Genomic DNA, 43379 nt, shown 5'->3' with positions numbered 1-43379 from the left:
AGAACCGAAGCTCTAGATTCTTGTTTTGACGCGTTTTCTTCACGCGAACCGGTGTCCACTTCGCTCGAAAACGCTCTAGCCGTAGCGGAAGTCGAGCAACTGGGCGAAGGACTGCAGCTCGATGAGGTAGCGATGCACGAGGGGGCCGTCACCCGCCATCGCGGCATGTGCGATCTCGCCGCTGCTGGCGATGGCGCCGTCGATCAGGCGGCGAAACTCGCCTTGAGCGGCGATCTCGCCATTTGCCCATTCGTTGCAGCGTTGGAGCCGATCGCGGAATGCGCTTGCGGCGGCGACAGTCCCTTCGGCGTTCGCCGATGCCGGCTGGTCGCCGTACCTGATCGCGGCAACCCGCAACGTTTCCATGGCGGGCGCGATCTCGAAGATGCAATCGCCGAGATCGTAGAGGCCCGCCTGGCGCCGGAGCGCGTGAAAAGCCTGCCGGATCGCAAGCAGCTCGCGGCCGGCGGCGGCATTGTCGCCGCGGTCCAGCGCGCCCGCGATCGTCGTGAGCTGGTCGCGCCCCCGGTCGAGAAATCCCGACACATCGGCTGGCGGATGAGCGGGCAGGAGGCCGGGCGCGTTCGGGGCGAGCTGCTTCCACCGGGCGACCGCCTCGTCGGTCTCGATCTGCGCCAGCGCGACGTTTCCGGTGCGCGCATAGCTCGCGGCCGTGCGCAGATTGGCCATGATCGGCGCCATCGCCGAGACGAAATCCGCTGGCTTTTCAGCCTCCGCACCAAACGCGAGTGCGTTCGAGGCGAGCCAGGCCAGCAGCACGATGGTGCAGCGCAAGATCGGAACTCCTTGTCACATTCGTGTATTCGAATATCATAATGAAAATGAGCAGCGCGCAAGATCTTCCGACGCCCGAAAGCCTGTTGTCGCTTCGCACGCCGACGCGGCGCGGTCTTCTCTCATTAGTCGCCGGCGCGGCATTGGCCGGCCGCGGCGCGGCGGCGGCCGAGCCCGCCGTGGGAGAAGACGGGCTCTATCACGAGCCCTGGTTCCTGCAGAGCTTCCTCGATCTGCGCGAGGATCTGGAGAGCGCCGCGGCCGGCGGCAAGCGCCTCGCCGTCATGTGGGAGCTGCGCGGCTGTCCCTATTGCCGCGAGACGCATCTGGTGAATTTTGCCGACGCCGGCATCGCCGGTTATATCCGCGACAATTTCGAGGTATTGCAGCTCAACCTGATCGGCTCGCGCAAGGTGACCGATTTCGACCGCGAGGAATTGGCGGAGAAGGACCTCGCCCGGAAATACGGCATCCGCTTCACGCCCACCTTCCAGTTCTTTCCGCCGTCCGTGGATGGCCTCCAAGCGAAAGACGCGATGGCGCGCGAGGTGGCGCGGGCACCCGGTTATCTCAAGCCGCCGCACTTCCTGGCGATGTTCCGCTTCGTGCGGGAGCGCGCCTATGAGCGCGGCTCGTTCCGGGATTTCCTCGCAGCCAACGGCTGATGGGACGCGTCCAGCGAATTTCGCTTGACGCTGCCATTCATATGAACATATCATAATAACTGAATTTGATGGACCGTGAGTCCATCGTGGTCGAAAGCGGGCGTCACCCCGCGATAAGGGTAGGAAACATGCGGCGCTCGCTTGCGGCTGCGTTTGCACTTTGTCTGTCGGCCAGTGTCGGCCTCGCGCAAGAGGCCGTCAAGGAGCCGATCAAGCTCGATGTCGTCAACGACTCCCTGCCCAAATCCCTGACCGGCGCGCCCGGCGATGCCGCCGCCGGCAAGAAGGTGTTCCTGACGCGCACGCTCGGCAATTGCCTGGCCTGCCATCAGGTCACCAGCCTGAAGTCGGAGGAATTCCACGGCGAGTTCGGCCCGTCGCTCGACGGCGTCGCCGGCCGCTACAGCGAGGCGCAACTCCGCCTCATCGTCGCCGACCCCAAGCGCATCTTCACCAACACCGTGATGCCCGCGTTCTTCAGGAACGAGGGCCTCAGCCGGGTGCGGCCGGAATTCGTCGGCAAGTCCATTTTGACGGCCGCGCAGGTCGAGGACGTCATCGCTTTTCTCAAGACGCTGAACTGACGGCGAGGAGGATCAGGAATGAAAGCCATCAATCGACGGCAGGCATTTGCGCTCGGGGGCGGCTTCGTCATGCTGACGCTGATGCCCATGGCGGCGGATGCCGAAGTGACGGGCGACGCGGCGAAGTGGATCGAGAAGTTCACTGGCGGCAAGCAGCCGGTGAAGGGCAAGATTTCGCTCGATCTGCCGGAGATCGCGGAGAACGGCAACACCGTTCCGCTGTCGATCAACATCGAGAGCCCGATGACCGCGGACTCCTACGTCAAGGACGTCATGATCCTCGCCGACGGCAACCCGAACGCGGGCGTGGCGACGCTGTCGTTCACGCCGCTGTCCGGCAAGGCCGAAGCCTCGATCCGGATCCGGCTCGCGACCACGCAGAACGTGATCGCGGTCGCGAAGATGAGTGACGGGTCGCTGTTCACGGAGCAGAAGACCGTCAAGGTCACCATCGGCGGCTGCGGCGGCTAAAGGCTTCAGGAGAGAAACAATGGCAGACAAACCGCGCATCAAGCTCCCCAAGGAAGCGGCCAAGGGCGAGGTGATCCAGATCAAGACCCTGGTCTCGCACGTCATGGAATCGGGCCAGCGCAAGGACGCGCAGGGCAAGACCATTCCGCGCAAGATCATCAACAAGTTCGCCTGCGAGTTCAACGGCAAGCCGGTGTTCTCGTGCGCGCTGGAGCCGGCGATCTCGGCCAATCCCTACATCCAGTTCGACGCCAGGATCGACGAGGCCGGAACCTTCAAGTTCGCCTGGACCGACGACGACGGCTCGGTGATCACGGCCGAAGAGAAGATTGCGCTCAAGGCATGATGCGCGCGGCGCATTGAGGGAGGCACCGATGGCGCGACGATATCTTGGGTTGGCCGCTCTGGTCGTGGCCGCCGCGTCGGTTGCGACGCTCGCGGTCGCGGACGAGGCCGAGCGCAAGGGCGTCGCGGCGCCGCCCGGCCACGTCTTCAAGACCATCATCTCCGGCTACGAATTCCGCAGCAAGGAGACCCGCGCGCTGCAGGACGATGACCTCGAAAACCCGGGCTTCCTCGCGGTGGAGCGCGCCGCTGATGCCTGGAAGAAGGCCGAGGGCAGCGAGGGCAAGTCCTGCATGAGCTGTCACGGCGAGGCCGAGACCAGCATGAAGGGCGTCGGCGCCGCCATGCCGAAATGGGACGACAAGCTGAAGAAGCCGGTCAACCTCGAGCAGCGCATCAACATCTGCCGCAGCGAGCACATGAAGGCCGAGCCCTGGAAATTCAAGTCCCGCGAGCTCACCGACATGACCACCTTCGTGCGTTACCAGTCGCACGGCATGCCTGTCGCGGTGAAGACCGACGGGCCGATGTCGCCCTGGTTCGAGCGCGGCAAGCAGATCTATTACACGCGCTACGGCCAGCTCGATCTTGCCTGTGAGTCCTGCCATGAGCGCAACAACGGCAAGTTCATGCGCGCCGATTTCCTCAGCCAGGGCCAGACCAACGGCTTTCCGACCTACCGGCTGCGCGACCAGCGCCTGGTGCCGCTGCACGAGCGCTTCGAAGGCTGCATGTTCGACGTGCGCGCCGAGCCGTTCAAGCCGCTCTCGGACGAGTTCCTCGCGCTCGAGCTCTATGTCGCCTGGCGCGGCATCGGCTTGCCGGTCGAGACGCCCTCGGTGCGCAACTAACCACGGTTTCCAGGAGCATCGCGCATGATCTCTCGCCGCGAATTCATGCAGGTCGCCGCGGCCACGGCCGCGCTGGCCGGCACAGGCTCCGGCCTGACCCGGGCGGTCGCCCAGCAGCGCCTGACCGAGAAGGAATTGCTGGCATTCGAGCCGCTCGGCAACGTCACGCTGGTGCACGTGACCGACATTCACGGCCAGCTGATGCCGCTGTATTTCCGCGAGCCCTCGACCAATCTCGGCGTCGGCGAGGCCAAGGGCTTGCCGCCGCACGTCACCGGCAAGGAGTTTCTCGCCCGCTTCGGCATCGCGCCCGGCTCGTCGGCGGCCTATGCCCTGACCTCGGAGGATTTCGAGGCGCTGGCCAAGAGCTATGGCAAGATCGGCGGCCTCGATCGCGCCGCGACCGTGATCAAGGCGATCCGCGCCGAGCGCGGCGACAAGGTCGCGCTGCTCGACGGCGGCGACACCTGGCAGGGCTCGTGGTCGTCGCTGAAGACGCGCGGCCAGGACATGATCGATTGCATGGCGCTGCTCAAGCCCGATGCCATGACCGGCCATTGGGAGTTCACCTATGGCACCGAGCGGGTCAAGCAGGCCATCGAAGGGCTCGGCTTCCCGTTCCTCGGCCTCAACATCCGCGACACCGAATGGAACGAGGCGGCGTTCGACGCCTCGACCATGATCGAGCGCGGCGGCGTCAAGATCGCGGTGCTCGGCCAGGCCTTCCCCTATACGCCGGTCGCCAATCCGCGCTGGATGATTCCGAACTGGTCGTTCGGCGTGCGCGAGGAGGACGTCCAGGCGCAGGTCGACAAGGCCCGCAAGGGCGGCGCGCAGCTCGTCGTGCTGCTCTCGCACAACGGCTTCGACGTCGATCGCAAGCTTGCGAGCCGCGTCAAGGGCATCGACGTCATCCTGACCGGACATACCCATGACGCGCTGCCTGAGGCGGTGAAGGTCGGCAAGACCCTGCTGATCGCCTCGGGCTCGTCCGGCAAGTTCGTCTCGCGGCTCGATCTCGACGTCCGCGACGGCGAGGTCAAGGCCTACAGGTACAAGCTGATTCCGCTGTTCTCCGACGTGATCAGTGCGGACGCCGAGATGGCCGCCAGGATCGCCGAGGTGCGCAAGCCCTTCGCCTCCGATCTCGCCAAAGTGCTCGGCAAGACCGACTCGCTGCTCTACCGCCGCGGCAATTTCAACGGCACCTTCGACGACCTGATCTGCCAGGCCTTGCTGCAGGAGCGCGACGCCGAGATCGCGCTGTCGCCCGGCTTCCGCTGGGGCACCAGCGTGCTGCCGGGGCAGGACATCACCTTCGAGGACGTCACCAACGCCACCGCGATCACCTATCCCGCGGTCTACCGCATGGGCATGACCGGCGCGCGGCTGAAGGAGATCATCGAGGACGTCGCCGACAATCTCTTCAACGTCGATCCCTATTACCAGCAGGGCGGCGACATGGTGCGGATCGGCGGGCTGTCCTACGCGATCGACGTGACCAAGCCGCAGGGCCAGCGCATCTCGGACATGCAGATGGCCAAGACCGGTGCGCCGATCGATCCCGCCAGGGAATATCAGGTCGCGGGCTGGGCCAGCGTCAACGAAGGAACCGAGGGGCCGCCGATCTGGGACGTCGTCGCGAACTATTTGACGCGGCAGAAGACCGTTCGTCTCGAGCCCAACCGGGCCGTCAAAGTCACCGGAGCGTAACAAGCGATGTCGAAGACAGACAGCCAATCCCGTCGCAGCTTCCTGGCCGCCGGCGCAGGCGTCGCGGCCACGATGCTGGCAAGGCCGGCCGCCGCCGGCGGCAATCCCGCCAACCAGCCGCCCAACGTCCCGGAATGGACCAGGTCGCTCGGCGAGGGCGTCGCGGTGCGGCCCTACGGCAAGCCGTCGAAATTCGAAAAGGACGTGGTGCGGCGCGACGTCGAATGGCTGACCGCCTCGCGCGAATCCTCGGTGAGCTTCACCCCGCTGCACGAGCTCGAAGGCATCATCACTCCGAACGGGCTCTGTTTCGAACGCCATCACGGCGGCATCGCGGAGGTCGATCCGGCCGATCATCGCCTGATGATCCATGGCCTCGTCGAGCGACCGCTCATTCTCACGCTGGACGAGCTGAAGCGCTATCCGCGCGTCAACCGCATCCACTTCATGGAGTGCGCGGCCAATTCGGGCATGGAATGGCGTGGCGCCCAGCTCAACGGCTGCCAGTTCACCCACGGCATGATCCATTGCGTGCAGTACACCGGCGTGTCGCTGCGCACGCTGCTGGAAGAAGCCGGTGTCAAGACCAACGGCAAGTGGCTGCTGGTCGAGGGCGCCGATGCGGCCGCGATGGACCGCAGCCTGCCGATCGAGAAGGCGCTCGACGATTGCATCATCGCCTACAAGATGAACGGCGAGGCGCTCTATCCCGAGCAGGGCTATCCGATGCGATTGGTCGTGCCGGGCTGGCAGGGCAATCTCTGGGTCAAATGGCTGCGCCGCATCAAGGTCGGCGACCAGCCCTGGCACACCCGCGAGGAGACCTCGAAATACACGGACCTCATGCCGAACGGCAAGGCGCGCCGCTTCACCTGGTCGATGGACGCCAAGTCCGTGATCACGAGCCCGAGCCCGCAGGCGCCGATCAGGCACGGCAAGGGCTTTACCATCGTGTCGGGGCTGGCCTGGAGCGGCAACGGCAAGGTCAAGCGCGTGGACGTGTCGCTCGACGGCGGCCGCAACTGGTGGCCGGCGCGGCTCGACGGGCCCGTGCTCGACAAGGCGCTGACGCGCTTCTACTACGAGTTCGACTGGAACGGCGAGCCGCTGCTGCTGCAATCGCGCGTGCAGGACGAGACCGGCTACGTGCAGCCGAGCAAGGCCGAGCTGCGCAAGATCCGCGGCGTGAACTCCATCTATCACAACAATGGCATCCAGACCTGGCATGTGCAGGCCAGTGGTGAGGTCGAGAATGTCGAAGTCGCTTAAGCTCATTGCAGTGGCGCTGACGGCCTGCGCGCTGGGCGCGCCGGCGCTTGCGCAGCAGAAGGCGGATGCCAAGGGCGGCCCGCGCTATCACATCGGCCGCGCGCCGACCGCGGACGAGATCCGCGGCTGGGACATCGACGTGCGCCCGGACGGGCAGGGCCTGCCGGAAGGCAAGGGCACCGTCGCGCAGGGCGAAAAACTGTTCATGGACAATTGCGCGACCTGCCACGGCGAGTTCGGCGAGGGCAACGGCCGCTGGCCGGTGCTGGCCGGCGGCAAGGGCTCGCTGACGTCGGACAATCCGGTCAAGACGGTGGGCTCGTACTGGCCCTATGCCTCCACCGTGTTCGACTACGTCAGGCACGCCATGCCCTATGGCAATACGGGATCCTTGTCGGTCGATGAATATTACGCGCTGGTCGCTTACGTCCTGTATCTGAACGACGTCGTCACCGATCAGAACTTCGAGCTGAACAGAAAGACCCTTGCCGCGATCAAGATGCCGAACGAGCAGGGCTTTGTGATGGACGACCGCGCCACCAGCGAGAAGTCGTTCTGGCAGAAAGACCCCTGCATGAAGGATTGCATCGCCCCGGTGAAGATCACCGGGCGCGCGGCCGCCATCGACGTCACGCCCGAGGACGGCAAGGACAAGAAGTCGCGGGGCGTGGAGTGAAAAACGGCCGGGCGAGCCGCCGCACGCTGCTGCGCGCGGCTCTCGCGGCCGGCCTGCTCGTCGCGATCCATCCGGCCGTGACCCGGGCGGCGGAGCCTCACAGGCTCGCGCTGCAGATCAGCGACGACGACCCGGTCAAGATGCGCGCCGTGCTCGATGTGGCCGCCAACGTCTCGCGGCATTATTCCGGGCAGGGCGAGGACGTCGAAATCGTGGTCGTCGCCTTCAATGGCGGGCTCGACATGCTGCTCGCGGACCGCTCGCCGGTAAAGGAGCGGCTGGTGAACTTCCTGAAATCGATGCCCAATGTGAGCTTTATCGCCTGCGGCAACACGCTGGAGACGCTGGCGGCGAAGGAGGACAGGCGACCGCTGCTGATCGAGGGCGTCAGCGTCACCCAGGTCGGGGTTGCCGCGCTGATGGATTTGGCGGAGAAGAACTGGACGATTGTCCGGCCGTAGGGGAGGGCCATCGCATATGCGACTCGTGTTGATGCGGTGTGCTGGAACCTCAAACTCGTCATGCCCGGGCTCGTCCCGGGCATCCACGTCCTTTGTGCCGCGGGAAAGGTCGTGGATGGCCGGGACGAGCCCGGCCATGACGACGTGGAAGCGGTTGTGCATGAACCCACAGGATCATGTGAGATTGTCCGAGCGGTGAGGAGAGCTCTCGATGCGCTGGTTGCTGGGACTGACGGTCTTGCTGACGCTCGCGGTGCCCGCGCGCGCGGCCGAGCAGGAGCTCGAACTGTCGGTCGACGGCCGCGCGACGCTCGCGACGCTGCGCACGCCCGGCACAATGACGTCGGACACGCCGCTCGTCGTGATGACCCACGGCACGCTCGCGCACAAGGACATGGAGGTCATTCAGGGCATCGCCAAGGCGCTGGAGCAGCGCGGCATCGCCTCGCTTGCGCACACGCTGTCGCTCGGGCTCGATCGCCGCAAGGGCATGTATGACTGCGCCGTGCGGCACGACTATGCCGCCGAGGATGCGGTGACCGAGATCGGCGCCTGGGTCGCGCGGGCGAGGGACGTGTCCCGGTGGGTCTTCGCGTTCGGCCATTCGCGCGGTGGCAACCAGGTCGCGCGCTATCTCGCAGCCAGCGGCACCCCGCAGGTCGCGGGCGCGGTGCTGCTGGCGCCGGTGACCGCAAAAGCCGAGGCCGATTTGCGCGCCTCCTACGCCAAGACCTATGGCAAGCCGCTCGAACCGTTTCTGGAGCTGGCAACGAAAGCGGTTGCGGCGGGCCGCGGCGGGGAGTGGATGGACGTCCCCGGCTTCATCTATTGTCGCAATGCCGTGGCATCCGCCCGCGCATTTGCGTCGTTCTACGGTCCCGATGCCGGTCAGGACACGGCCGCTCTCGTGGCGCGCGTGAAGCTGCCGGTGCTGGTGCTCGCCGCGACCAAGGACAGCGTGGTGCCCGATGTGGCCGCTGCCTTCGCGCCGCTTGCCGCTTCGAGCGGGGGCAGGGTTCAGCTCGACAAGATCGAGGATGCCGATCACTTCTTTCGTGACCTGTTCGCGGAAGACGTCGCCGACCGCATCGCCGAGTTCATCAAGCAGACACGATAGGAGGGGGACCATGCAGCGTCGATCCATGCTTCGCGCGAGCCTTGCCGGGTTATTTGGCGCCTTCACGGTGCGCCAGGCATCCGCGGCGACGGAAGCGCCCGCGCGTCAGCGCGTGGTCTATCATCTCGCCGATGCCGATCGCGTCGTCTTCGTTCTGGGCAATCTGCAGAACCACGTCGACGGCGTCGGCGGACCCGGCAAGGCCGACATCAGGCTGGTCGTGCACGGGCCGGCGCTGCGCGCCTTCCACGCGCTCGCGGCCCAGGACCACACGATTGCGATGATGACGAAACTCGTCGATGCCGGTGTCGGCTTCGACGCCTGCGCCAACACCATGAAGGCGCAAGGCGTCAAGCTGGACGATCTCACGCCCGGTTTCGTGGTGGCCGAGAAGGGCGGCGTGGTGCGGCTCGCCGAGCTGCAACAGCAGGGATTTGCCTATTTGCGCCCCTGAGGCCGCTGTGTTCGGGTATGCGGCGGCGCCGAGCCTTGATCTGCCTCATGGGACGCGGCGCGGGGATCGCTAGACTCGCATGCGCGCAGGAACAGCCGAGGCGGACGTGCTGACGTCGATCATCGATCTCTTGGGTGAAGACCGGCTGTCATGGCTCGGCGGCCTCGTGGTGGGAGGACTGTTCGGGTTCTTCGCGCAGCGCAGCCGCTTCTGCCTGCGCGCCGCCGCAGTCGAATTCTCCCGCGGTGAGGGCGGGCCGCGCCTTGCGGTCTGGCTGCTGACCTTCGCGGCGGCGCTGGTGGGCACGCAAGGCCTGGTCGCGCTCGGCTGGCTCGACGTCTCCGAGGCGCGCCAGCTCGCACAGCAGGGCAGCATTTCCGGCGCGCTTCTCGGCGGGGTGATGTTCGGTTGCGGGATGATTTTGGCGCGAGGCTGCGCCAGCCGGCTGTTGGTGCTCTCGGCCAACGGCAATCTCCGGGCCTTGCTGTCGGGGCTGGTGTTCGCGGTGACCGCGCAAGCCTCCTATCGCGGCCTGCTGTCGCCCGCGCGCGAATGGGTGACCAATCTGTGGCTGGTCGATGGCGGCCCGTCGCGTGACATCATGGCGATGTTCGGCGCCGGCACGCCCGAGAAGCTCGCCTTCGGAGCCGTATGGCTGATTGCGGGCCTGTCCTTCGCCTTTCGCAGCCAGCTGCCACGCCGGCTGCTCCTTGCCGCGCTTGCAACCGGGGCGGCCGTCGTCGCCGGCTGGCTCTTCACCTACCAGCTGTCGCAGGCCTCCTTCGCGCCGGTGACGCTGAAGAGCCTCACCTTCAGCGGACCGTCGGCCGAGGTGCTGATGCTGGTGCTCAACAGCGCGCAACTCCGGCTCGGCTTCGACCTCGGCATCGTCCCCGGCGTTTTTCTCGGCTCGTTTCTGGCCGCGGCGCGTAGCCATGAACTGAAGCTCGAGGGATTCTCTGACGGGCTCGGCATGCGGCGCTATCTGCTGGGGGCCGTGCTGATGGGCTTCGGCGCGATGCTCGCGGGCGGCTGCGCCGTCGGCGCCGGCGTCACCGGTGCCTCGGTGTTCGCGCTCACCGCCTGGCTTGTGCTCGGCGGCATGTGGTTGGGCGCGGGGTTGACCGATCTGCTCGTCGACCGTGCCGGCATGCCGCGGCCGCACCAAGCGGCAAAGTCGCCGGCATCGGGCGCGTGATTTTATATTTTAGAGATTGCTAAATCTAAATCCTTGAATATGATTTTCCACGATGCGAGCCGATCGAGCCGCAGGAACGCGGGTAGACTGCCGCCGTCCCGGGGAAACGCACATGACCGCCATCACGGAAGGCTACGTTCGCGAAGCGCCGCGCGCCGCGCGTATCGACTGGTCGCCCTATCTCGTCGGCGCCGGAATAGGGCTGTTGAGTTGGATTGCTTTTGCGGTATTCGGGGATCCGCTCGGCGTCACCACCGCCTATTCGCGCATCGCCTCACTGTTCGCTGTGCCGGTGGTCGGGCCGGAGGCTGTGGCGCAGAATTCCTACTGGAAGAGCATGCCGCTCAAGTGGGACTACGGCGTCTGGTTCCTCGTCGGCATACCGCTCGGCGCGTTCCTCTCGGCGATGATATCGGGCACGTGGCGGCTCGAGCTCGTGCCGGATGTCTGGAAGGAGCGGTTCGGCCCGTCAGTTACGAAGCGTTTCGTCGCCGCGTTCCTCGGTGGCGTCGTGATCATGTACGGCGCCCGGCTTGCCGGCGGTTGCACCAGCGGGCACGGAATCTCCGGCGGCTTGCAGCTTGCGGTCTCGAGCTGGCTGTTCCTGGCGGTCATGTTCGCCACGGGACTCGCTGTCTCCGCCCTCATGTTCCGTACGCGGTGAGGAGGATTGAGATGACCACAATGATGACGATCCTCGGTCCGGTACTGATGGGTGCAGCCTTCGGCTTCCTCCTGCAGCGAGGCAAGGTGACGAGCTGTAACGTGATCGAGAATCAATTCCGGTTGCGCGACTTCACCGTGCTGAAGGTGATGGGCACGGCAATCGTGGTCGGCGGCATCGGCGTGCTGCTGCTCGTCGATACCGGCAACACGAAATACTACGTGAAGGATGCCAACATGCTGGCGGTCGCGCTCGGCGCCGCGTTGTTCGGCGTCGGCATGGTGGTCTACGGCTACTGTCCTGGAACGGCGCTCGGCGCCATTGCAACCGGAAGCGTTCATGCACTGGTCGGTGCGCTCGGCATGGTCGCCGGCGCCATCCTCTACGCGCTGAGTTTCGATTGGCTGAAGGCCCACGTGCTCAACGTCTGGACACTGGGCAAGGTTCGCCTTCCCGACGTGACGAATATTCCCGATATCGCCTGGTTCGCCGCACTGGCAATCGGTGCCGGGCTGTTCTTCTGGTGGGTCGAATCCACTGAAGCCCGGCAGAAGAGGGGCTAAAGCATGATCCGGAAAAGTGCGAAGCGGTTTTCCGGAAAGATCATGCGCAAACAACAACCTAAAGCGCGATGATGATTCATCCAAATCTCATCGCGCTAACGGCACAAACAAACGCAAATGGCCGGGATCGCTCCCGGCCATTTTTGTTTTCAATGATAGTCATCGAAGAGCCATTGTGAATTTTTCACATCCAGATGGCCTGATACAGCACTTCTCGAATGCGCTTGATAGTGGCGCCCCCGATGTAATCAATTTGATCGAGCTTGCGATCATCTGTCGTCGCAAGTTGACCAACGGTGGTGATGCCTGCTCCAGTCAGACGATCAATCAAGTTATCCGTGAGTCCGTATGGATAAGCCGGTGACTTACGCAGAACCGTGACAGCCTTGTCCAAGATTGCGAGTCCATGCTCGACCGGCAACACCGGAAGCTGCACATTATGAAATGCTTGACCGGACACATGAAATTCCGCGGGCTCTGGAACGGCCCCAATCCATTGATCAATCATCTCAAAAGTGAGCCGCTTTGAGGGGACACTGTCCAAAAGATTGCATAGGTTGATTGCGAATACCGGTCCGCGCCCTCCCGACTTCAACGCTCGCGAAGCTTCACGCCTTGCAAGAAACCCCAAATATTCAAGAATCTCAAAGATCTTGCTAAACTGTCCGACAATCTGTCGATGAACTAAGACTCGGTCCGGCGCAACTGTCCGACCGTCTCGGACTGATCGTGAAGCTTGCTCAACGATGATTTCCATTACCTCGCGAGCGGGCTCTACCAACGGTTCGTAGACGCCTAGTTTTGGGGCCACTTCTTCCATTAAGGGCCAATAGTGATCCGTCGCCATATCCAAGATGCATTTGTTCACATCCGGAATTCCGATCTTATCGTGGCCGTCAAAGCGGTTGCACGCCAAGATAAGCCCACGGAGATTGCCGACAACAGCTCGCCCTAGGAGGTTGGCGAACTGCGCCGGTAGTAGCCGGTCAGAGAAGGTCGCCCGGTCGCCCAACTTTGGATACCTTGCTCGCACCACTTCTGGAAAGAAAGACGACTCGGCGGATACATCTGATCGTTCGATATCAATTACTGTAGAATCATTAAAAACGTCGAATCTTACGCCAAACTTCGTCACCCCCGGATAGATTGAAGCCTTGCAAGAGACAAGACTGCTGGAGAGCGCCCTGAACAAATCGAAGAAGACCTCCAAGGGCTTCTCTCGCCCAATATGAGCGGCATCGTCGAATAACAGAACAATTCTCTTATTCAGCCTTTGAGAAAGATCCATTAGACCGAACTGCAACGCGGTCTGATCCGGTGCCAGCGCAAAATCATGCGCAAAGGACCTGTTCAGTATTTCCTTTTGAATCGCAACAGAAAGTATCTGACAGAAATGACCAATATACTCTTCACCGTCAGATTGCAGTAGAGGTAGGTACCGCAAGCTTAGATAAACTGGGAATACCGTCTCGCTTTCTTTCATACGACGATAGGCTTCTATCAAAAGCGCACTCTTCCCGCTTCCGCGGCCACCGCGCACCAGAACTGGACCATGCGCGCTCAACTTACGAATGATTACGTCATCATGCGAAGAGAAGCTGTGATACTTGGAGAACGATTCCGGCGGACACTCTTCCGCAGCGAGAATCAACCCTGAATCTGCATCATCGATGCTTTGAACACTCATGACAATGTCTTTCGGAAGGATAGATATGCTTCCAGGGCGAGTTGCGGTTGAAGTGAGGCGTAGGCGGTTGGAATAAAATGAGACGCCAAGCCTAAGTGACCTACCAAGAGACAAGTATCACGGATAGCGTTCTTCACCGTGGCTTCATCAAAAACCAGCGCACTATTGAAGAATTCCCAGTGAACGCCCTTTGAGAGGGTCGAATACAATTGCTGCCCTTGGCCCTTCGTAATCTTGATGTAACTTTCTGAACTAAGCGAAAGTATCTCTCGAAGAAGCGGATCCGATCCGCTTGCAGAAACGTAGTCTAGCATATTTTCAACTGCCGGCTGCCAACAAACGCGATCGATGTGCTTGGAAAACAGTGCGCGGCTGATCTTCGAAACATCGTGATCAATGTTCCAAAGGTCCGCATTCTTTTCGTCCGCTGGCATTACATCACCGAACCAAGAAAACGCAGATCTCGCTCGTTTTCCGGGTTCGTATTCGGGTTGCCCCTGAAACTCGCTTAGATACAATATTCGAAATGTGTCCAACCGACCCACAAGTGCGGCGCACGAATTCTCAAGCACGACTCGAGCGAAGAAGGGCCCCAGAGCAATCGCTTCGACCGACGCTTCGTCCTTCAGGATCTTCACGGCTCTTGCAGCAAATGCGTCGATCGAAAGCGCGAGCTGGTTGAGCGCGGATTTAGCAAGCCCATCAGCGAGCGGTTCGCCACAAATCAAACGCCCAATATCCGACATTTGAAAAACTTACCTCCTAATGCGAGGAAATTGCACCATATACGAGAAATATTCCCATCCACAACCCTACGCTCAGAGGATCAACCGTCGCGTGGCCATCCGCAACATCACGCCGCTGCTCAACGGCGGTCAGGCCTCGCTGCCGCCGCCCGCGCCCGGCACCGCACCGCCGCGGTAACGGCACACACAACGCAAATGGCCGGGAGCGATCCCGGCCATTTCTGTTTGGTAATCTCGTGCCCCGGACGCAGCGCAGCACGCAGTGATGCGGTGCTGAGCCGGGGCCCACTCTATCGACGCGGTTGACGTATCTTGGGTCCCGGCTCTGCGATGCACCGCTTCGCGCGGCATCGCGTCCGGGACACCGGCGAGCGTTTCAACCCTTGTCGCTTTCGAGCCGGAAGATCTGCGAGCCTTCGCTGCCCGAGAGCAGGCCGGTCTTCGAATAAAGGCTGAGCTTGGTGCGGGTGTCGGCGATGTCGAGATTGCGCATGGTGAGCTGGCCGATGCGGTCGGCCGGCGTGAAGGCGGCGTCCTCGACCTTCTCCATGCTGAGCCTTTCAGGCGCATAGGTGAGATTGGGGCTCTCGGTGTTGAGGATCGAATAGTCGTTGCCGCGGCGCAGCTCCAGCGTCACCTCGCCGGTGACGGCGCGCGCGACCCAGCGCTGGGCGGTCTCGCGCAGCATCAAGGCTTGCGAGTCGAACCAGCGGCCCTGATAGAGCAGGCGACCCAAGCGCATGCCGCTGATGCGGTATTGCTCGATGGTGTCCTCGTTGTGGATGCCGGTGACGATGCGTTCATAGGCGATGTGCAGCAGCGCCATGCCGGGGGCTTCGTAGATGCCGCGGCTCTTGGCCTCGATGATGCGGTTCTCGATCTGGTCGCTCATGCCGAGGCCGTGACGGCCGCCGATGGCGTTGGCTTCGAGGAACAGCGCGACGGGATCGGAGAAGGTCTGGCCGTTCAGCGCCGTGGGCTGGCCCTCTTCAAAGCGCACCACGACCGTCTCGGCCTTGACGGCGCAATCGTCGCGCCAGAACGGCACGCCCATGATCGGGTTGACGATCTTGATGCCGCTGTCGAGGCTTTCGAGATCCTTCGCCTCGTGCGTCGCGCCGAGCAGGTTGCTGTCGGTTGAATACGCCTTCTCGGCGCTCATCTTGTAGGCAAAGCCCTGCGCGGTCATGAATGCCGACATCTCGGCACGGCCGCCGAGCTCGTCGATGAACTGCTGATCGAGCCAGGGCTTGTAGATTTTCAGGCCGGGATTGGTGAGCAGGCCGTAACGGTAGAAGCGCTCGATGTCGTTGCCCTTGAAGGTCGAGCCGTCGCCCCAGATGTTGACGCCGTCTTCCTTCATCGCCGCGACCAGCATCGTGCCGGTCACCGCGCGCCCGAGCGGCGTGGTGTTGAAATAGGTGATGCCGCCGGTCGAGATGTGGAAGGCGCCGGACTGGATCGCGGCGATGCCTTCATGGACCAGCTGGGTGCGGCAATCGACGAGGCGCGCCTTCTCGGCGCCGAACTCCATCGCCTTGCGCGGGATCTCGTTGTAGTCGGCCTCGTCGGGCTGGCCGAGATTGGCGGTGTAGGCGTAGCAGCGCGCGCCCTTCTGCTTCATCCAGAGCAGCGCGGCGGAAGTGTCGAGGCCGCCCGAAAAAGCGATGCCGACTTTCTCTCCCTTGGGCAGGCTTTTCATGATCGTGGTCATGGCGCGTCCAATCGGTCTCAAATAGCTGATGTTGTCTGTGGCTCGTGGCGGCGAATATCAAATTTCGCACGCCTCGGCACGCATTTAATGGCTCAAACCGAGGGCTCGGGACCGGTCCTGCGGCCGAACAGGCGCTGGCGGAGCCGGTAGGCGGGCATGTTCAGCCGGGTCAGGGCGGCATCGACCGCCTCGTCCGAAAACCGCGTTCGCGGCCAGCGGTAAATCAGCGCGTAGGCAAACCAGATCACCACGAAGGTGACGAGGCCGGCGATCGACACGTCGGTAAAGAAGTGCCCGCCGAAGGCCATGCGCAGCCCGCTGGTCACGGCGCCGAAGATGACTGCTCCGGCGTAGGCGAGCGGCCGCCACGCCGGCGGCGCCAGCGCGGCGGGCGCCAGGGTCCAGAACGCGGTCGCGCCTTCGCCCGAGAAGAACGAGCAGTTGCGCGCGCAGCCGCCGCGGGGATCCCACCACGGCACGAATTGCTGATCGCCGGCGAACTCGGTCACCACCACCGGGCGCGGCCGGCCCCAATAGGTCTTGAAGGTGAGGTTGGTGAGGATGCCGGCCGACAGGATGATCGTGGCCAGCAGGAACACGATCGCGCGTCCCGACACCATCAAGGGACGGTCGGGCCTGATCATCTTGACCACGAGCGCCACCAGCGACGGCAGCACGAAAGCCCAGGCGACCCACATCGCGGCATCGCGCGCGAAGCCGGCCCAGTCATTCAGCTTGAGCGGAAAGGTCTTCGTCTCGGGGTCGAAGAACAGCGATGCCAGCTTGAGATCGAGCTCGGGATAGAGGCCGAAAACGACGCCGATCACGAGCCACAGCGCCAGGGCGATGAAGAGTCCGGTACGGTTCATGGCGCGCGGTTTAGCGGAGTGGGACGGGGATGAAAACCCCAACGGCGGTGCCCATCCTCCCCTGGAGGGGGAGGATCGGTTCGCATGTAGCGAAGCGAAATGCGAACCGAGGTGGGGTGAAGCCACGCGCACAGCTATCGCGGATAGTCTGTCACCCCACCCCGCTCGCGCTATGCGCGATCGACCCTCCCCCTCCAGGGGAGGGTAAGAAATCACCGCGCATCCGGCCTTGAATGCGACGGCAGTGGTGGAGGCGGGTTGCGTGGCGGCGGCGGGATGCGCCAGGCGCCGGCGTTGCGGCCAGCGATCAGCCAATAGACCACGCCGGCAACGATGCCCGCGCCGGTCATGATCTCCAGATGGCGCCGCACGATGCCTTCGAACTGGAACGTGTCGGAGTGGAAGGGAACGAGGCCGAGATAGCAGGCGAGCCCGACGAGGCCGCCACCGACGGCATAGGCGAGCGCGCTGCGGATGTAGAGCGCTTCGGTGATCGCAACGATCACCGCCGCCGGCACCAGGGCAAAGCCCGAGACGAAGATGAAGCCGAAGCCGAGCAGGATGTCGATCGCGCCCTGGTCGACGGGACCTGCGCCGAGATCGGCGAATTCCGGAAACAGCAGCGCGACGACGACGATCATGCCGCCGACGAAGCAGGCGGCGAGGAAGCCGATGAAGATGACGATGAGGCGGCCGATCAGGGACATGAGATAAGCAGGTTACGGATCAACGACGTCGCCACGCTCTCAGCCGTCATGCCCGGGCTTGACCCGGGCATCCACGACTTTCTTTCTCGCGGCTCGTGGATGGCCGGGTCAAGCCCGGCCATGACGAGCGCTGAGGAAGCCGCCATTCTCAATCCGTCATCGCCATGGCGCGCAGCGCCTGGCGCTCGCGGGCCGAGAGCTTTTCCGTCTCCGACTTGAGCTGACCGCAGGCGGCGAGGATGTCGCGGCCGCGCGGGGTGCGCACAGGCGAGGAATAGCCGGCGTTGAAGATGTATTCGGAGAACTTCTCGATCTGGTCCCAGTCCGAGCATTCATAGGCGGTGCCGGGCCAGGGATTGAACGGGATCAGGTTGATCTTGGCGTGAATGCCCTTGAGCAGCTTCACCAGCAGCTTTGCGTCATCAAGCGAATCGTTGACGCCCTTGAGCATCACATATTCGAAGGTGATGCGGCGGGCGTTGGAGGCGCCGGGATAGTCGCGGCAGGCCTGCAGCAGCTCCTTGATCGGATATTTGCGGTTGAGCGGTACCAGCTCGTTGCGCAGCTCGTCGCGCACCGCATGCAGCGAGATCGCGAGCATGACGCCGATCTCCTCGCCGGCGCGCACGATGTTCGGCACCACGCCCGAAGTCGACAGCGTGATGCGGCGGCGCGAGATGCCGATGCCTTCGTTGTCGCCGACGATCAGGAGCGCATCGCGCACCGCGTCGAAATTGTACAGTGGCTCGCCCATGCCCATCATCACGATGTTGGTGACGCGGCGCGTGCCGTCCTCGCGATCGGCCCAGTCGTTCAGGCGATCGCGCGCGACCATGATCTGGCCCACGATCTCGCCGGCGGTGAGGTTGCGCACCAGGCGCTGCGTGCCGGTGTGGCAGAAGGAGCAGTTCAGGGTGCAGCCGACCTGCGAGGAGACACAGAGCGTGCCGCGATCGGTCTCGGGAATGTAGACGCACTCGACTTCATGCGCCTTCTGAACATTGTCGCCGCTCGGCAGGCGCAGCAGCCATTTGCGAGTGCCGTCGTTGGAGATCTGCTCGGCCACGACTTCGGGACGGTCGACGGTGAAGTGCTGCGCGAGCTCGGCGCGAATACCCTTCGAGATCGAGGTCATGTCGTCGAAGCCACGGGCGCCGCGGAAGTAGAGCCAGTGCCAGAGCTGCTGCACGCGCATCTTGCGCTGCGCCGGGGCGACCCCGATCTCGCCGAGGCGGTCGGTCAGCTCCGTGCGCGACAGGCCGATCAGCGACGGCTTTGCCGGCGGCACATAGGTTTCGAGCGGAGTCTTCTCCACCAGGATTGCGTCGCGTGGTTCGGTCGTCGGTTGCATTGATTGGACCTGATTATCTTGTCGTTCCGGGGCGATGCGCAGCATCGAACCCGGAACCTCGAGATTCCGGGTCTGGTCCTTCGGACCATCCCGGAATGACGGAAAAACTTGGAACCGGGCTTATATAGCAACCGGAACCGCCGATTGCGACCTAATCGACCGCAGCCTTAACGCCGGCAATCCTGTGCGATCTTGTCGAGCGCCTGGGCCAGCCCCTTCAGCGAGAAGGTATCGGTCGTCTCCGTGCCCTTGGCCGAGACGCCCTTGACCACGAGATCGGCGGATTTGCGCATGGCTTCGACCATCCGTTCTTCCTCGGCCGCGTTCTTGATCCAGAGGCCGTCACCCTGCGTGTACATCGCAAAGGCAGCGCCGCCGACCTCGACCGAGGATTCCGAGCCCGGCTTCAGCGCATAACCGATCATCACCGAAACTTCGTTGTTCACTTTCTCGGCCGGCCGGGTCGAGACGAAGGCATAAGCCGGATCGCGCGGCCTGTTCGGCGGGTTGGTCTTCGACGACGAAGGCTTGGCCAGCGCGAAGCAGACCTTCTTGCCGTTGGGCGTCGCCGAATAGGCGCCCCAGGTGCCGAACTGGCCGATCAGGGTCGGCTCCGCACCGCCCGCAACCGCCGCGGGTGGGGCCACCGGTTTGCTCTCCGGCTTTGCAGCCGATTTTGCAGTCGTATTGGCCGCCGGCTTTGGCGCCGTCTTCGGCGCGGGTTGTGCTGTCTGCGCCTGCGCAGAAACAGCGACTCCCCCGGCCACAACGCCAGTCATCAAAGCTAAAATCAGCACCCGCCACATGCTGGAGTGGTTCCCTCAATATTGTGACTGGAAGATGGCCCGGCCGCGCTTTGTCCCCGTGGCAGGGATAGCCGGGAAAGTCCAATTTGGGAAGGCAGTTAGCGGTATCAGCGCCGGCTTAAGCCTTGGATCGCGCGGCGCGCTGGTCGGCCCATTGCGTCTCGGTCCAGCCGAGCAAATCCTCAGCGCCGGAACTGCGCAAATGCGCGCCGCCGTCGATCACGACCATCTCGCCATTGATGTATGCCGCACGGTCCGAAACCAGGAAGCTGGCGAGATCGGCAAGCTCGCCATGCTCTCCGGTCCGGCCCAGCGGATTGCGCGCGGTCCAGCTCTCGTCACGGCCTTCGGGACGGAGCTGCCCCGACGCACCCGCGGTCGGGAACGGCCCCGGCGCAATGGCGACGGTGCGGATGCCCTTCGGTCCCCATTCCACCGCGAGACTTTTGGTCATCGCCAGCAGCGCCGATTTCGCCATCGCCGACGGCACGGTGAAGGCGCGGCCGGTGATGGTCGAGGTCGAGAGAATCGAGAGCACGACGCCGCCATGCTCGTCCTCGATCCAGCGCCTGCCGGCAGCGAGCGTGCAATACAACGCGCCGTGCAGCGTCGGCGCCAGGATCGCATCGGCGGCGCGGAAGGAAAGATGCTCGCTCTGCGCGATGAAAGTCGCGGCCGCGTTGTTGACGAGGATGTCGAGCGGTGCCTCGCCCCAGATCGTGTCCATCATGCTGTCGACGGCCGCGCCGTCGCGAATATCACAGGCAATGGTCGTGACTTTGCCGCCGATTTTCTCGCGCATCTCGCTCGCTGTTGCATCCAGCCGGTCGAGCCTGCGGCCACAGATCACGAGCTCGGCGCCGAGCGCGAGGAAGCGGCGTCCCATCGCAGCACCAAGGCCCGAGCCGCCACCGGTGACGAGGATGCGCTTGTCCTTGAGCAGGCCTGTTTCAAACATCGTTTGAATCCTTCTCGTCTGTCATCGCGAGCGCAGCGAAGCTACCCAGAATCCGTCCTGCGGAAATAGTCGGGATTGCTTCGCGGAAGCTTGTCAGCGGGCCGCGCTTCGCGCAGACCCGTTGGCTCGCAACGACGCGAGGATAGGCTGCGGCAAGGTCGCTGACAAAAGAATCCCGATTGTCGGGCCGCTCTAAATCCGGCAAAACCGGGCCAACCATAATTCCACTCGAAACGCTTCAGGTGCCGTCATGAAAGCCATACTCTGCTCGCAATATTGCCAGCCCGACGATCTCGTGCTGGCCGAGGTGCCAGATCCGGTGGCGGGTCCCGGCGAGGCCGTGATCGCGATCAAGGCGGCAGCGCTGAATTTCTTCGACATCCTGATGATCCAGGGCAAGTACCAGATCAAGCCGCCGTTCCCGTTCTCGCCGGCTGCGGAAGTTGCGGGCGTGATCGAGAGCATCGGCCCCGGCGTCACCGATCTGAAGGTCGGCGATCGCGTCGTCGCGTCCTGCGGCCACAACGGTGCGCGTGAGAAGATCGCGCTGCCGGCGGCATCGATCGTGAAGATTCCCGATAATCTCGATTACGATCGCGCGGCTGGCATCATCATCATCTACGGCACCGCGCTGCATGCGCTGGAGGATCGCGCCAGCCCGAAGCCGGGCGAGACGCTTGCGGTGCTGGGCGCGGCCGGCGGCACCGGCCTTGCCGCCTGCGAGCTCGGCAAGCTGATGGGATTGAAGGTGATCGCCTGCGCCTCGTCGGACGAGAAGCTCGAATTCGCCAAAGCGCACGGCGCCGAGCTGACGCTGAACTACGCCAAGGAGGATCTGAAGGAAGGCCTGCGCAAGCTTACCGGCGGCAAGGGCGTCGACATCATCTTCGATCCCGTTGGTGGAGCCTATGCCGAGCAGGCGCTGCGCTCGATCGCCTGGGAAGGCCGCTTCCTCGTGATCGGCTTTGCCGCGGGCGACATTCCGAAAATGCCATTGAACCTTGCACTCTTGAAGGGCTGCGACATCCGCGGCGTGTTCTGGGGCGCTTGGACTCGCCAGAATCCGGAGAAGAACCGCGCCAACCTCGAAAAGCTGGTGAAGTGGACTGCGGAAGGAAAGATTTCATCGCATGTCGATCGCACCTTCCCGCTGGCCCAGACCGCTGACGCGCTGAAGGTGCTGGCAGGACGCCAAGCCATGGGCAAGGTCATCCTGCATCCGTGAGGATGTCACGGCGAACGGAGACGCGACGCCATCGCCACGTATTCAACTGTCATCGCCCGGCCAGTGCGCAATTGCGCGCTAGGACCGGGCGATCCAGTATTCCAGAGACGCCAGTGATTTAGCCGAGAAGCCGCGGCGTACTGTCATGCCCCGGTCAAGCCGGGGCATGACAGCGGTGAGCGTGGCGAACAGCGTCAATGACCGCGGCATCGCAAGAGATTGCGCTCACGCGCCCCTATGAAATCCTCCTCAACCGTCGCCGCCGAAATTGCGGTGCATTCCGCGTCGTCGCCCCAATCAAACCCAAATATCTCCAGATTCGCGCAAACCGCCGTCGCTTTTTGGGCTGAATCGGACGGCGATTTACCGGTTCCAGTTTGCGGGGCGCTTCTGGACAACAATAAAAAGACTGAAGCCGGGAATGCCCCTGCGTAGTCGGTAATGGGGAGCATCACCATGGAGACGACGGCATACCGTCCGTCCGGGGAGTCGAGGGCGTTCGACTCCGATCGATCAGCATCACATCAGTCCACCACGTCCTACATCCGTGCGCGCGCCGCACGGGCCGAGCTTTCGGACGATCCAATGCCTCTGTTCCTGTCCGATCCGCTGGGAGCACCGGATCCAAGGGAATATGCGCCGCACGAATTGCGTGCCAGAGCCAGGATCGTCCCGCGCCTGCTCGCGACGGGGCTGGCGATCTCCGGCGCCGCGATTCTCGCTGCGCTGTTTCAATCCGATCTGCGCAATCTCGTCGCCGGCAGCCGGTCGGGCGCGCCTTCCGGCCAGGCCATGGCTCCGAGCCACGCGCCAGCGGCACGGCAGGTCCCGCTCAAGGATCCGGCCCGCGTGACCAACACGAGGCTGGCGAGCGCCGACAAGCAGGAGCATCCGGTGCCGTCCGTGCCAAGCCGCGAAGCGATCGCGACCGCCTATCAGGTGGCGCTGCAAGCCCAATCCCAACCTCAAGCGCAAGCGCCCGCCGCAGCAGCGCCCGTGCCGCCCGAACCCGTCAGGACCCTCGACGCCGACACACTGGCAGGGCTGATGACGCGCGCCAGAAACCTGATGAGTGTCGGCGACATCGCCGCGGCGCGCCTGCTGCTCGAGCGGGCGGCCAATGCGAAAGACGCGACGGCCGCGCTTCTGCTGGCGCAGACCTACGATCCCGCAGTGCTCGGCACCAGCGACGCACGCAGCGTCATTGCCGACACGGCGGTTGCTCGTGACTGGTACCAGCGCGCCGCAAGCCTCGGATCGGCGGAGGCGCAACGGCGCCTCGGCCAGCTCTCGAACTAGAACTCGTCAGGGGACATCATGCGTAACGCTCTAGGAATGGCGCTTGCCGCCATCATGACCATCTGTGCCTCCACTGCACGCGCCGAGCAGACGGAATATGATCCGGCAAAAGTCTCGGACGGCCTGAAGGCGATCTTCCAGTTCGGCTCGACCTCGACCAAGCAGGCGCTGAACGCCAACACCGTCACGCTGATCACAGGCACGATCGGCGGCACCTATGTGCAGTTTGGCGCCGACCTCGCCTCCGTGCTCGACGACGGCAACAAGATCCGCGTGCTGCCGATCGTCGGCCGCGGCTCGGTGCAGAGCGTCGCCGATATCCTGTTCCTGCAAGGCGTCGATCTCGGCATCGTGCGCGCCGATACGCTCGACTATCTCGAGCGCAAGGGCTTTGCCAAGGACATCAAGCGGCAATTCACCTATGTGACCAAGCTGTACAACGAGGAGATGCAGGTGATCGCGCCGAAATCGGTGGCGACGCTGAAGGACCTCGAAGGCAAGACCGTGAGCGTCGATCTGCCGAACGGCGGCACCTTCGTCACCGCCCTCACCGTGTTCGAGCGGCTCGGGATCAAGGCGAAATTCGTCTATGTCGAGCAGCGCATCGCGATGGAGAAGCTGAAGGCCGGCGAGATCGACGCGGTCATCGTGGTCGGCGGCAAGCCGTACAAATCGGTCTCGACCTTCGGCAATGACGGCCGCTTCCATCTCGCCAGGGTGGACTATTCCAAGCCGCTGCAGAGCGATTATCTGCCGGCGACGCTGACAGCGAAGGACTATCCGAACCTGATCAAGGAAGGCGAGGGTGTCGACACGATCGCGGTGCCTGCGGTGCTCGCGGCCTATAATTGGGCGCCGAACACCGAGCGCTATCGCAAGCTCGCGCTGTTCGTGGACGCGTTCTTCACGAAATTCCCGACCCTCCAGAACCCGCCTTTCCATCCCAAATGGAAGGAGGTCTCGCTTGCGGCGCCCCTGTCCGGCTGGAACAGGCTGCCGGTGGCGCAGCAATGGCTCGACAAGCACGGCGTGGAGCCGGTGACGCGCCAGCGCTTCGAAGCCTTCCTGAAGCAGAACCCTGCAGCGGCGAAGGTGTCCGACACCGACAAGGAGACGCTGTTCAGGCAATTCCAGGCCTGGGACGCGGAAAAGGCGCGGGCGGAGGCGGGGAAGTGAGCCGTCACTGCATTTCTGGATTGCTTCGCTTCGCTCGCAATGACGGTGGCTTGAGCGAATGCCATCCACACACTCACTGTCATCGCCCGGCTTGACCGGGCGACCCAGTATCCAGAGGCGGCGCGGCTGGCCCCGATAAGCCGCGGCGTACTGGATTCCCCGCTCCAGTGCGCAATTGCGCACAACGCGGGGAATGACAGCGGAATGCGCGGCGACAGCCGCTACGCTGCTTCCGCTTCGGAGTTGCCCTCGTCCACCCCGCGCTTCAGCGCGGCGCGGGCGGCTTCACGATGCTCGTTCGTGATGTGGCCGGAGACCATGCGAATGGCGGTGGCCAGCACCGCGGCGTCGTCGGCAAAGCCGAGCACCGGCATCACGTCGGCGACGAAGTCGAACGGCAGGATGAAATAGGCGATCGCGCCAAGCAGCGCGGCCTGGACATGGCGCGGCGTCTGCCGGTCGAACGCGCAGTAATAAGCGGCGAGCAGGTCTTCGGCGAACGGCAGATGGCCGACGACGCGCTTCAGCTTGCGCCAGAAGCGGCGGCGCACGCTCTCGCGATCTTCCGCGAGCCGATCGGCCGGCTCGAAACCGACGCTGTGTTCGGCAGCCATGTTCGACAAACTCCCCGTTCAGCCCCGAGGCGGCGCATCGCCGCATCCCGGCTGATCACAAGATGGGGATGTGGCCGGTCCCTGCAAGACGTCCGCCGGTCTCAGCCTGCGATCGCGTTCATCGTCTTGGCCAGCGCCACGTCGAGCGCCGTGACGCCGCCGGCGTCGTGGGTCGACAGCACCACCTCCACCGTCTTGTAGACGTTGCGCCATTCGGGGTGGTGATCCATCTTTTCGGCGACCAGCGCGACGCGGCTCATGAAGCCAAACGCCTCGTTGAAATCCTTGAAGATAAAGGTTTTCCCGATGGCATCCCGGCCCTGAACCTCGCTCCAACCCGCCAGTCCGCCGAGCGCCTGCCCGCGCCCCTCCGCCGAAAGCCGTTCTGCCATGGTCCTCTCCGTCCTTCAGGGGAACTTTACCCTAACACCGTGCATATGGCCCGGGTTCATACGGGATTTCCGTCATCCGCTAACCATGACGGAGATGTAACCCCGGCGGACAAGAAATTTGCTACAATTGCGGGCGTAAATCGCCGGCCAAGATGAAACTGAGCCTCAAGCGCCTGTTTGGGAGATCGATGACCGGGGGATTGGACCTGGCCGAAGCGCCCCCTCCGCCTTCGCCGCGATCCGCGGCGCGGAAGACGGCGCTGGTGTCACTTGCATTCGTGCTTGCGGTCGTCGGCGCGCTCGCCGGCGCCTATTACTTCGCGATGCGGCCGGTGACGCTGAAGATCGCGGTGGGTCCCGCCAACAGCGATGACGTCAAGGTCGTGCAGGCGCTGACGCAGGCCTTCACGCAGAGCAAGGGCCAGGTACGGCTGCGGCCGATCCAGACTGACGGCGCCACAGCCAGCGCAAACGCGCTGGCCGAAGGCAAGGTCGATCTCGCCATCGTGCGCGGCGACCTCGACGTGCCCAAGAACGCGCAAGCGGTCGCGACCCTGCGCAAGAACGTCGTGGTGCTGTGGTCGGTCCCGGGCAAGGGCAAGAAGCGGGGCTCGAAGATCACCAAAATCTCGCAGCTCGCCGGCCATCGCGTCGGCGTGGTCGGCCGGACCCAGGCCAACGTCAATCTGCTCAAGGTCATCCTGCAGCAATACGGCGTCGATCCCGCCAAGGTCGAGATCGTGCAATTCCCGGCCAACGAAGTTGCCGAGGCGATCAAGGGCCAGAAGGCCGACGTCTATCTCGCGGCGGGCCCCGTCAACAGCAAGATCACGGCGGATGCGATCGCCGCCTCCATCAAGGATTTCGGCGCGCCCAGCTTCATCGCGATCGATTCGGCGGATGCAATCGCGCAGAACCATCCGATCTACGAAGCGTCCGAGATCCCCGCCGGCACCTATGGCGGCTCGCCCGCCCGGCCCGAGGACGAGGTCAAGACCATCAGTTTCTCGCACCACATCGTGGCGCGCAAGGGCGTGTCCGAAACCACCATCGCGGCGTTCACGCGCCAGCTGTTCGCCGTGCGCCAGCAATTGGTGACGGAATTCCCGCTCGCGGCGAAGATCGAGACGCCCGACACCGACAAGGATGCGGTGATCCCGGTGCACCCCGGCGCCGCCGCCTTCGTCGACGGCGAGGAAAAGACCTTCCTCGACAAATACAGCGATTACATCTGGTGGGGCCTGATGGCGCTCTCCGCCATGGGCTCGATCGGCGCCTGGTTCGCCGGCTATCTGAAGAAGGACGAGCGCGACAACAACAGCCATCTGCGCGAGCGGCTGCTCGACATGATCGCCGCCGCGCGCAAGAGCGAGACGACCGAAGAGCTCGACCAGATGCAGGCCGAGGCCGACGAGATCCTGCGCGATACGCTACGCTGCTTCGATCACGGCGCGATCGAGGAGGGCTCGCTCACGGCCTTCAACATCGCACTGGATCAGTTCCATGCCGCCGTCGCCGACCGCAAGGCGGTCCTGTTCAGCCTGCCGCAAAACCTGCAACGCGCAACGGCCCAGTTCAGGGCCGCGGGCAACGCGTAGGCGCAGGCGCGCGTAATTGCTGCGTCACATTGGCGCACTATAGCTCCCTCCGTCATCCGGGGCGATGCGAAGCGTCGAACCCGGAATCCATCGCGCCGCGTTCGCGAGGAGAATTGGATTGCGGGTTCGCGCCTGACGGCGCGCCCCGGAATGCCGGCCTTCTTGCAAGCTCGGGGTCGGAGTAAATCTACATGAACATCACATTCTCCCGCCGCCGCTTCCTCGCCACCGGCGCCGGTGCGCTCGGCACCATCGCGATGCCCTATCTGTCGCGCGCAGCCGATCGGCCGGCGGTGACGCATGGCGTCCAGTCGGGTGACGTCACGATCGATGGCGGCGTGGTGTGGGCGCGTACCGACCGGCCCGCGCAGATGCTGGTCGAGGTGGCGACGACCGATACGTTCAGGGATGCCCGTGCGCTGCCGCCGATCACGGCGCTCCCCGAGAGCGACTTCACCGCAAAGATGCTGCTGGAGCACCTGCCTGCCAGCCAGGACATCTTCTACCGGATCCGCTTCCGCGACCTCTCGCACAGCGCCATCGAGGGCGAGCCGGTCGTCGGCCGTTTCCGCACCGCGCCGGCCGACCGCCGCGACGTCAGCTTCGTCTGGGGCGGCGACGTCGCAGGCCAGGGCTGGGGCATCAACCCGGACGACGGCGGCATGGTCACCTTCTCCACCATGCGCAAGCACAAGCCGGATTTCTTCCTGCATTCGGGCGACACCATCTACGCGGACGTCCCGATTGCATCCGAGGTGAAGCTCGCCGACGGCAAGATCTGGAGGAACGTCACCATCCCCGAGAAGGCCAAGGTCGCCGAGACGCTGGACGAGTACCGCGCCGCGCACAAATACAATCTCACCGACGACAATCTCCGCGCCTTCAATGCCGAGGTGCCGATCTTCGTGCAGTGGGACGACCACGAGGTGACCAACAATTGGTCGCTGTCGAAGGAATTGCCGGCAGCCTACAAGGAACGCAACATCGCGCTGCTCGCCGCGCGCGGCGCGCGCGCCTTCCACGAGATGTATCCGCTGCGCGAGAGCATCAACGAGCCTGGCCGGATCTGTCGCCAGATCTCCTACGGCCCGCATCTCGACGTGTTCATGCTCGACGAGCGCAGCTATCGCGGCCCGAACGGCCCCAATCTCGAAACCGCGTACGGCCCCGCCAGCCACTTCCTCGGACCGGACCAGATCGCCTGGCTCAAGCGCGGCCTGCTCAATTCGCGCGCGACCTGGAAGGTGATCGCCTCCGACATGCCACTTAGTCTCATCGTGTCAGACGCGGCCGGCTCGGAGGCCTTCGCGCAAGGCGACGGCCCGGTGCGCGGCCGCGAGTTCGAGATCGCCGACATCCTGCGCTTCATCAGGACGGCGCCGATCAGCAACACGGTGTGGCTGACGGCGGACGTGCACTACGCCGCCGCGCATTATTACGATCCGAACAAGGCGCAATTCCAGGACTTCGAGCCGTTCTGGGAATTCGTCGCGGGTCCGCTGCATGCGGGTACGTTCGGTCCAGCCGCGCTCGACAACACCTTTGGACCCGAGGTGCGCTTCGTCAAGGCGCCGGGCAAGGATAACCAGAATCTGCCGCCGTCCGCCGGCATGCAGTTCTTCGGTCACGTCAAGATCGACGGCGCCTCGGGCCAGATGATCGTGACCTTGCGCGACCGCGCCGACGTCGCGCTGTGGTCGACCACGCTCGATCCGAAGCGCGCCTAAGTCCAACTTGGAGCCGGATGGCGATGAACCATCCGGCCGGCCCGGACGACCATTGCAGGCCCGCGCATTTTCACGGGACTGATGCCGCCCAAGCCATTTTCGAGTTGATCCGTGCTGTTCAGCCGCCGAACCCTCGTCATCGCACTCCTGCTGAGCGCGGCGTCCCCGACATCGGCGCGGAGCCAGGACAGGGCCGCGCTGGTGCGCGAGGCTTTCGCATCGCCTTATGGCAAGGCGCTGACCATCGAGCTCGGCAAGGCGTTACGCACCAGCGCCGATCCCTCATGCCTGGCGGAGAAGGGGCTTGCGGCCGATCAGCTCGAGCCTCGCGGCCACGACATCATCCTCTCATGGGGCACGCGCATGTTCGAGAGCACGGGCGCCCTCATCGATCAGCAAAACGCCGCCAATCCGTTTCCCGGCGCCACCGAACGGGAACGCCTCGAACGCAATGCAGACGTCAAACGATTTCTCGCAATCGAGCAGCCGATGCGACAGGCCAAGGTCCTCGATCTGGTCTTCGAGCATTTCGACCGCTACGTCTTGATCAGCGGGATCAAGCTCGGCGCGGTCTCCCCTGTCGCGACCGGCAACAAGGAATTGCTCGATCGCAATCCGATCGGAGCGACCGAGGACGCGCTGGAACGATTTGTCGCGAAGTCCAAATCGTCCGCGCTGAAGCGCTTCCTGGAATTGTCGGAGCAAGCTGCCTTCGCCCAGCGAGCCGCGACCGGCAGGATCACGTCACCGCCACCGCTTCCGCATACGTATTTCCGCGGCGTCGAAGACGACCTCGCCGCACTCTGCATCCGCTCCGGCAAGTGAGACGTCAGGGATTGCGCGTACGCAACGACGCCTCAAGTGCGTCGCTCGAACAGGGCTTCTGCAAACGCGGCTGGCCGGCAAATTCGGCCGGGATGCGCGCTTCGGCGCCGTAGCCGGTGACGAAGACGAACGGAATCTTCAGCGAGACCAACCGCTCGGCCACCGCAAAGCTGGTCTCGCGGATCAGCTCGACGTCGAGCAGGGCGAAGTCGGGCGCTTTTAGCGCGATGGCGTCCAGCGCCTGGGTCACCGACCCGACGGTGCGCACGCTGGTCACCCCGAAACCGAGCAGCCGGTCCTCGAAATCGATCGCGATGATCGGGTCGTCCTCGACGATCAAGACGTTGGCCGGCCGGCCGGAGCCATCGGGAGGTGCGGATGTCATGATCAGATCTTCAATGTGGGGTTTTTGCGGGATCAGGACTGCCGCGACACGATGCCTGCGCCCAGCGCATCGGAGGGTTCCCGGAACGAAACCCACCACATCGCCGTTCTCCAGTCTGTCCACTTGTGCACACAAAGGATGGACGGAACTCGTTAAGGTCGGAAGGAGGACGGGGAGCTCAGGATGGACGCGCGTATTGGCAAGACAACCGAGGTCGAAAGCCGGCCGGCCAACAATCTGTTGCGGCGCCTGAGCCACGCGGATTATGCGTTGCTCGCACCGCACGTCGCCATCGAGGACGCCGCCGCCGGGCAATTGCTCTACAATCCCGGCGACGACGTCCAGGTCGTGCACTTTCCCTGCGGGCCGGCGCTCGCGACCTTTCTCGTTCCCAACGAGGACGGCCGCGACGTCGAAACCATCCTGGTCGGCCGCGAGGGCGCGGTAGGAGGCATCGTCAGCGAGGGCTTCCTGCCCGCCTACACCCGGATCTGCGTGAAATTCGGCGGGCCGTTCGCGCGTATCCACGTCGCCAAGCTGGAAGCGGCCAAGCTGCGCTCGGCCTCGCTGCGCAACATCTTCGCCCGCTACGCCGACTGCCTGCTGGCGCAGATCTTCCAGTCGACCGCCTGCAACGCGATCCATTCGATCGAGCAGCGGACCGCCAAATGGATCCTGGCGGCAATGGAGCGGACCGGCGACGAGAGCAGCGTGCCGCTGACCCACGAGCAGCTTGCGACGCTGCTCGGCGTTGGCCGCAGCTACGCCAGCCGCGTGCTGCAGTCGTTCAAGGCCGAGCGGATCCTCGACACGCGGCGCGGATCGATCCTGGTTCTCAACCGCGACGGCCTGAAGCTGCGCGCCTGCCTGTGCAACGACGCGGTGAAGATGCATTTCGAGGAGGTGTTGCGCGGCGTCTACCCGAGCGAGGAGCGGGAGGCCGGGTAGCGAGTCTCGCTTCTTCCTTCTCCCCCTGTGGGAGAAGGTGGCGCGAAGCGCCGGATGAGGGGTTCTCTCAGCGAGCTCGCCTCGGTGCGAGAGACCCCTCACCCCAACGAGCTTGTGGCCAAAGCGGCGATGCCCTCTCCCACAAGGGGAGAGGGCGCAATCATGCGCAGCGCGGGCGTTTGAACGCGACCGTGCTATAGTCTCCCGGCATGAGCGGGGTCTTCCTTCACACCATCTTCGACATCGCGGCGTGGCTGGCGGCGGCCGCGGCCGTCTGGTGGTTGTCGCGACAGCGCCTGCAGTTTCCGGCGCAATCCTTCGAGCTGCCCTATCTCGCCGCGCTGGTGTTCGGCGCCGGCCTTGGCGCCTATCTGTTCGGCTCCGCCAATCTGTGGCTGTCGGGTCAGAGCGGCATCGCGCGCTCGGTGGAGGGCGCGCTGGCCGGCGGCATCGTGGCGATCGAGCTCTACAAACGGACGGCCGGCATCGCCTTACGCACCGGCGCACGGTTTGCGCTGCCGCTGGCCGTCGGCATCGCGATCGGGCGGCTCGGCTGCTATTTCGCTGGCCTCGACGACTTCACCTATGGCACGCCGACGGCGCTGCCCTTCGGGCATGATTTCGGCGACGGCGTTCTTCGCCATCCCGTGCAGCTCTACGAAAGCGCGGCCATGGCCATATTCGCGCTTGCCTATGTGCTGGCTATCTTGAACCGAAACGCCTTTGTGATCACCAATGGCTTCTACCTGGCTCTCGCCTTTTACGGAGCGCAACGCTTCCTGTGGGAATTCCTCAAGCCCTACGGCACGCTGATCGGCCCCCTCTCCCTGTTTCACCTGCTGTCGCTGTCCATCCTGCTCTATGCCGGCGTCATGCTGGCGACGGCGCCCAAAGCGAGACGCTTGCAAAATGAGTTACCTGCATGAACGCGCCGTTGCGTAAGTCGCGTCCCTATATTTTCTGGGGCCAGACCCAATCTCTCTGCGAGACCTGCCTGAAGCTGGTGCCGACCAAGATCCAGATTCTGGACAACGAGGTCTGGTACGAAAAGCGCTGCCGGGAGCACGGCGTCCAATCGACGCTGGTGTCGACGGATGCCGCCTATTGGCGGCTGTGCAAGGACTTCATCAAGCCCGGCGACCGGCCACTGCAATTCCAGCAGCGCACCGAGTTCGGCTGCCCCTACGATTGCGGGCTCTGTTCCGACCACGAGCAGCATTCCTGCCTGGCGCTGATCGAGATCACCGAGCACTGCAATCTCACCTGCCCGGTCTGCTTCGCCGAATCCTCGCCCGCGCGAACGAAATTCACCCCGCTCGCGACCGTCGAGAAGATGCTGGACGCGCTGGTGGCCAGCGAAGGCGAGCCCGATCTCGTGCAAATCTCCGGCGGCGAGCCGACGCTGCATCCGGATTTCTTCGCGATCCTGGAGGCGGTGCGCGCCCGCCCGATCCGCCACGTCATGATCAACACCAACGGCCTGCGCATCGCGCGCGAAAAGGATTTCGTGGCGCGGCTCGCCGAGAACAGGCGCGGGCTGGAGGTCTATCTCCAGTTCGATTCAATGCAGCGCGATGCGCTGATCGACCTGCGCGGCGCCGATCTACGCAAGATCCGCCAGCAGGCGCTGGAAAATCTCGAACATTACGGCGTCTCGACCACGCTGGTCGCAACCATCAAGCGCGGCGTCAACGATGCCGAGATCGGCGACATCGTCCGCCACGCGCTGACCTGGACATGCGTGCGCGGCGTGACGCTGCAGCCGGTGCAGGACGCCGGCCGCAACGATAATTTCGATGGGAAGACCGATCGCATCATGCTGTCGGAGATCCGCAAGCGCGTGATCGAGACCGGCGTGTTCGGCGACAAGGACATGATCCCGCTGCCCTGCAACCCCGAGAGCATCTCGATCGGCTACGGCCTGCGCAACGGTGAGAAGGTGCTACCGCTGACCTCGCTGATCCCACAGGAGCAGCTGGTCGCGGTGATGCCCAACACCATCAGTCCGGAGAAATACCCGGTGCTGCGGGAGAAATTCGTCGATCTGTTCTCGCTGTCGTCGGGCCCGCTCAACACGTCCGAGCGCGTCTGCGAGCTCTTGTGCTGCCTGCCGAGCTTTCAGGTGCCGGACGGGCTGTCTTACGAAAACGTCTTCCGCGTCACCATCGTGCAGTTTCTCGACCGCTTCAATTTCTGCGTGGGCAACGTCAAGCGCAGCTGCATCCATTTCGTGACCGAGCAGGGGTCGATCATTCCGTTCGACACCTACAATCTGTTCTACCGCGACGGAAAGATCGACGGCATCCGCGCGGAGCTGGCCGGAGAAACTTATCGGGAAGCCAAGCAGCGCGAGGAGATGCCTCGTTGAGCGAGACGCCTTCACCTCCACCGTCGCGAAGTGGATGCGTCACTGCGCTCATGGTGATGTTCGGGGTGATCCTGCTGCTGCCCGGCATCTGCGCCTTGATTTTTGTCGCCGACTCGTCGCCCCACCTCGACAACCGTTTCATCCCTATCCTCGCCCTCACATTGCTGGTGGCATTTGCCGGCGTGATGCTGATCAGGGCCGCGAGAAAGAGACCATGAGCGATTCCAGCACCCCTCCACCAGCAGTGCCTCCGCAGAAACCGCAACAGCGCAGCGGCTGCCTGACCGCGTTCATGGTCATCTCGGGCATTATCCTCCTGCTGCCCGGCCTGTGCGCCCTGCTGTTCGGCGGCATCTCCATATCCGATGGAGGCAAGATCGACTCCGACATCGCGCCGCTGGTCTTCCTGGGGCTGGTCGTTGGCATCGGCGGCGTCGCCCTGATCTGGGCGGCAATCAAGGGGCGAAAGGCCCCGCCTATCCGAAACGATCGCTAAGCCCCGGAGATTCCCGGACAAAATTCAGTCAACCAAGGCCCAAAGAACACATTGTTTTTTGGCGGTTTTTGCATATATTGCGCCGCAACGCACAGGGTGCCCGGTCGATATGGCCGGGCTTCCCTTTTTGGGCGGAAAGCGCCCCGTTTCCAGTCTTCCAGCGTTGTTTCGAGAAGAGGTCCCGGTCCGACCGGCGAGATCGCGCTTAACCCATTGTTCGACCGCAAAGAAGCTCACTCATGAACCTTCGTAACGTCGCCATCATCGCCCACGTCGACCACGGCAAAACGACCCTGGTCGACAAACTCCTCCAGCAGTCCGGCACGTTCCGCGAGAACCAGAAGGTGACCGATCGCGCCATGGACTCCAACGACCTGGAGCGCGAGCGCGGCATCACCATTCTGGCGAAGGCCGCCTCGGTGCAGTGGAAGGACACCCGCATCAACATCGTCGACACCCCCGGCCACGCCGATTTCGGCGGCGAGGTCGAGCGCATCCTGAACATGGTGGACGGCGCGCTGGTGCTGGTCGACGCCGCCGAAGGCCCGCTGCCGCAGACCAAGTTCGTGGTCTCCAAGGCGCTCAAGGTCGGCCTCAAGCCGATCGTCGTCATCAACAAGGTCGACCGTCCCGACGCGCGCCCGACCGAAGTCATCAACGAGGTGTTCGACCTGTTCGCGGCGCTCGACGCCAGCGAAGAGCAGCTCGACTTCCCGATCCTCTACGGGTCGGCCAAGCAGGGCTGGATGGCCGACAGCCCGGAGGGTCCGAAGGACAAGGGCATGGAGCCGCTGTTCGACCTGATCCTGCGCCACGTCGCACCGCCCAAGGTCGAGGAAGGTCCGTTCAGGATGATCGGCACCATTCTCGAAGCCAACCCCTATCTCGGCCGCATCATCACCGGCCGCATCTCCTCCGGCGTGCTCAAGCCGAACCAGCAGGTCAAGGTGCTGAACGCCGACGGCAAGCTGGTCGAGACCGGGCGCATCACCAAGATCCTGGCGTTCCGCGGTCTCGAGCGCACCCCGCTCGATGAAGCCGAAGCCGGCGACATCGTCGCTATCGCGGGCCTGACCAAGGGCACCGTCGCCGACACCTTCTGCGATCCGACCGTCGAGGTGCCGCTGCCGGCCCAACCGATCGATCCGCCGACCGTGTCGATGTCCTTCATCGTCAACAACTCTCCGCTCGCCGGCACCGAAGGCGACAAGGTGACGAGCCGCATGATCCGCGACCGTCTCTTGCGCGAAGCCGAAGGCAACGTTGCGCTGCGCGTGGTGGAAGCCGCCGACAAGGACGCGATGGAAGTCTCGGGCCGCGGCGAATTGCAGCTCGCGATTCTGATCGAGACCATGCGCCGCGAAGGTTTCGAGCTTTCGGTGTCGCGTCCGCGCGTCGTGTTCCAGAAGGACGAAGCCACCGGCACCACCTTGGAGCCGATCGAGGAAGTCGTGATCGACGTCGACGAGGAGCACTCCGGCGTCGTCGTGCAGAAGATGAGCGAGCGCAAGTCCGAGCTGGTCGAGATGAAGCCGTCCGGCGGCAACCGCCTGCGCCTGGTGTTCTACGCGCCGACCCGCGGCCTGATCGGCTACCAGGGCGAGCTGCTCACCGACACCCGCGGCACCGCGATCATGAACCGCCTGTTCCACGGCTACGCCCCGTACAAGGGCGAGATCCAGGGCCGCCGCAACGGCGTCCTGATCTCCAACGACCAGGGCGAAGCGGTGGCCTACGCCATGTTCAAGCTGGAAGACCGCGGCCCGATGATGATCGAGCCGGGCTGGAAGGTCTACAAGGGCATGATCGTCGGCGAGCACACCCGCGACAACGATCTCGAGATCAACGTGCTCAAGGGCAAGCAGCTCACCAACATCCGCACGACCTCGAAGGACGAAGCCGTGCGCCTGACCCCGCCAATCCGCATGACCCTGGAAAAGGCGCTCGCCTATATCGAGGACGACGAGCTCGTCGAGGTGACCCCGAAGTCGATCCGCCTGCGCAAGAAGCACCTCGACCCGAACGAGCGCAAGCGCGCGGAAAAGGCCAAGGAAGCGGTGGCATAAGGCTGCCGCTCTCTCGTGCCCCGGACGCAGCGCAGCACGATAGTGATGCGCTGCTGAGCCGGGGCCCAGACACTGTCATCGCCCGCCCATCACCTTGGGTCCCGGCTCTGCGCAGCAGCGCAAGCGCGCTGCGGCGCGTCCGGGACGCGAGAGCTGCATATCTGTCCGGCTTCAGCGCGTATCACGAACGTGCTAGAGCCCACCCATGTCCTTCCCCTCCTCCGTCGACGTCGCGATCATCGGCGCCGGGGCCGCCGGCCTCGGCGCGGCGCATGCGCTGGCGGGCTCCGGTCTTGCGGTGATCGTGCTGGAGGCGCGTAGCAGGCTCGGCGGCCGGGCCTGGACGGTGCAGGCCTCGCCCGAGGTGACCTTCGACGTCGGCTGCGGCTGGCTTCACTCCGCCGACAAGAATTCCTTCGTCGCAATCGCAAGGCAGCTGGGTTTCGAGCTCAACACGGACCTGCCGCCCTGGCGCGAGCGCGCCTATGGCAACGCGTTTCCGCGGGAGCTGCGCGACGATTTCATGCGCGCGATGGACGCGTTCTACGAGCGCCTCTGGCGGGCCGCGCAAAGGGGCACGGACGAGCCCGCGAGCCGGAGCCTCGAGGCGGGCAATCGCTGGAATCCGATGATCGACGCGATCTCGACCTACATCAACGGCTGCGAACTGAAGGACATGTCCACGCTGGACTGGGACGCCTATGAGGACACGAACCTCAACTGGCGGGTCCGCCGCGGCTATGGCGCGTTGATCGCGGCCTATGGCGCGCCCTGCCCGGTGGCACTGGACTGCAAGGTCACGCTGATCGATCATTCGGACAAACGCATCCGCATCGAGACATCGCAGGGCACGCTGACCGCCGACAAGGTGGTCGTCACGGTCCCGACCAATCTGATCGCCGATGAGACGATCCGCTTTTCGCCGCCGCTGCCGCCCAAGGTCAATGCCGCAGCAGGCCTGCCGCTCGGCGTCGATGACAAGGTGACGCTCGCGCTCGACGATGCAGAAGCTTTTCCGAAAGAGGGAAATCTGCGCGGCGCCACCATGCGCACCGAGATGGGCACCTACCACATCCGCCCATTCGGCCAGCCCTGCATCGAAGGCTTTTTCGGCGGCAGCTTCGCCCGCGCGCTGGAAGATTCCGGCGAAGGCGCCATCGCCGCGCAAGCGATCAACGAGATCGCGGGATTCCTCGGCAACGATATCCGCAGGAAGCTGAAGCCGCTGTATGAATCGCGCTGGGCGCATGATCCCTTCGCCCGCGGATCGTATTCACATGCGCTCCCCGGCCACGCCGGCGACCGCGCCGTGCTCGCCGCGCCGGTGGATGGACGGCTGTTCTTCGCGGGCGAAGCGACGTCACCGGAGTTCTTCACGACCGCGCATGGGGCAAGGGACAGTGGCGAGCGGGCGGCGAAGGAAGTGCTCGCGGCAACCTTCGACGCAAAGTGAACGCTGGTACTAGACGCCCATAACCATTTGGTTCATTTTCCCGCGCATGGCCGGTGGCGGACACCCAGACTGGACTGACCAAGAGCTCGATCGCATCGTCGCCGACTATTTCAGCATGCTTGGCGAAGAGATTTCCGGCACCACCTACAACAAGGCTGCACACAATCGGGCTTTGAGAGACGATCTCGATCGAAGCAAAAGCTCCGTTGAATTCAAGCATCGGAACATTTCAGCGGTGCTGGTCAAACTGGGCCTGCCGAGCATCAGGGGCTACTTCCCGGCCGAAAACTATCAAGCCACGATTGTTGCGGCGATTGACCGGTACCTTTCTCAAAATCCGACTGCTTTGCACCCCGAGAAGGTCGTGGACGGATGGGCTGAGCGGCAAGGCCTGTTTGTGGGAGCGCCTCCGCCGCGGCTGCCGGTTTCGCCGCACAATGCAAACATAGAACGGCTGATCCGTAAGTTTAATCCGGTCGAGCGCGACTTCCGCAACCGCAAACTAGGTCGCGACGGAGAAGAGCTGGTCTTCCACCACGAACGCCAGAGACTAACTCAGTTGGAACGACCCGATCTTGCCAAGAAAATCCGATGGATTTCTGAGGAACTTGGTGACGGCGCAGGCTACGATATACTTTCTTTCGACGCACAGGGTAGAGAACGCTTGCTCGAAGTGAAGACAACGGTCGGCGCAGACGTCACGCCGTTTTACATTACAAGAAACGAGCTATCTCTTGCTTCAGAGCGCCCTGAAGCCTTTCGACTTTGCCGCGTTTTTGATTTCTCAGCCCACCCTCGAATGTTCGAGTTAACGCCGCCATTGGAGAACCTCGTTCACCTTTCTCCACTCAACTACGAAGCATCGTTCTCCTGAGGAGGAGCTACTCGATCACCCGCGCCCGCAAATCCGCATCGGGCACGAAGCAGGCGTCATACTTCCCAAAGATGCGATAGCGGTTGCGGGCGATGAGGCTGTAGAGGGGATCACGCAACGGTTTCGGCACGACGAACAACGCGCGCACCCAGCCCCGGCCGGGAAGCAGCGACAGCACGGTCAGCGCGGCGTCCGACTTCATGAACACTTCGCCGCCATGGACGACGGCGTTCGTATCGGGATCATCGGGGTCGATGCCGAACGTGCGCGCGAGCTTCGCGCCATAATCCGACTGGATCGGCGTGAACCGAAACCGCTTCGCCGTGTCGCGCTTGGCCACGAAGCGGACCCAACGCGAGCAGAAGATGCAGACGCCGTCGAACAGGATCACGTCGTCGTCGGGCCACTTGCTCATCAGCGATTATCCAGCATCAGCAGCGCGACCAGCATCAGCACGATCGCCGGTCCCGTCTTCACCAGCGCGCCGAGCGGCTCGATCCAGAGGTCCGGCGTCAGGATCGCCGCACCCACCATATAACCAAGCGACGCGAGAATTCCCGCAACGAGCCCGATCGCCGCCGTGCGCCGGAAAGCGATCAGCACGCCGATGCTCATGTCCATCAGGCTGGTGCCTGTCGTGACGGGGTCGACCAGCGCGGGCGGAAAGTTGTGCGCGGTCAAAATGCCGGCGGCGGCGCGATACGACACGAACAGCGCGATGAAGCCGGAGACGAGCCAGAACGCGACCAGGCTCGCGAAGATCAGGGCCTTAACCAGGAACAGGCGCGCGAACCATTTGTCCTGGATGGTGGCGGGACGCCGGCCGATCGTCTCGCCCGTCGTCTTCGGTGTGATGCCTGTGGCGGCGATCCAGGCAGAGGGATCACCTTGCACGCCGCGGCGCAACTCGGCGATGGCTGTCGAGCGCATCGGCGGCATCCAGCCGAGATGGCTGGCGAGATCGCCGATCTTCGCGCCGAGGTCCAGCATGAACGACGGCATCGCAATGCGCGGCCAGCCAGCCGTGCCGAACGCATGGCGAAACGGCTTGATGACCCCGGCCATGGTGATCGGCTCGACCTGCATCAGATCCCAGCTCACCGCCTGCACGGCAGCGTCGTCAACGTCGCGCGCGGCGAGCCAGGCAATGGTCGCCGCAATATCCCCCACCGCGACGGGCTGGAACGGCGTCGCCATCTCCTTGGCCGGAAGATCGAGCGGAGACGCGGCGAGCGCGCGGAGCATGGCGCTGCCGCCATAGGCTGACGGCGCGACCACGAAACCCGGCCGCAGGATCGCGTGGGGAATGCCGGAGGCTTCGATCAGCCGCTCGGCCTCGCGCTTGGTCGTCGCAAAGGCGGTGCGGTCGGCTTCTGCGGCCCCGGGAATTGAGATGTGCGCCAGCCGGATTGCACGGCCGCTGCCACCGATCGCCGCAAGCAATCGCGTGACGAAATCCCGGTGCACGGCGCCCGTATCGCTGCCGGCGCCGTCCTGGAGCACGCCGAGGCAGTTCACGACGACATCCACCGCATGCTCGCGCAGCAGCCGCGCCAGAGCTGCCGCATCGAGCGAGAGGATCGGCAGCTCGATATCCAGCGCACTCATCCTCTGCGCCGGCGACAGGCTGCGCGCCACGCCGACCACGCGAAAGCCTCGCGCGCGGAGATCGTCGGTGACGAAGCGGCCGATCAGGCCGGAGGCGCCGAGCACCAAGATGATTCGTTCACCCATCGCGTCTCTCAAACCGGTTTTGCGATCATCAGCCACAGGATCAGTATTGTCGCGCCGAAGCCGGGGAAGCCGAACGCGAACCAGCGGCGAAACAGGACGACGTAACGCTCCGGCAAGGCGACGCGTTGCTCGGCAGCCTTTCGCGCGAGATCGCGCATCTCGATCTGCATGAACACCACGGGGATCCAGAACAGGCCGGCGATGCAGAAGAGCGCGAGCGAGGCGAGCAGCCAGCGCTCGGTGATCGGCGTCGCCGAAAGCATCATCAGCAAGCCGCCCGTGACCGGTTGCAGGAGCACGGCGGAGAGCGTGAAGATCGCATCCGCAATCACCGCGACCGATGCGGTACGTGCGATGAAGGCCACATCGTTCGTGCGATGCGCCATCAGCATGAAGAACGCAATGCCCGTTCCGGTGCCGAGAATGACGATCGCGCCGAGCACATGCAGAAACTTGACCAGGAAATACGGCGTCATGGCTTCTTGGTCGCCACTGGCTTCGGCGGGTTCAGTACGCGATCGAGCGCGCCGCCGGCGGCTTTGACACCGGCCTCACTCTCGATCATCCAATGACCCTCGCTGCCCGCGGCCGGCAGGATGCGCAGGTTTACCTTGCCGCCAGCCCCGCGAAACGCATCAGCCAGACTCTTCGAAAATGACGGCGAGAAATAGCTGTCATTGGCCGCGACGAGCCAGGTGACGGGAATGCGCGCGGCCTTGCCGAACTCCGTTGCGGCGGCAAGCAGCGTGTGTGGCGCGCAGATCCGGTTCGGCTCGTCATTGGCGTGGCCGCCGCGCCCGGGGGCAAACACCGTGATCGCGGAGATCGTCTTCGGATCGGCACCGGCGAGCGCCAGCGCGCCCCAGCCGCCGGCGGAATGGCCGATCACGATCGCGGCTTCCTTGCGAATGAAATCCTGCATTCGCAAGAACTCCAGCGCGAGCCGGATTTGCTCGGCCGTCGCCCGGCCCGAACGGGCATGGTCCGCCTCGTCACATCCGCCCTGGTCCTCGACATAGCGGCCGCCGGTCGCACCATGGCCGAGCCGCTCCGGCACCAGCACGGCAAAACCGCGCGCGACGAGATGGGCGGCGAGCGGACGATATTCCGGCTGCGGCATTTGCGCACGACGCAGGACGTTCTGCGTCGAGGCGTGTGCGATCACCGCGAGTCGGAACGGGCCCGCGCCGGCGGGTCGAAACAGCAGGGCATGCGCGGCGATGTCGGTATTCGGCGACGGCACGCGCCACTCCTGTCGGCGCAGCGGTTCTCCCTCCTCGCCCGATGGGCCAAACGAGACCTGCGCGCACAGAGGCGGCGCAGTCAGCAGCGCCAGCAGAGGCAGCAGTGCGATGGTTTTGAAGAGCCGCATGAATGGCCGAAGGCGAACACGAACAGTGACAGCGACACTCGTAGGAGCGAATCACTCTGGGCGGGGCTTACTGCGTCACCATTGCCGTTCATTCGTTGCCGCAACAGGAGTTTTGCACTGACACATGGCACGCCGGTGCCCTCGGAGCTGGCGTCTTGTCTTTTTTCGGTACAACATGGTTAAGATACTGATGCACAAAGTCCACACGTTAACCGATAATTAACGATAGGTCTTGCCGCCAGCGCGGCGACTTGGTTTGATTGCCTCCATGAGCACAACCCTGATCGAGGTCCGGCCGGCCAAAGCTGCAGATGCAACTGCGGTGGCGTCAACTCATGACGAAGCCTGGCGCTCGGCCTATCAGGGCATCATTCCCGGCGCCGAGCTGGAGAAGCTCATCAACCGCCGCGGCCCGCAATGGTGGGACAGCGCGATCCGCAAGGGCAGCCGCGTCAGCGTGCTCGTGTTCGGCGACAAGATCGCGGGCTACGCCAATTACGGTCGCAACCGCGCCCGTAGCCTGCATTTCGACGGCGAGATCTACGAGCTTTACCTGCGCCCGGAATTCCAGGGCCTCGGCTTCGGCCGGCGCCTGTTCGCCGCCGCCCGCCGCGACCTGATGCAGAGCGGGCTGAAGAGCATGGTGGTGTGGGCGCTCTCGGACAACGACCCGGCGACGGAGTTCTACCGGGCGCTGGGCGGCCGCATGGTGGCGCGCTCGTCGGAGCGCTTCGGACCGAAGTCGCTCGACAAGGTTGCCTTCGCCTGGACCAATTGAGCTGCTGAAAGCTGGATCGGCAGCCCCAACCTTCCGTCGATACCGCTGCCTTTGAGCCGGTGACTTCGGGATTCATTATTTCACAAAAACGCGATGGATCGGCGGGCCAAGCCCGCGTATGACAGCGCCAAAATCGCTGCCGGGCGCGATTTTACCTCGGCAACAACGGAGCCTTGAATGCGTATCGATGCGATCTCGATCGGGAAGAACGTACCCCAGGAAGTCAACGTCCTCATCGAAGTCCCCGTGGGCGGCGAACCGATCAAGTACGAGATGGACAAGGAGGCCGGCACGCTGGTGGTCGACCGCTTCCTGTACACGCCGATGCGTTACCCCGGAAACTACGGCTTCATCCCGCACACTTTGTCGGATGACGGCGACCCCTGCGACGTCCTGATCGTCAACACCCGCGCCATCATTCCCGGCGCCGTCATGAGCGTCCGCCCGGTCGGCGTGCTGTTCATGGAGGACGAGGCCGGTGGCGACGAGAAGATCCTGGCAGTGCCGTCGTCAAAGCTGACGCAGCGCTACGACAAGGTGAAATCGTACTCCGACCTGCCGGACATCACGCTGCAGCAGATCCAGCACTTCTTCGAGCACTACAAGGATCTCGAGAAAGGCAAATGGGTGAAGATCCTGCGCTGGGGCGGCCCGGAGGAAGCGCACAAGCTGATCCTCGAAGGCATGGATCGCGAGAAGAAAAAGAAGAAGGGCTGACGCCTCTGCTCCCTCGCCCCGCTTGCGGGGAGAGGGTTGGGGTGAGGGGGACTCTCCACGAGAACGGTGACGGCTGACCCGCGGAGAGTCCCCCTCACCCGGATTGCTTCGGACGATGCTTCGCATCGCCGAGCGCAATCCGACCTCTCCCCGCAAGCGGGGCGAGGTGAAGAAAACCTACACCGCCGGCTTCGGCAGCCCCGCGATCGCGCAGGCCGCGCGTAGCGTGTTCACCAAGAGGCAGGCGACCGTCATCTGGCCGACGCCGCCGGGCACCGGCGTGATGGCGCCGGCCACTCCAAGCGCTTCCTGATAAGCGACATCGCCGACGAGGCGCGTCTTGCCGTCCTCCTTCGGAATTCGGTTGATCCCGATGTCGATCACGGTCGCGCCCGGCTTCAGCCAATCGCCGCGCACCATCTCAGGCTTTCCGACCGCGGCGTAGACGAGATCGGCCCGCTTCACGAGCCCGGGCAGGTCGCGCGAGCGCGAATGCGCGATCGTCACCGTGGCGTTCTCGTTCAACAGCAATTGCACCAGCGGACGACCGACCAGGTTGGAGCGGCCGATCACGATGGCGTTCATGCCTTCGAGCGAGGCGTGCACGCTCTTGGTCAGGATGATCGAACCGAGCGGCGTGCAGGGCGATAGCGCCTGAAATCCGCCTG

48 protein-coding genes and 1 pseudogene (1 of these 49 cut by a window edge) are annotated in these 43379 nt (G+C 64.0%); 31 read left to right on the top strand and 18 right to left on the bottom strand.

Going from position 1 to position 43379, the window contains the following annotated elements; genetic code table 11:
* Window positions 1-75 precede the first annotated feature (75 nt).
* Window positions 76-795 (bottom strand): hypothetical protein, encoded by a 720-nt coding sequence (locus TSA1_RS05040; RefSeq protein ID WP_174718760.1) that lies wholly within the window; start codon window positions 793-795, stop codon window positions 76-78.
* A 41-nt stretch (window positions 796-836) separates the two neighbouring features.
* Between TSA1_RS05040 and TSA1_RS05035 the strand changes: the two genes are divergently transcribed.
* The 14 genes from TSA1_RS05035 to TSA1_RS04970 all read left to right on the top strand — a co-directional run bounded on the left by TSA1_RS05035 (window position 837) and on the right by TSA1_RS04970 (window position 11826).
* The gene (locus tag TSA1_RS05035; RefSeq protein ID WP_174718759.1) at window positions 837-1460 is read left to right on the top strand and encodes a SoxW family protein; all 624 of its coding nucleotides are present in this window, start codon (window positions 837-839) and stop codon (window positions 1458-1460) included.
* 128 nt (window positions 1461-1588) lie between these two features.
* A complete protein-coding gene (gene soxX, locus TSA1_RS05030; protein WP_174718758.1) occupies window positions 1589-2044 on the top strand; it encodes a sulfur oxidation c-type cytochrome SoxX in 456 nt (151 codons plus the stop codon).
* An 18-nt stretch (window positions 2045-2062) separates the two neighbouring features.
* Entirely contained in the window at window positions 2063-2515 is a 453-nt protein-coding gene (gene soxY / locus TSA1_RS05025) for a thiosulfate oxidation carrier protein SoxY (protein WP_100175383.1), read from the top strand.
* Between the two features lie 19 nt (window positions 2516-2534).
* Window positions 2535-2861 (top strand): thiosulfate oxidation carrier complex protein SoxZ, encoded by a 327-nt coding sequence (gene soxZ / locus TSA1_RS05020; RefSeq protein WP_097659132.1) that lies wholly within the window; start codon window positions 2535-2537, stop codon window positions 2859-2861.
* Window positions 2862-2889: 28 nt separating this feature from the next.
* Entirely contained in the window at window positions 2890-3711 is an 822-nt protein-coding gene (gene soxA, locus TSA1_RS05015; protein WP_100175382.1) for a sulfur oxidation c-type cytochrome SoxA, read from the top strand.
* Window positions 3712-3735: 24 nt separating this feature from the next.
* The gene (gene soxB, locus TSA1_RS05010) at window positions 3736-5424 is read left to right on the top strand and encodes a thiosulfohydrolase SoxB (protein WP_100175381.1); all 1689 of its coding nucleotides are present in this window, start codon (window positions 3736-3738) and stop codon (window positions 5422-5424) included.
* Window positions 5425-5430: 6 nt separating this feature from the next.
* Complete coding sequence (gene soxC / locus TSA1_RS05005) at window positions 5431-6693, top strand: sulfite dehydrogenase (protein ID WP_100175380.1); 1263 nt, start codon at window positions 5431-5433, stop codon at window positions 6691-6693.
* Window positions 6632-7369, top strand: a complete 738-nt coding sequence (locus TSA1_RS05000; RefSeq protein WP_174718757.1) for a c-type cytochrome — start codon at window positions 6632-6634, stop codon at window positions 7367-7369. The genes soxC and TSA1_RS05000 overlap by 62 nt, the downstream gene beginning before the upstream one ends.
* Window positions 7370-7395: 26 nt before the next feature.
* Entirely contained in the window at window positions 7396-7830 is a 435-nt protein-coding gene (locus tag TSA1_RS04995; RefSeq protein WP_174719276.1) for a DsrE family protein, read from the top strand.
* Between the two features lie 211 nt (window positions 7831-8041).
* Entirely contained in the window at window positions 8042-8947 is a 906-nt protein-coding gene (locus tag TSA1_RS04990; RefSeq protein ID WP_100175377.1) for an alpha/beta hydrolase, read from the top strand.
* Window positions 8948-8957: 10 nt separating this feature from the next.
* Entirely contained in the window at window positions 8958-9401 is a 444-nt protein-coding gene (locus tag TSA1_RS04985; protein ID WP_100175376.1) for a DsrE family protein, read from the top strand.
* Between the two features lie 106 nt (window positions 9402-9507).
* Window positions 9508-10599 carry a YeeE/YedE family protein gene (locus tag TSA1_RS04980; RefSeq protein WP_100180973.1) on the top strand — a complete coding sequence of 364 codons (1092 nt, stop codon included), beginning with the start codon at window positions 9508-9510 and terminating at the stop codon, window positions 10597-10599.
* 112 nt (window positions 10600-10711) lie between these two features.
* The gene (locus tag TSA1_RS04975) at window positions 10712-11263 is read left to right on the top strand and encodes a YeeE/YedE thiosulfate transporter family protein (RefSeq protein WP_100175375.1); all 552 of its coding nucleotides are present in this window, start codon (window positions 10712-10714) and stop codon (window positions 11261-11263) included.
* 11 nt (window positions 11264-11274) lie between these two features.
* Complete coding sequence (locus TSA1_RS04970) at window positions 11275-11826, top strand: YeeE/YedE thiosulfate transporter family protein (RefSeq protein WP_100175374.1); 552 nt, start codon at window positions 11275-11277, stop codon at window positions 11824-11826.
* Window positions 11827-12010: 184 nt separating this feature from the next.
* Here TSA1_RS04970 and TSA1_RS04965 read toward each other — a convergent pair whose 3' ends face one another.
* Together TSA1_RS04965 and TSA1_RS04960 are read right to left on the bottom strand one after the other, a co-directional pair.
* A complete protein-coding gene (locus tag TSA1_RS04965; protein ID WP_100175373.1) occupies window positions 12011-13513 on the bottom strand; it encodes a P-loop NTPase family protein in 1503 nt (500 codons plus the stop codon).
* The gene (locus TSA1_RS04960; protein WP_100175372.1) at window positions 13510-14259 is read right to left on the bottom strand and encodes a hypothetical protein; all 750 of its coding nucleotides are present in this window, start codon (window positions 14257-14259) and stop codon (window positions 13510-13512) included. Before TSA1_RS04960 ends, TSA1_RS04965 begins: the two co-directional genes overlap by 4 nt.
* Before the next feature lie 79 nt (window positions 14260-14338).
* Between TSA1_RS04960 and TSA1_RS41100 the strand changes: the two are divergent.
* Window positions 14339-14437 (top strand): annotated as a pseudogene (locus TSA1_RS41100) (OmpA family protein); the annotation flags it as partial.
* A gap of 198 nt (window positions 14438-14635) precedes the next feature.
* Here TSA1_RS41100 and argG read toward each other — a convergent pair.
* The 7 genes from argG to TSA1_RS38730 form a co-directional block, all read right to left on the bottom strand.
* Window positions 14636-15973 carry an argininosuccinate synthase gene (gene argG / locus TSA1_RS04955; RefSeq protein ID WP_100175371.1) on the bottom strand — a complete coding sequence of 446 codons (1338 nt, stop codon included), beginning with the start codon at window positions 15971-15973 and terminating at the stop codon, window positions 14636-14638.
* 92 nt (window positions 15974-16065) lie between these two features.
* Complete coding sequence (locus tag TSA1_RS04950) at window positions 16066-16842, bottom strand: phosphatase PAP2 family protein (protein WP_100175370.1); 777 nt, start codon at window positions 16840-16842, stop codon at window positions 16066-16068.
* Between the two features lie 212 nt (window positions 16843-17054).
* Window positions 17055-17549, bottom strand: a complete 495-nt coding sequence (locus TSA1_RS04945; RefSeq protein WP_100175369.1) for a hypothetical protein — start codon at window positions 17547-17549, stop codon at window positions 17055-17057.
* 148 nt (window positions 17550-17697) lie between these two features.
* A complete protein-coding gene (gene rlmN, locus TSA1_RS04940) occupies window positions 17698-18900 on the bottom strand; it encodes a dual-specificity RNA methyltransferase RlmN (RefSeq protein WP_100175368.1) in 1203 nt (400 codons plus the stop codon).
* A 167-nt stretch (window positions 18901-19067) separates the two neighbouring features.
* Window positions 19068-19706: an invasion associated locus B family protein gene (locus tag TSA1_RS04930; protein WP_100175366.1), complete on the bottom strand. Its 639-nt coding sequence runs from the start codon at window positions 19704-19706 to the stop codon at window positions 19068-19070.
* 118 nt (window positions 19707-19824) lie between these two features.
* Window positions 19825-20664 (bottom strand): SDR family oxidoreductase, encoded by an 840-nt coding sequence (locus TSA1_RS04925; RefSeq protein ID WP_100175365.1) that lies wholly within the window; start codon window positions 20662-20664, stop codon window positions 19825-19827.
* Window positions 20657-20884: a hypothetical protein gene (locus TSA1_RS38730; RefSeq protein ID WP_145984264.1), complete on the bottom strand. Its 228-nt coding sequence runs from the start codon at window positions 20882-20884 to the stop codon at window positions 20657-20659. The genes TSA1_RS04925 and TSA1_RS38730 overlap by 8 nt, the downstream gene beginning before the upstream one ends.
* Window positions 20885-20914: 30 nt before the next feature.
* Between TSA1_RS38730 and TSA1_RS04920 the strand changes: the two genes are divergently transcribed.
* The 3 genes from TSA1_RS04920 (at window position 20915) to TSA1_RS04910 (ending at window position 24364) form a co-directional block, all read left to right on the top strand.
* Complete coding sequence (locus TSA1_RS04920) at window positions 20915-21889, top strand: NADPH:quinone oxidoreductase family protein (protein ID WP_100175364.1); 975 nt, start codon at window positions 20915-20917, stop codon at window positions 21887-21889.
* A gap of 456 nt (window positions 21890-22345) precedes the next feature.
* Window positions 22346-23188 carry a hypothetical protein gene (locus tag TSA1_RS04915; RefSeq protein WP_100180972.1) on the top strand — a complete coding sequence of 281 codons (843 nt, stop codon included), beginning with the start codon at window positions 22346-22348 and terminating at the stop codon, window positions 23186-23188.
* An 18-nt stretch (window positions 23189-23206) separates the two neighbouring features.
* Window positions 23207-24364, top strand: coding sequence for a TAXI family TRAP transporter solute-binding subunit (locus tag TSA1_RS04910; protein ID WP_100175363.1), 1158 nt, complete (start codon window positions 23207-23209; stop codon window positions 24362-24364).
* A gap of 221 nt (window positions 24365-24585) precedes the next feature.
* Here TSA1_RS04910 and TSA1_RS04905 read toward each other — a convergent pair whose 3' ends face one another.
* Together TSA1_RS04905 and TSA1_RS04900 are read right to left on the bottom strand one after the other, a co-directional pair.
* Window positions 24586-24978 (bottom strand): YkvA family protein, encoded by a 393-nt coding sequence (locus TSA1_RS04905; RefSeq protein ID WP_100175362.1) that lies wholly within the window; start codon window positions 24976-24978, stop codon window positions 24586-24588.
* Window positions 24979-25079: 101 nt separating this feature from the next.
* Window positions 25080-25370, bottom strand: coding sequence for a 4a-hydroxytetrahydrobiopterin dehydratase (locus tag TSA1_RS04900; protein ID WP_100175361.1), 291 nt, complete (start codon window positions 25368-25370; stop codon window positions 25080-25082).
* 152 nt (window positions 25371-25522) lie between these two features.
* Here TSA1_RS04900 and TSA1_RS04895 point away from each other — a divergent pair, with 152 nt between their 5' ends.
* The 3 genes from TSA1_RS04895 to TSA1_RS04885 all read left to right on the top strand — a co-directional run bounded on the left by TSA1_RS04895 (window position 25523) and on the right by TSA1_RS04885 (window position 29520).
* A complete protein-coding gene (locus TSA1_RS04895) occupies window positions 25523-26968 on the top strand; it encodes a TAXI family TRAP transporter solute-binding subunit (protein ID WP_100175360.1) in 1446 nt (481 codons plus the stop codon).
* A gap of 191 nt (window positions 26969-27159) precedes the next feature.
* The gene (locus TSA1_RS04890) at window positions 27160-28695 is read left to right on the top strand and encodes an alkaline phosphatase D family protein (RefSeq protein WP_100175359.1); all 1536 of its coding nucleotides are present in this window, start codon (window positions 27160-27162) and stop codon (window positions 28693-28695) included.
* Between the two features lie 111 nt (window positions 28696-28806).
* Window positions 28807-29520, top strand: coding sequence for a hypothetical protein (locus TSA1_RS04885; RefSeq protein WP_100175358.1), 714 nt, complete (start codon window positions 28807-28809; stop codon window positions 29518-29520).
* Window positions 29521-29524: 4 nt separating this feature from the next.
* On the opposite strand, the gene TSA1_RS04880 is transcribed toward TSA1_RS04885, so the two are convergent.
* Window positions 29525-29905, bottom strand: a complete 381-nt coding sequence (locus TSA1_RS04880) for a response regulator (protein ID WP_100175357.1) — start codon at window positions 29903-29905, stop codon at window positions 29525-29527.
* A 183-nt stretch (window positions 29906-30088) separates the two neighbouring features.
* Between TSA1_RS04880 and TSA1_RS04875 the strand changes: the two genes are divergently transcribed.
* The 8 genes from TSA1_RS04875 to TSA1_RS04840 all read left to right on the top strand — a co-directional run bounded on the left by TSA1_RS04875 (window position 30089) and on the right by TSA1_RS04840 (window position 38110).
* Window positions 30089-30853 carry a Crp/Fnr family transcriptional regulator gene (locus TSA1_RS04875; protein WP_100175356.1) on the top strand — a complete coding sequence of 255 codons (765 nt, stop codon included), beginning with the start codon at window positions 30089-30091 and terminating at the stop codon, window positions 30851-30853.
* A 209-nt stretch (window positions 30854-31062) separates the two neighbouring features.
* Complete coding sequence (locus TSA1_RS04870; protein ID WP_100175355.1) at window positions 31063-31779, top strand: prolipoprotein diacylglyceryl transferase family protein; 717 nt, start codon at window positions 31063-31065, stop codon at window positions 31777-31779.
* Complete coding sequence (locus TSA1_RS04865; RefSeq protein WP_100175354.1) at window positions 31776-33221, top strand: radical SAM protein; 1446 nt, start codon at window positions 31776-31778, stop codon at window positions 33219-33221. The genes TSA1_RS04870 and TSA1_RS04865 overlap by 4 nt, the downstream gene beginning before the upstream one ends.
* A 50-nt stretch (window positions 33222-33271) precedes the next feature.
* A complete protein-coding gene (locus TSA1_RS04860; protein WP_245448103.1) occupies window positions 33272-33439 on the top strand; it encodes a hypothetical protein in 168 nt (55 codons plus the stop codon).
* Complete coding sequence (locus TSA1_RS04855; protein WP_100175352.1) at window positions 33436-33717, top strand: hypothetical protein; 282 nt, start codon at window positions 33436-33438, stop codon at window positions 33715-33717. Before TSA1_RS04860 ends, TSA1_RS04855 begins: the two co-directional genes overlap by 4 nt.
* Before the next feature lie 239 nt (window positions 33718-33956).
* Window positions 33957-35783, top strand: a complete 1827-nt coding sequence (gene typA / locus TSA1_RS04850) for a translational GTPase TypA (RefSeq protein WP_100175351.1) — start codon at window positions 33957-33959, stop codon at window positions 35781-35783.
* Window positions 35784-35988: 205 nt separating this feature from the next.
* Window positions 35989-37236 (top strand): flavin monoamine oxidase family protein, encoded by a 1248-nt coding sequence (locus TSA1_RS04845; RefSeq protein WP_100175350.1) that lies wholly within the window; start codon window positions 35989-35991, stop codon window positions 37234-37236.
* A gap of 46 nt (window positions 37237-37282) precedes the next feature.
* Window positions 37283-38110, top strand: a complete 828-nt coding sequence (locus TSA1_RS04840; protein ID WP_100175349.1) for a protein NO VEIN domain-containing protein — start codon at window positions 37283-37285, stop codon at window positions 38108-38110.
* A 7-nt stretch (window positions 38111-38117) separates the two neighbouring features.
* Here TSA1_RS04840 and TSA1_RS04835 read toward each other — a convergent pair whose 3' ends face one another.
* From TSA1_RS04835 to TSA1_RS04820, 4 genes are read right to left on the bottom strand one after another with little or no spacing between them, the layout of a single operon-like run.
* Window positions 38118-38525, bottom strand: a complete 408-nt coding sequence (locus tag TSA1_RS04835) for a thiol-disulfide oxidoreductase DCC family protein (RefSeq protein ID WP_100175348.1) — start codon at window positions 38523-38525, stop codon at window positions 38118-38120.
* The gene (locus tag TSA1_RS04830; RefSeq protein ID WP_100175347.1) at window positions 38525-39844 is read right to left on the bottom strand and encodes an SDR family oxidoreductase; all 1320 of its coding nucleotides are present in this window, start codon (window positions 39842-39844) and stop codon (window positions 38525-38527) included. The genes TSA1_RS04835 and TSA1_RS04830 overlap by 1 nt, the downstream gene beginning before the upstream one ends.
* 8 nt (window positions 39845-39852) lie before the next feature.
* Window positions 39853-40320 carry a DUF2269 family protein gene (locus TSA1_RS04825; protein WP_100175346.1) on the bottom strand — a complete coding sequence of 156 codons (468 nt, stop codon included), beginning with the start codon at window positions 40318-40320 and terminating at the stop codon, window positions 39853-39855.
* Entirely contained in the window at window positions 40317-41216 is a 900-nt protein-coding gene (locus TSA1_RS04820) for a dienelactone hydrolase family protein (protein ID WP_100175345.1), read from the bottom strand. The genes TSA1_RS04825 and TSA1_RS04820 overlap by 4 nt, the downstream gene beginning before the upstream one ends.
* Window positions 41217-41484: 268 nt before the next feature.
* Here TSA1_RS04820 and TSA1_RS04815 point away from each other — a divergent pair, with 268 nt between their 5' ends.
* Together TSA1_RS04815 and ppa are read left to right on the top strand one after the other, a co-directional pair.
* On the top strand, window positions 41485-41994 hold the full coding sequence (locus TSA1_RS04815) for a GNAT family N-acetyltransferase (protein WP_008136728.1): 510 nt from the start codon (window positions 41485-41487) through the stop codon (window positions 41992-41994).
* A 177-nt stretch (window positions 41995-42171) separates the two neighbouring features.
* Window positions 42172-42711: an inorganic diphosphatase gene (gene ppa / locus TSA1_RS04810; RefSeq protein WP_100175344.1), complete on the top strand. Its 540-nt coding sequence runs from the start codon at window positions 42172-42174 to the stop codon at window positions 42709-42711.
* A 177-nt stretch (window positions 42712-42888) separates the two neighbouring features.
* Here the strand turns inward: ppa and folD are convergent, their stop codons facing one another.
* Window positions 42889-43379: the 3' portion of a bifunctional methylenetetrahydrofolate dehydrogenase/methenyltetrahydrofolate cyclohydrolase FolD gene (folD, locus tag TSA1_RS04805; RefSeq protein WP_100175343.1), read on the bottom strand. The gene runs 394 nt beyond the window's last position; the window shows 491 of its 885 coding nt (coding positions 395-885); its start codon lies beyond the right edge, outside the window; its stop codon occupies window positions 42889-42891.

Source organism: Bradyrhizobium nitroreducens (assembly GCF_002776695.1).
Classification (GTDB): Bacteria; Pseudomonadota; Alphaproteobacteria; order Rhizobiales; family Xanthobacteraceae; genus Bradyrhizobium; species Bradyrhizobium nitroreducens.
The sequence above is the reverse complement of the archived record's forward strand: the minus strand, read 5'-3'. Positions and strand labels throughout refer to the sequence as shown.

Bases quoted from the DNA above. Each gene is read 5' to 3' on its own strand.
- ppa (WP_100175344.1), top strand. From the start codon at position 42,172: ATGCGTATCGATGCGATCTCGATCGGGAAGAACGTACCCCAGGAAGTC.
- TSA1_RS04875 (WP_100175356.1), top strand. From the start codon at position 30,089: ATGGACGCGCGTATTGGCAAGACAACCGAGGTCGAAAGCCGGCCGGCC.
- soxZ (WP_097659132.1), top strand. From the start codon at position 2,535: ATGGCAGACAAACCGCGCATCAAGCTCCCCAAGGAAGCGGCCAAGGGC.
- TSA1_RS04895 (WP_100175360.1), top strand. From the start codon at position 25,523: ATGAAACTGAGCCTCAAGCGCCTGTTTGGGAGATCGATGACCGGGGGA.
- TSA1_RS04950 (WP_100175370.1), bottom strand. From the start codon at position 16,842: ATGAACCGTACCGGACTCTTCATCGCCCTGGCGCTGTGGCTCGTGATC.
- TSA1_RS04970 (WP_100175374.1), top strand. From the start codon at position 11,275: ATGACCACAATGATGACGATCCTCGGTCCGGTACTGATGGGTGCAGCC.
- TSA1_RS04860 (WP_245448103.1), top strand. From the start codon at position 33,272: ATGGTGATGTTCGGGGTGATCCTGCTGCTGCCCGGCATCTGCGCCTTG.
- TSA1_RS04910 (WP_100175363.1), top strand. From the start codon at position 23,207: ATGCGTAACGCTCTAGGAATGGCGCTTGCCGCCATCATGACCATCTGT.
- TSA1_RS04815 (WP_008136728.1), top strand. From the start codon at position 41,485: ATGAGCACAACCCTGATCGAGGTCCGGCCGGCCAAAGCTGCAGATGCA.
- TSA1_RS05000 (WP_174718757.1), top strand. From the start codon at position 6,632: ATGGCATCCAGACCTGGCATGTGCAGGCCAGTGGTGAGGTCGAGAATG.
- TSA1_RS04870 (WP_100175355.1), top strand. From the start codon at position 31,063: ATGAGCGGGGTCTTCCTTCACACCATCTTCGACATCGCGGCGTGGCTG.
- TSA1_RS04835 (WP_100175348.1), bottom strand. From the start codon at position 38,525: ATGAGCAAGTGGCCCGACGACGACGTGATCCTGTTCGACGGCGTCTGC.
- TSA1_RS04965 (WP_100175373.1), bottom strand. From the start codon at position 13,513: ATGAGTGTTCAAAGCATCGATGATGCAGATTCAGGGTTGATTCTCGCT.
- TSA1_RS38730 (WP_145984264.1), bottom strand. From the start codon at position 20,884: ATGGTTGGCCCGGTTTTGCCGGATTTAGAGCGGCCCGACAATCGGGAT.
- TSA1_RS04880 (WP_100175357.1), bottom strand. From the start codon at position 29,905: ATGACATCCGCACCTCCCGATGGCTCCGGCCGGCCGGCCAACGTCTTG.
- TSA1_RS04830 (WP_100175347.1), bottom strand. From the start codon at position 39,844: ATGGGTGAACGAATCATCTTGGTGCTCGGCGCCTCCGGCCTGATCGGC.
- TSA1_RS04975 (WP_100175375.1), top strand. From the start codon at position 10,712: ATGACCGCCATCACGGAAGGCTACGTTCGCGAAGCGCCGCGCGCCGCG.
- TSA1_RS04855 (WP_100175352.1), top strand. From the start codon at position 33,436: ATGAGCGATTCCAGCACCCCTCCACCAGCAGTGCCTCCGCAGAAACCG.
- TSA1_RS05035 (WP_174718759.1), top strand. From the start codon at position 837: ATGAAAATGAGCAGCGCGCAAGATCTTCCGACGCCCGAAAGCCTGTTG.
- TSA1_RS04925 (WP_100175365.1), bottom strand. From the start codon at position 20,664: ATGTTTGAAACAGGCCTGCTCAAGGACAAGCGCATCCTCGTCACCGGT.
- TSA1_RS04930 (WP_100175366.1), bottom strand. From the start codon at position 19,706: ATGTGGCGGGTGCTGATTTTAGCTTTGATGACTGGCGTTGTGGCCGGG.
- TSA1_RS04845 (WP_100175350.1), top strand. From the start codon at position 35,989: ATGTCCTTCCCCTCCTCCGTCGACGTCGCGATCATCGGCGCCGGGGCC.
- TSA1_RS04820 (WP_100175345.1), bottom strand. From the start codon at position 41,216: ATGCGGCTCTTCAAAACCATCGCACTGCTGCCTCTGCTGGCGCTGCTG.
- TSA1_RS04945 (WP_100175369.1), bottom strand. From the start codon at position 17,549: ATGTCCCTGATCGGCCGCCTCATCGTCATCTTCATCGGCTTCCTCGCC.
- TSA1_RS04960 (WP_100175372.1), bottom strand. From the start codon at position 14,259: ATGTCGGATATTGGGCGTTTGATTTGTGGCGAACCGCTCGCTGATGGG.
- TSA1_RS04840 (WP_100175349.1), top strand. From the start codon at position 37,283: ATGGCCGGTGGCGGACACCCAGACTGGACTGACCAAGAGCTCGATCGC.
- TSA1_RS04890 (WP_100175359.1), top strand. From the start codon at position 27,160: ATGAACATCACATTCTCCCGCCGCCGCTTCCTCGCCACCGGCGCCGGT.
- TSA1_RS04985 (WP_100175376.1), top strand. From the start codon at position 8,958: ATGCAGCGTCGATCCATGCTTCGCGCGAGCCTTGCCGGGTTATTTGGC.
- TSA1_RS04990 (WP_100175377.1), top strand. From the start codon at position 8,042: ATGCGCTGGTTGCTGGGACTGACGGTCTTGCTGACGCTCGCGGTGCCC.
- soxY (WP_100175383.1), top strand. From the start codon at position 2,063: ATGAAAGCCATCAATCGACGGCAGGCATTTGCGCTCGGGGGCGGCTTC.
- TSA1_RS04915 (WP_100180972.1), top strand. From the start codon at position 22,346: ATGGAGACGACGGCATACCGTCCGTCCGGGGAGTCGAGGGCGTTCGAC.
- TSA1_RS04905 (WP_100175362.1), bottom strand. From the start codon at position 24,978: ATGGCTGCCGAACACAGCGTCGGTTTCGAGCCGGCCGATCGGCTCGCG.
- argG (WP_100175371.1), bottom strand. From the start codon at position 15,973: ATGACCACGATCATGAAAAGCCTGCCCAAGGGAGAGAAAGTCGGCATC.
- TSA1_RS04865 (WP_100175354.1), top strand. From the start codon at position 31,776: ATGAACGCGCCGTTGCGTAAGTCGCGTCCCTATATTTTCTGGGGCCAG.
- soxA (WP_100175382.1), top strand. From the start codon at position 2,890: ATGGCGCGACGATATCTTGGGTTGGCCGCTCTGGTCGTGGCCGCCGCG.
- soxX (WP_174718758.1), top strand. From the start codon at position 1,589: ATGCGGCGCTCGCTTGCGGCTGCGTTTGCACTTTGTCTGTCGGCCAGT.
- soxC (WP_100175380.1), top strand. From the start codon at position 5,431: ATGTCGAAGACAGACAGCCAATCCCGTCGCAGCTTCCTGGCCGCCGGC.
- typA (WP_100175351.1), top strand. From the start codon at position 33,957: ATGAACCTTCGTAACGTCGCCATCATCGCCCACGTCGACCACGGCAAA.
- TSA1_RS04920 (WP_100175364.1), top strand. From the start codon at position 20,915: ATGAAAGCCATACTCTGCTCGCAATATTGCCAGCCCGACGATCTCGTG.
- TSA1_RS04825 (WP_100175346.1), bottom strand. From the start codon at position 40,320: ATGACGCCGTATTTCCTGGTCAAGTTTCTGCATGTGCTCGGCGCGATC.
- TSA1_RS04900 (WP_100175361.1), bottom strand. From the start codon at position 25,370: ATGGCAGAACGGCTTTCGGCGGAGGGGCGCGGGCAGGCGCTCGGCGGA.
- soxB (WP_100175381.1), top strand. From the start codon at position 3,736: ATGATCTCTCGCCGCGAATTCATGCAGGTCGCCGCGGCCACGGCCGCG.
- rlmN (WP_100175368.1), bottom strand. From the start codon at position 18,900: ATGCAACCGACGACCGAACCACGCGACGCAATCCTGGTGGAGAAGACT.